Source organism: Streptomyces sp. NPDC001020 (genome assembly GCF_053599115.1).
In genome coordinates this window covers 1-43833 of the sequence record NZ_JBSFLQ010000051.1, presented here as the reverse complement: position 1 = coordinate 43833, position 43833 = coordinate 1, and the positions used below count along the sequence as shown (strand labels likewise).

The window sequence follows — 43833 nt, the reverse complement described above, 5'->3', positions numbered from 1 at the left end:
CCGGCAAGGCCGTCCCACACTCGCTCCCACCCCACTAAACTCCCCACTCCCAGGCCGTTGACCAGCAGGAATGGAGAAGTCCGGCTGGAGTACTAGGCGGTCGCGGTACGAACCGGGCACTGATGACGCCTGGTATGGGCCGGCATGCCGCCTCCCGCCCTCGGCACAGGAGCCTGGTTCGTACAGGCCGGTCACCCACCCGAGGGCATTTGCGGCACTCCCGAGCGAACGCGGCCCTGTTTGCGTGTGAGTGGAATCGGCTAGGGACAGGGCACCTCTTGAGTGTGCAGGCCCAGGCGAGAGCCTCGGGTCCGGCTCTCCGTCCGAACGAGAGGCAGGGCAGATGAAAATTCGCAGGGTCGGGGTCCTCGGCACCGTGAGCGCCGTCGCGCTCAGCGCCCTGGCCGTCGTCGCGCCCGCGGCGCAGGCTGCCCCAGTGCTGGCGGCAAATACATGCTTGGAGGCAGTGAGGACGACCAAGGAGCATCTGGCGCAGGCTGGTTCCCCGAGCGGCGCCAACGACTGGCAGTCCGTACGCGACGCCGCGCAGAGCTTCGTGAACAGCCACCCCTACGGCGGCTCCGGCACCGAGGCGCTGCAGCGCGATATCAGCGACCTGAACAGGCTGTGCGCGCCGTAATAGGGGGATGGTTCGCCGCCACCCGCCGTAGGCTGGACGCTGCTCGAGGCTGTCGCGGAGGTCGTCCTCATGCCCGTGATCATTTGGTCCGGCGCCATTTCGTGGGGTCTGGTCACCATTCCGATCAGTGTCTTGAGCGCCACCGAATCCCATGACGTGCGCTTTCGCCGCATTCACCTTCCCGACCCGGGCCGGGTCCGCAACCGGTACGTGTGCGAGGTCGAGGAGCGTGAGGTCTCCCACGCCGAGATCGGCAAGGGCTACGAGCTGGGGAGGGGCCGGGTTATCCCGGTCACGGACGAGGAGCTGCGGCGCATGCCGCTTCCAACCGCTCGCGCGATCGAGTTGGTGGCCTTCTTGCCCGCCTCGTCGATCGACCCATCCGGATCGGCCCCGGCTACTACCTCCAGCCGCAAGGCGAGATCGCAGCCAAACCCTACGTACTGCTGCGGAAGGCACTGGAACAGTCGTCGAAGGTGGCAGTGGCCAAGTACGCGTTCGGCGGCCGGGAGCGCCTGGGGCTTCTCCGCATCCGAGGGCGACGTCATCGTGCTTCACGCGATGCTCTGGGACGACGAGATCCGTGACCCCTCCTCTTTGGTGCCCGCCGGCGTCGATCTGTCGGAGGAGGAGATCGCGGAGGCGGTGCATCTCATCGAGAGTCTGTCCGCGACGACCTGGAAGGCGAGGAGTTCCGCGACCGGTACACGGAAGCCCTGCGCGAGGTGATCGAGGCGAAGCGGGAGGAGCGGGAGCTGCCCGCGGTGCAGGAGCCGGCCACGCGGTGCGCCTGGCGCAAGCCGAACCGGACGCCGTCCTCGCGCTCGCCGCCTCGATCGGGACCCCCGGCCGGAGCACCCGGTGAGCGCCGCCGACAAAGTGGGGGAAGGCCCGGGAACGACTGCTGCGGCATCATCGTCCTCACGTGCTTCGACGGGGAATCACACCTGCGCCTGCGCGATCGCCGCCCGGAGCTCGCGCGCCAGTCGATCGACGTGGGGCTCGACGACGAGCGTGACGTGGTCGCCGGGGAACTCCCGGACGCGCGGCGGCTGCGTCGAGACTTCTTCCCAGCCTCCCGTGGCGGTCTCGCACAGTGCGGAGTCGTAGGCGCGAAAGAACGAGATCGGGCCCGTGTAGACATCCTTGGGAGCGTACTTGGCGCGACAGATGCGAGCGCCGAGATCCACGACACGGCTCACGCGGTCGTCGGGCTCGTCCGGTGTGAACATGCTGCGCTCCCTGGCGAGGTCCATGACGAACGCCGATCGTCGCTCCGGCTCGACCGCGAGCAGCGTCTCGCGCTTCAGCGGGAGCTCCTGGCTGAACCAGGACTTGAACCCTCTCCCGAAGAAGATCAGGGCCTCGAAAGGGTCCTGGATGATTTCCGTGATCTCGTCACGGAAGAAGGGGGCGGGCGCAAGGCCGTCAACGGCGGCGAGCAAGGCCACGCGCTCCCCGTGGCGCTGCAGTTGAAGGGCCATCTCCAGTGCGACCATGGCGCCGACGCAGTGACCTCCCAGGAGATAAGGCCCGCGCGGCTGCACGGAGCGCATGGACTCGATGTGGTCCGCTGCCATGTCTTCCACGTGGTCGAATGGCGGTTCGGCACCATGGAGCCCTCGGGTCTGCAGGGCGTGGAAGGGCTGATCCGGCGCCATCCGGCGTGCGAGCGCGTGGAAGTAGTAGACGTTTCCCTCCCCACTCGGCAGGAAGAAGAACGGGCGTTTCGAGCCGTGCGGCTGGAGCGGCACGACGGGCCGCTCGCAGAGCTTCCTCGATCGCGCGCGCAGGAGGCAGCCGATGCGCTCGATCGTCGGCGCCTCGAGGAACGTCTTCATCGACAGCGGCGGAGCGTCGAGCTGCGCCGCCATCGTGTCGAGGGCGGCCTCCGCCTTGGCGTGGTCGCCGCCGAGGGCGAAGAAGTCATCCTTCACTCCGAAGTCGTCCACGTGGAGGAGGTCTGACCAGATCTGCCAGAGTCGCAGTTCGTAGATGTCTCGGGGGGTCACAGGTCGCGGGGGCATGTCCTTCTTCCTCAGCCGTGCCCGGGAATGGGGGCGCGTGCGCGTCGCTCGTGCTCGAGCCGACCCGGACGCATTCCACCGTGGCGTCCTTGGCTCGAGCCGGACGGTTCGTGACGGACTGGGAGTTCCTGGTCGCGCACCCGGCGCTTGACCTGCATCGGCAGCGCGCCGTATGCCGCCTCGTGCGCGAGCACGCTCGCGATGAGATGCGCGACGCGCGACCAGTCGCAGTACCCGTCGATCGCTGCCCGCTGGCGCGACTGGACGTCCGGCTCCACCGCACGGCGCAGCGTGATCAGTGCCTTCTGCTGATCGTCGCCGAGTGTGTCCACGAGGACCGGCAGTGGCGAGTCGGGGTGCTTGGCGCACTGGGTGGCATAGAGCCGCTCGAGCTGGAACGCATAGACCGCGCGCTCCATGGCCACCTCCGCCGTGATCGCATCCACGGTTCCGTCCGGCCCCGCCAGCGGATCAGGCGACATGAGGAGCGGGGGGATGCCGTTCGCAAGCGCGGCGCCGATGCTGCTCAGGCCTGGGCGGCAGACGAAAGCAGTCCCCGGTTTGGCGCGGAGGGCCCGGAGGAACGTGCTCCAGTGCTCGTTGATCCATCCGAGGAGCGTCACGTTCGCGCGCGGTCGGCGCTCCAGCTCGAGGGCCAGCCACGCGCGATCCTCCTCGCTCCCGCCCGCGAACAGAAACTGCGTCTCTTCCATCCGCGCCGCCAGCGCCAGCATCGTGCGCCAGTGTTGGCGGCTGCGGGCGGAGAAGCCGTTGCCCTGCGACACGAGCGCGACGCCGCGTGAATCTCGCGGGGTGAAGAGGTACCGGAGCGCGGCGCAGCGCTTGGCCAGGACGGCGCCGGCCCGCTCCGCGGCCTGTTCCGGGCAGAGCTCGCTGGCTTGGCCGAGCGGCGGGACGACCACGTAGGGCTGCTTGCCCGACTCCAGCGACAGCCAGTCACGCCAGTTGACGGCTTGGTACCAGATCGTGCCGCTCTGAGGCAGGCCGGCCATGATCTCCCGGCTGGCGGCCTCGAAGTCGACGGAGGGATTGCGTCGCGGATCGGTCCCTGACGCATGCAGCGCGTCCTGGAGCTCGCGCCGTGTGTGGATGGCCGGGGCGGAGGCGGCCAGGAGCTCGGCCACTCCTGTGACCGGCTTCGACGATCGGGCCTGACCTGCCAGCTGCCTCAGGCACGAGAACTCCTCGAACGCATAGCGCACGGCATGCAGAGGGACTTCCTTTTGCTGCGCGTGCTCGGCGAGCTGGTGCAGGATCCAGGTCTCCGGCCGGCAGTCATTGACGATGGCGGCCGCGCCCGCGCCGGCCTGGGCGAGCTCGAGGTTGTCCGCGATCCACAGGAGAGCGGCCTCGCGGTTCAGGAGCTCCGGTCGCGAGAGGTTGGCGACGTCGGAGGATGTGATCGTCGCCGACTCCGAGTCGCTGTAATGGAGCGGAACAACATGGAGCCCCGCTGAGCTCTCCGCCTTGCGGCGAGCGTAGGCCGCGTCCTCCTGCCGCCGGATCGCGGCGGTGAACGGGATCGGTTCCGGGAGCCTGGCGAGGGCTCCGTGCACGGCTGGTACCCAGCCCGTCGTGTGCCCGAAGGCTTGGGCAACGTACAGCGCACCCGTACCAGCGGACGCGCCGTGGACCGTCACACGGAAGTGGCCCGCGCGCCGGGGATCCGGTCTCGTGGCATAGAGCGAGGCCTGCGCCTCCAGCAGCAACGAGCCGTCGCGTGGGACGAGCACCGCCAGCCTCTCGTCGCGATCCGAGACAAGGATGCTGTCCGATCCGGCCGCCAGGGCGAACGCCGCCTCGTGCTGGGCCGGTGGCGCGTCCTCGATGGGCAGCGGCTGCCCGGCGACGGCGACCCGCGGCAACTGTCCGGGTACTGGGTACGTCACCTCGACGCGCCCGAGCGAGAGCATCACGGCGTTGCCACGGAGCGCGCGGAACGGCTCTTCCGGCGGCGGATGCGCGAACATCGAAGGGGCTGTCATCGGCAGGCCTCGTTCGCGTGGAGGTCCCTGGCGATCATGTCCTCGTAGGTCTCCGGGCGACGGATGAGCGTCTCATGGCCCTGGTCCAGGACCACGATGCCCGGCTGTGGAAAGCAGAAGGAATTCGAGAACGAGACCAGATAGGCCCCCGCGTCCATGATCGCGAGCGTGTCTCCGACCCGGAGTGGGGGGAGTTCGACGGTTTGACGCAGGCAGTCCATCGGGCTGCAGGTAGGGCCGTCGAGGGTATAGGTCTCGCTCTGGGATTCGCCCCACCGCTCGGCATGGAAGATCTCGTGATATTCGCGATGCAGGATGTGGGCGACGTTCTCGCCGGCATCCAGGATCGCGTGCGCAGGCCCCGCACCGGGCGCGTTGAGGCTGTTGACCCGGCAGAGCAGTATCTGGGTGTTCCCGGTCAGCGCGCGTCCGGGCTCCAGCAGGACGCGAGGCGCCGGTCGACCGGCTCGACGGAAGTGATCCTCGACCTGCCGGGCGAGCAACGCCAAGTAGCGTTCGATGGAAAGCCTGCGGGCCACCCGCTCGGCGAGCGGGAGCGGCGACGCATCGAGCGGCAGCACCGTCGGGACCGCCAAACTCCCACCGAGGTCGAGCAGTTCCACGCCGAGGCCGAGCCGGGCGTGGAGCGCGTCGCAGAACTCCAGCACCTCGCGGACGAAGCGCTCCAACGTGTCCGCGTCCTCGATGGCCACGCCGCGGTGCGCGTGCAACCCGACGACCCGCAGCGAGGGATGCGCCAGGGCCTCCTCGTAGGCAGCCAGCGCCTGCCCTCCGGCGATCGGGATGCCGAACTTGCCCGACCAGCTGTCGGAGGTGGCCACGCGCAGGCCTACGTCGGTGCGCTTGCCGAGCTCCGCGGCGGCCTGTGCGACGAGCGTGATCTCCTCGCGATGATTCAGATGGGTGAGAAGCAGATCGCTCTGGACCAACGTGCGCACGACACTCGGGGTCTTGCCCGGGCCGTTGTAGATGATCCTTCCGGGTTCGACCCCGAGCCGCAGGGCGAGCCACAGCTCGTACGGAGAGACCACCTCGGCTCCGACGCCGAGCTGCGAGAGCCTCTGGAGCACGGCCGGAATCGGATTGGTCTTGTAGGAGTAGAAGACTTCGACACTCAGCGACCGGCCCCGCGGCACCTGCTGGAAGCGCCGGACGTTCTCGGCGAGCCGGGCGCCGTGGACGACGAAGAGAGGGCTCCCCCAGCGATCCGCCAGGCCCGAGAGCGACCTCCCCTCCAGGCACAGCGCTCCTTCGGCACGCGTCAGGCCCCATGTCTCGGGATGAAGGGACTGCGAAGCCTCCGCTGATGGGTTCGGGCACCTTCCGGGAGCAACGACGGAGTGTGCTGACAACGCCGCACTGCCGGAGTCGGTCCCGGCTTCCTTGACGGAGAGGTGTTCGAGCAAGGTGCGCGGTATGGACGCGAACTCGGCGATCCGCCGCGGCATGGCGTTCGGTTCGGCGCTGGTCGTACCGGGAAGCCGGCCGGCGTCGATCAGCTCCTGGCGCCGCCACGTGTAGATCGTCCGGTCGCTGATGTCGAGATCCGCGGCGATCTGTGCGACGCGACGGCCCGCAGCGATCAGGTCGAGCACCTTCCGCCGGAACTCCGGCGGGTATTGCTTGGGCATCAGGAGCGGTCCTCCGTGCAACTGGGATCAGTAATGCTCCAGCAACCTGACTCCGAGCAACAGCGGGAACATCAGTTTGGCTGAGACCGGGTGTGCCGTGACCGGCTGCGGGCTGAGCCGTAATTCGTTTGACCAGGCCACGGGGCGACGCTGCACTGTGGTGGGAACCATGAATCGTGGTGCCGGTATCCCGGGGAGGCAGCGGCAGCAATGGAGATCCGTCCTACGACCGATGAGGATCTCGACGTCTTCGTCGACTTACTTCATGCCGCGTTCGGGCGCTTCCCGGAAACCCCGACCGAGGGCGGCGGCGGGGTCTGGTGGGCGGCCCTCGAAATGGACCGCAGCCTGCTCGCCCTGACGGGGGACGGGCGGCCCGTCGGCACCGCCGGCGCGTACTCCTTCGAGCTCACCCTGCCGGGTGAGATCGTCGTCCCGGCGGCAGGGGTGAGCGCCGTCGGTGTCCTGCCCTCGCACCGACGCCAGGGCGTGCTCAGCGCGATGATGCGGCATCAGCTCGCCGAGTTGCGGGCTCGAGGGGAATTCCTCTCCGTACTGCTGGCCTCCGATGCCCCGATCTACGGCAGGTTCGGCTACGGACCCGCTACCTACACGCGGCGGCTGACGGTGCCGCGTCACCAGGCCGCCCCGGCCCTCCCGCGGGCACGCGGAACGGCCGGTGCTCCAGCAACCGGATCGGACACGGGCTCGATCGAACTGCTGCGGCGTGCCGAGTGCGGCGAGATCCTGGAAGAGGTCTACGACCGGTACCGCCGCGCGCAGCCCGGCGCACTGTCCCGGCCGCACCGCTGGTGGGCCTTGCGCGCGGGGCAGCCCCCGATCTCGCCGACGCCGCGCTACGTCGCCGTCCACCGGGACGCCGACGGCGTCCCGAACGGGTACGCCAGCTACTCGATCAGCGAGCCCGACACCTTGACGGTCGACGAGACCATCGCCACCGACGACGCCGTCTCCACGGCCCTGGCCCGGTTCCTGCTCGGACACGACCTGGTCACTCAGGTCGTGTTCAAGCACTTCCCGCCCGAGCACCCGCTGCGCTGGCAGTTCGCGGACTTCCGCGCCGGCCAGGTGAGCAACGACACCGACTGGCTCTGGGTACGGCTGCTGGACATCCCGCGTGCGCTCACCACGCGCGGCTGGTTCACGGACGGCGAGCTCGTCCTCGACGTCGACGACCCGTTCCTCGGCGAACACGGCCGCTACCTGTTGACCGTCCGGGACAGCAAGGCCGACTGCGTCCCGACGGACCGGGAGCCTGACCTGTCCCTGGACATAAGCGACCTGGGCTCGATCTACCTCGGCGGCACCGTCCCGAGCACGCTCGTACGTGCCGGACACATCCGAGCCCACCACCCGGGCGCGGCCACCCTTGCTGACGCCCTCTTCCGCGGTGACCGCCCCCCGCACTGCCTGCACTGGTTCTGACCGCGTGCCCGCATGCCCCGCACAAGTCCGAGACCAGGCCGGCGATGGCCTGGTGGCCCGCTACCGTGCCGCCGCGTGCCGGGCCCACCAGCAGGGGTGAACGGCTCTGTCCCGTAATCGGTGGTAACGAAGGGTGACGGCCGTCGTTGGCATGGTGTGCGTGATGTCAACGAGCTTGTAGGTGTCGTGTTTTCGGGGTTGTAGGCCCTGGTCGTGGAGGGTGTGACGGACGAGGGTGAAGTGATCCGGGTGTGCGCGTACTCGGGACGATCCGGTGCCGTGCCCGGTGTGCGGGGCGCCGACAGCCAAGGTGCACGGCCTGCACGGTCGGACGCTGGTGGATGTGCCGGTGGACGGGCGGCGGGTCGTGGTGTCGGTGCGGGTCCGGCGTCTGGTCTGCGCAGTGCTCGGCTCCCCGCGACAGACCTTCCGCGAACAGGTACCGGGCCTGGGACTGGGGTGGGTGGATCGCCGAGCCGTGAAACCTGATCGGCTTCGTGCTGGACGTCGTGGATGGTGAGCCGGACCAGACGCCGGATGGGCTGGGCATAGAGCAGGATCAGTGCAGCAGCCACCATCTCCAGCAACGGGAGCTCGTCGCTGGTCATGACCTTGCGGATCAGGGCGACGCGCCGGTGCTGGCTGATTGGGGCCGGGTTCTCGGCTCGGACCGTGGGCACTCTCAGGCGGGGCATCGCGTGAGGATCCATGGACCAACGCAGAAACGGTTGGACGACGCGGCGGCTGATGGCGTTCTCGGCATACCAGGCGTCCAGGTCGGCCTGGGTGCATTCGTTGATGTTCCGGCCGCGTTCGCCGAGCAGGCCAAGAACGCGGCCGCTTGGGTAAGCCGGGCTCGGGCAGAGGTGACCGCGCCAGCCTCAAGGGGCTGCTTGTCTGCAGTGGTTCGGAGCTTGCGCAGGACGTGCCAGGTCGCGAAACGGTGCAGCAGAGTGCGGTGCTCCGGGTTCTCGACGGCGTCGAGCCATCCGGGCAGGCGGCGTTCAAACAGCAGCAGGCGGCGGTCCCTGTGCGGGAGCACGCCCGAATGCATGAGCAGGTCTCGGACATGGGCGACCGATCGCCAAGGCGATAGCATGCTCAATCCGTCATGGCTGAGCGGCCGCTCCGAGCCGGACCTTCGGAACGAGTGGAAGTCCAGGTTCTCGTCCAGGCCCAGCGCGTCTCGGTAGGCAGCGAAGCGGGTGTTCATCTGCGAGAACCCGATCCGAGCCGAACGCTCCGACGGCCACAAAGCCCTGGCGCCCGCATTGGTGAAGTGCGGACGGACCTCCTCGTTCCACTGCTGAAGAATCTCCGCCGACCAGTCCCAGACGGTCAGCACGCTGCGGTGCTTCGGCGGCGAACCCTTCTTCGCCTTGCCGTGGCGCACGTAGAGGACGCCGTAGTCGCCGAACTCAGGCCCCTCGGGGTTGCGGCCGAAGTCGACGGTGTCGAGCATCCTTGTCTCGTTGCGCCGCAGGCCGAACGCGTACGCGGTCTTGAACAGCACCGCGTCGCGGAAGGCCTGCAGCCAGCCCCTGCGGCCCCGGCCACGGAGATTGTCGACCTGGTCGTCGGCGTAGTCGAAGAACGCCTGCAACTCGTCATGAGTGAAGGCGCGTTTGCCCACGTCGGCCTCGGCCTCCTCCACGTGCACCGCGGAGTTCCACTCGTGCACGACCTGCACCGGGTGCGTGCCGAACCGGTCCTCACAGGCCGCCGCCCACCCGTAGGCGGGATCGGTGATGAACGAGCAGAACGAGCGCACTGACCCCCCTGGTAGTTCCGCAGCGTCGAGCGCTTGAGCCTACTCACCGCGCGCAGGTCGCCCATCCACTCGTCGAGCATCTGCGGCGACCAGAGCCAAGCGTCGGCGTGGCGGACGAACGCCCGCACCGTCTTCGATTGAATCCGTGCTGGGCGCCGTGATCGGTGTGTATGACCGCTCCGGCGAGGCTGCCGCGGGTGCGTTCGGCGGCGGCCAGGGCGTCGATGACGAGATCAGTGCGCATGTGGTCCGCGATCGCCCAGCCTGTCAGGCGGCGTGAGGCGAGGTCGATGACGGTGGCCAGATAGAGGAACTTCCCGCTGTCCAGGGGGAGGTAGGTGATGTCGCCGACGTACTTCGTGTTCGTTTCCTTCGCGGTGAAGCCGCGGCCGATCAGGTCCGGGGCCTTCGCCGCAGCCGGGGCGGCGACGGTGGTGCGGTGCCTGCGCCGCAGCCTCACGCCGGCCAGATTGATGCTCCGCATGACACGTGCGACCCGCTTGTGGTTGACACGCTCGCCGTCCTCGCGGAGCTCGGCGGTGATCCTGGGGACGCCGTAGGTGCCGTCCGACTCGCGGTGCACGGCCCGTATCCGGGCAGCATCATCGGCCAGGCGCCCGGCCCGGTCGTCAGCTGTCGCGCGCCAGTAGTAGAAACTGGAGCGGGCGATGCCCAGGATGGTGCACAGCCGCTTCACGCCGTAGCGGCGCTGGTGGTCGGCAACGAACTGGAAGCGGTTCACCAGCGCGTCTCCCCGGCGAAATACTTCGCAGCCTTCCGCAGGATCTCGCGCTCTTCCTCCAGCTCACGGCTCTTCTTGCGCAGTGCGGCGTTCTCCGCCTCCAGCGGGGTGGGCGGCTCGATGGACACCTCCGCCCGGCGGCCCCGCGGCCGACTCGCACCAGCCGCCCTGACCCAGTTCCGCAAGGTCTCCGGGTTGATCCCCAGATCGGCAGCGACCTGCCGGATCGTCGCTTCGGGCCGCGACTGGTACAGCGCGACCGCGTCCGCCTTGAACTGCGGCGGATAGTTCTTCATGACCACGAGATGTCCGTTCTCAGATCCTCAGGATCCAGTGTCTCGTGTGTCCAAGATCCGGGGTCAAGGCCCGTCATCCTACGCAGGCTTCCCACCCGCACCTTGAAGACCTGGGTGTTGGGAGGTGGCCGACCAGGGGAGACGGCTACTTGTCTCCCACCAGAGCGAAGGCGAAAGCGAGACGGCGGTCGAGCCAGTCCTTCTGGATGGTGACCTTTGCGCTTCCCTCCGAGGTCATGACGACCTCGTCTCCGGCCATCCACTCCAACGACCGGGCCTTCTTGACTTGATCGTCCGTGCCGGTGTAGAACACGCTGTCCACGACTTCGAAGGCGGCGCGGATAGCCACGCGTGCAGCGACCTGGCCACCGGTACCGCTTGCCCACTCATTGCGCCCGATGATCTCGGGACGGCCGGGCTGGTCGATGCGCCAGGTGTGCTTGAAGGGGCGTTTGGGCGGGATACGGCGAAGTGTCCCGATAGTCTGTCCTTGCGCGTCGCGTACGACGTGATGCCGCTCTCCGTCCACCTCTTGCGGCTCCTCGACATAGCACAGGAGGTGCTGGGTGTCGGCATCCGAGTAAAGCGTGAGTTCGGGTCGAGACGGAGGATTTGGTACGGACGATGAGCCCAGGAATGCGCATGGGGCGAGAACGGGGTAGTCCTTGCCGCCCTTCGGCACGCGAACGGCGGGCTTTCCCCACACCGACCGTGACCGCTTGAGCGACTTGGGACGCTCGACGGAACTGACAACGAACTTGTGGACCCGCTCCCACGCGACAGGCTCCACAGGCGGCTCGCCTGCCGCCTTTGCCTTGTTGTTCCTGCCGAACGCCACTCGTGCCTCCAGGTCGTTCCTCATGAAGTGCACGCTCGACACTACCTGCGCGGTTCAACAGGCCTGCAACGGCGGATAGATCACTCATCGAGGGGCAGCGCGTGAACGAACGCGAGTGGGGCGGACCGGAATCCGCCTGCTTGTCTGCCGTGTCGGGTCACTACCGCTGGTCCAACTGGTAGCTCGCCCCGTCGCACACGGGTGCAATACGTGCCGCGTCATCGGCCTACCGATTGCCGACAGTTGAGCCTTGGGTCGGGAGGGTCCGCTTGTGCCCTATCTGGTGAAGTGCGGGTGCCGGCGCGAGGGCAACTGCTGCCTGAACTTGCCCGGTAAGGGAGATTGCAGGGCAAGTTCAGGCAGAGCTTTGGCGAGCTGATACGCAGTCACGGGTGTCGGACGCCGTGCCTGTCTGTGGATCAGTTCGGCGACCAATTGCGGCCGGACGTCGCCTGGGCCAGCGCGGCGAGGAATGCTGTGCGGTCACGGGTGGCGATGCAGAGCCCCGCGCCCTGCCGAGTGCGGATCACGACACTGCCCATGCCCATGGGGACAGCCCAGCCACCGCCTACGAGGCGGGCGTTGCTGTGTCCGTTGCCGTTGAGAGCACCGGCCGGGATCCCTGTTTGGGCGGCTGCTTCCTGTACGGAGAAAGGGTCGATGTATACGAGAGCGAAGCGTTCGCGGCCGACGCGCAGGGTTTGTGCGTCGATCTGGACGCGGTTGTAGATGAATCGCCCCGGGTTTGATGGAGACACCGAAGACCCGGAAGGATCTCCGTCATGGCTGCACCCCGAAAGTACTCCGACGAACTGCGTGAGCGTGCGAGACGGCTGGCCGTCGAGGCCCGCAAGGACCCTGCCGGCCGGACCGGTGCGGTGAAGCGCATCGCCGAACAGCTCGACATCCACCCCGAGGCCCTGCGGACCTGGGTCAAGCGCGCCGAGACGGACGGCCGGCCTGCGCGAGGGCCCCACCGGTGCGGAGGCCGCCCGGATCGCCGAGCTCGAGCGGGAGGTGAAAGAACTGCGCCGGGCGAACGCGATCCTGAAATCCGCCTCGGCTTTCTTCGCGTCAATGACAGAGTCTGGGACACGGGCCCACGGGTGGTGACACAGTGACAGACACCGGCGGGGCTGGCTCGTTTCTTTGCTGCCCCGGCGACGGTGGCTTGTCGGCGATGTGCCGCCCCGCCGGCCCTGGTCTCCGCCACGGAGTGGCCTGATAGGAGCGTGCCGCGCGAGCCCGATTGAGGCGTGCCCCCGCGGTGGAGACGTCCATCGACTTCCCCACCGCATCGCGGAGGTTTCCGTGCACGTTGTCGGCATCGACGGTCACAAGAAGACGCACACGCTGGTCGCGGTCGACCCGCTGGGACGCAGGGCGGGCGAGGTCACGGTCGCTGCCACCCCGGCCGGTCACGCGCAGGCGATCAAGTGGATCGTCCAGTTCGATCAGGTCCTGCTCGCCATCGAGGACTGCCGCCACCTGACCCGCCGGTTCGAGGCCGATCTGCTGCTCGCCGGCCATGCCGTGGTTCGGGCGCATACGCGGCTGATGGCCGGAGCCCGTCGCTCAGCTCGCGAACGAGGCAAGTCCGACCCGATCGATGCCGAGGCGGTGGCGCGAGTGGCGCTGCGCGAGCCTGACCTGCCCCGAGCCAGCCTCGCCGGTCCCGCGCGGGACGTGAAACTGATCGCTGATCACCGTCGCCGTCTGGTGCGCAACCGCACGGCCGCGGCGAACAAGCTGCGCTGGTTCCTCCACGAGATCGACCCTGAACTCCCCGTCCCTTCCCGGGGCTTACGACGGCTGTGCGTGTTCGACGCGCTGGTTGCGGCACTCGCGAACCACGAGGGCGTCGTCGCCGAGATCGCACGTGACCTGGTCCGCGAGTGCCGTCGGCTGACCGAACAGATCAATGCCTTGGAAGCACGGCTACGCAGGCTGGTGGAGTCCCTGGCGCCCTCGCTGCTGGCCATCCCCGGGTGCGGTGTGATCAGCGCGGCCGTCATCATCGGTGAGACGGCTGGAGCCGCCCGGTTCAAGTCCAAGGACGCGTTCGCGCACTTCACCGGGACTGCCCCCATCCCGGTGTGGTCCTCGAACAAGGTCCGCGTCCGCCTCAATCGCGGCGGGAACCGGTTCATCAACCACGCCCTTCACATGATCGCGGTCACCCAGGTCCGACGCGGCGGCGAAGGCGCAGACTACTTCGCCAAGCAGCTGGCTCGCGGCAAGACCCCGAAGGAGGCAGTGCGCCAGCGTCCAGCCGATCTGCGACGCCCTGAAGGGGACGGACGCCGAGATCGCGCCGAGCACCTACTACGCCGCCGCCACCCGGCCGCACTCCGCACGCAGCCTGCGCGATGCGCATCTCACCGAGGAGATCCGCGTGATCCACGCCGCGAACTATGGCGTCTACGGAGTCCGGAAGGTCCACGCCGCCTTGCGCAGAGCCGGCCGGAAGGTGGCCCGCTGCACGGTGGAACGCCTGATGCGCCAGGCCGGACTGCGGGGGTCAGCAGAGCGAAGGGCCCGCGCACCACCAGGCCGGCACCCGAGATCGCCCGTCCGAAGGACCTGGTCAACCGGGAGTTCACCGCCACCGCACCGAACCAGTTGTGGGTCGCGGACATCACCTATATCCGCACCTTCTCCGGCTGGGTCTACGCCGCCTTCGTCATCGACGTGTTCTCCCGCACCATCGTCGGCTGGCAGGTCGCCACCAGCCTCTACACCGAACTCGCCCTCGACGCCCTGGACATGGCCGTCTGGCGCCGTCGACGCGAGGGCGCCGACCTGGCCGGGCTGGTCCATCACTCCGACCGCGGAGTCCAATACCGTGCTCTTCGCTACACCGAGCGCCTGGACGAGGCCGCCGCGGTCGCCTCGGTCGGATCCAAGGGCGACTCCTACGACAATGCCCTCGCCGAGGCGTTCAACAGCCTCTTCAAGGCCGAGCTGATCCGCAACAAGGGACCCTGGACCGGCATCAACGACGTCGAGATCGCTGTCGCCGAGTACATCGACTGGTTCAACCGGCGACGCCTCCACGGCGAGCTCGGCCACGTCCCACCCGCCGAGTTCGAAGCACGCCACACCCCAACCGCCACCCCAGAACTCACCCTGAAAACCAGCTAACCCACTCTCCACCAAACCCAGGGCTTGACACCGCGGTCGTCTGGATGCCACCGGCCGACCGGCAGTAGCCCCGCTCAACCTTCGACGGCACATGCTCAAGGTTCGTCGGCACGGGATAACCGGGAAGGAGGGGTATGGCCGACCCGCAGCGATTCCGCCTCACCCTGTTGACCAACCTGGGTGAACGGGCCGGACGCTCGCGCAGTCCCTGGGGTCCACGTGACTCCGCCTCGACCAAGTTCGATGGACGGGATGCACCCCGTCAGTCGGAGTCAAGGACGATGTGTCTCATGGGGTGGCGTCATCATTCCCGCGGTTCGCGGGGTCAGGGCTGCACAGCCAGCCGTTGATGGCGAAGCGGCTGTCCGCGTGCTGCTTGCTCGGGCAGCTGACCGGTCGTACCTCGTGCCAGGCGGTGGGCAGGAAGAACACGATGCTGTCGTGCTCGGGCTCCCAGTCCCGCCAGGTGCGCTCCTGCCACTTTCCGGCTGTCCCGGTGTGCAACGGCAGGGCGGCGTCGAACATGCGCAGCTCTCCGCCGCCGAATGGCCGAGGTGTGCGATGCAGGTAATACACGAACGTGAGCAGACGCCGGGGGGCAAACTTCACATCGGTGTCCTGATGCGGCCGATAGAAGTCGCCGTCGTTGTGCACGTTGAGGCTGTATTCGGGTTCCGTGTGCTGGCAGGAGACTCCAAGAGTGTGCTCGACCGCCTCCAGTACCTGGTCGATGGCTGCCATCAGCTCAGGCGCGGCGAAGTCTCCTCGTGACCGGGACCGGCGATAGTCGGGGACCACCTCTCGGTCGCGAATCGTGGAGGGCTTCAACGAGTTGCCGGCGGAGGCGGTGGCGCGCTCCAGTAAGGCGCCGGCCTTCTGCTCGCCCAGGAACTGGGTGATGCGGCAGACCGTCACCGGAAGCCGCCAGACCGCGTCCGTCGACCACTGCTCCATCGTCTCGGGTGTTTCCGTCACGGTGTCGTGTCGAGCCAAGGTGTCCTGCCTTCTGGATTGCGATGAGTGGTGCCCAGGGCGTTCTCAAGCCCCCTCGACTCAGGGAGTGGGCGGTGGGTCGCGGTCGGCCGGGGATGCTTCCCCGGCCGTGTTCAGCTCGCGGCTTCTCGCAGACGATCCACTTCGGCCGTGAGCTCTTCCACGCGGCGGTGCAGCGCCTGGACGCATACCAGGGCGACACCGAGGCCGTCGACTACGGGGATGGTGGTGTCGTCCTGGTTGAAGCCGAAGGCGGCGTGCCAGTCCTGGGCCATCGGTCCGAGGTGACGCACGTCTTCGGGCTCCCAGAGGTAGCGCCAGGTACTGATGGGCAGCGCGGCCACCGTCCCCAGAACCGCGTAGCCGTTGACCGGGCTGACCGGTATCACACCGCTGGGCTCCCGGACCTCAACTCGAAGCCTTGCTGGGGCACCGCTGTCAGCCGCCCGGGACCGCCGACAGAAGATCCTCACCACTACCGGCTCCAGTCGACCGGGACCACGTCTTGCTTGAGCGTACGGTCGCTGCAGACGGAGCAGGGGTTACCCGGGAGACCGGGGCCCTGGTCCGTGCCGATCGTGATCGCTCCGTGGGCCCCGGCCGGGGCGTGAATGCCGTCGCCGACCATTGCGGCTTCATAGCCGCCCAGCAGCTCCTGGAGGGTTCCGGGGCCCAGATTCTCCGGAGCGGCGATTGCGGCGATGCCGTCGTAGTCCGTGTAGGCCGTCCCCAGCGTCCTGCCGCCCATGGTGGCGAACACGATCTTCGCACCGCGAATAGGCTCCCCGGTCACCGCGTCGGATGCCATCGCGTTGATGTTCTCCAGTTGCATCTGCGTGACGTTCAAGCTGGCCTGACTGGCCGTGAGCCTGGTCGGCTTCAGGCTGGGACATTCCGACCCGCTGCACGCCGGCGCCGCCGTGGAGGCGGCGGATGCGGGGGCCCCGCCTCCCACACCCAGCGCCGCCATAGCCGCAGCCATTGCCGAGACGGCCATACGCCCCGAAGACCTCATGTGTACTCCTGATCACCAGCGCCGGATGCCGTCCCATCCGGACGGCACGGCAGACTCTAGGTACCGCCGGCTGGCGGGCGGCGTGAAAATCGGAGATGCCTCCTATCGGGTGAACTGCGATGAAGGGGTGGGCAACGGTCAAGGTTCAGTGGCACGGGACAGTAGCCCCTCGGCTCGTTCCTCGCCACGGTCGTCGCGTGAGGAAAGCTAGGCGAGTGCGGGGGCAGGTCGTAGCGGCTGACGGCCACGTAGGTTTCCGGCGCCGCCGCTTCGAGGAGACCCTCGTCGCCCTCCAGGTCGAGTTCCGGCTCCTGGGGACGGCGGAGAAGGTCGCTCCAGTCGCTCGCTGCACCTCGCTCGTAGGCGTCGCGGAGCAAGGGACGCAGCCGTGGGCGGGCTTCCTCTTGCTGTTCGCGGAAGATACGCCGCTGGGTGAGTCGCTGTTCTTCCTGGGCTTCGTCGCTGAGTTCCAGGTCGGCGGGCGGCTGGTCCTCGGCGCGCAGTCCTGGGGTGCGCCGGGCGATGGCGAGGTCCTCCTCGTGGAGGCGCTCGCAGGCGGCGAACAGCTTCCGGGACATGCCGAGGCGGACCTCCGTGCCGGGGATACGGCAGCTCAGGAAATCGTCGAGGCCCACGGAACGGATTCCGGCGCGCAGAGTGTGCTGTTCCGTGCCGGTAGCTGCTCCCCGGGCGTCGGCCCGCATGGCGAGAGTGAGGCTGTCGTCTTCCAGGGGCGTGGTCAACCCGGAGCGCCGGTGACGGGAAGCGCGGTCGGCGGGAACGGGCACGGTGCGCAGCTGCGAGGCGGGAGCCGAGCGCAGTGCCAGGTAGGCGAGCATCTGGGCGCGGGCGGCGCCGATGAGCGCATCGTCGCTGTCGCCGAGGTGGTCTTCCAGGTTGCCCGGACCCGCCGCCTCGTCGGCGGCATCGGATCCGGCGGGGGCGAGCGGCGGCTGGCCGGGGTGCAGGTCGTGATCGATCGTGAGGAAGAGGTCATCGCCGGGCAGCACTGACGCCCCGACCAGGACGGTGCGGTGCCCGTACGCGCCGAGGACCTTGCTGCCGGCCGTCAGCTGCGCCCACCCCTTGCGCAGCGTGCCGAGTCCCACGTCGCCGCCCTTGGCCTTGCTCCTCTGTCTCGTGGCGCCCCCACAGGTCGGACAGCTCCTTCTTCGGATCCTTGAACGTGTCGTACAGAGCAGGGACGGGGCCGCCCAGTTCGAGGTGCTCGGTCTGGCCGAGGCCCAGCAGCGAGCGGCAGGCCCACTCGGTCATCGTCATGTGGCAGCGACCTGATGGACGGCTGGTGGCCGGACCGAGCCACCGCGGAGAAGAAGTTCCGGGACTGGGTCGGCGAGTATGGCAGCCTCCGCAAGGCGCGCCTGGTCCTGGTCGACACCGTTGAAGGTGACCAGGTGGCGAGCTGGCCGGATGGCCCGTAGCCGCCTGTCGTCATGGCGGCGGACCGAGGAGGTCGCGTGCCGTACCGCCTGCAGTGGAGGGCGCGGCAGGCTTCCTCACGTGCGGGGTGTCCGCCGCACGTTCGGGGCCCACTTTGCTGAGGCCTCTGTCAGGCAGTGTGAGCACAAGGGGTTGCCGCCGCGGCCGTACCGGTGGGTCTTCCGCTGGCACTTCGCGCACAGGCCGACCTCGTCGCTGCGGCAGGTCAGAACCGAGGGGTCGGCCTCCGTGGGGGGAGATGCGGCAGTTGCCATCATGATGTCCGTTCCAGGCCTCTCGACGACGGCCGAACCCTGGTTCTGGATCACTTTCCGTGCCAGAGCCACGGAGGGTCACCACAACCGCGATCATGAACGGCCTCGTGCGGTGAGGAGGACCCGTTTGCGGAGGAGGTCGAAGTTGGCACGGCCGAACATCTGCCGTTTCAGCATCTTGATCTTGTTGTTCTGGCCCTCGACGGCCCCGGAGCTGTAGCGGAGGCTGAGGCCGGCGACGACGGCGTCGAGGGCCTGGCCCAGGCCGGTGACGAAGGTGTGTAGGGCGGGCAGGTCGTCGGCCTGGACCTGGCTGATCCACTGGTCGAGGTGTTTGCCCTGGCGGTCGTTCATCAACTTGGCGAACGCGGACGTGGTGAGCGGTTCGGTCGAGGGCGGGGCAGCGGGCCAGAATCGCTTTGAGCTGTTGGGCCTGGTCGTTGGTGAGGCGGTCGGGATGGCGGGTGAGCCAACTGGTCACGTCCCGCACGGACGGAGCCTTGCGGGGCGGGGCGGGCGGAAAGTCCGCGCGGAGCTTGGCCAGGTAGACCTTCACGACGCTCTCGCCGCCGGGGTAGCCGCGCTCGCGTACTTCCTCGAACAGGCGGCGGGCGACGGTGCAGCCCTCGGCCCACCGCTGGTGCAGATAGGGCTTGTAGGGGTCGAGGATGCTGGTGCGGCCTGTCCACCGCCCGACCAGGAGCTCGTCCGCACTCGCCGCGTGTGCGTAGCGGCGAACGGTGTTGCGGGCCAGTCCCAGTCGGCGGCCGATTTCTCGCATCGCAATGCCTTGTTCGAGCAGAGTGTGAACGGCCTCGTGCTGTTCGCGAACCCGGTCGGACAGGCGGCCGGTGGTCCGTGGCCCTGTGGGAGCCAAGTCGAGGTCCAGCCCTTCCAGGGCCTCGGCAGCCGCGGCAGTGGCGGTGTCCTGGGGCTCGCGGAGCAGGGCACGGTGCTGGACGACGGTCTTCTCGACGGCCTCGGCGAGGTTCGACCAGATGTGCCACCGATCTGCAACATGCAGCGCGTCCGGGGCACCGAGGCGTCCGGCCTCGGCGTAAGCGGTGGAACGGTCCCTGCAGATCACCTCGACGCCGGGATGCTCGGCGAGCCACCGGGCCACAGTCGCAGTGGTGCGGTCCGGCAGCAGATCGACGGGTTGGTGTGTCTCGATGTCGAGCAGGATGGTGCCGTAGTTGTGTCCCTTCCGCAGCGCCAAGTCGTCGACCCCGAGCACCCTCGGTGTCGAGGTCTCAGGGTCCTGCAGACGGCGGATCAGCCGTAACAGGGTCGAGCGGCTCACCTTGGCCGCCAGCGCGTGGGCCAAGCGGGAACCGGCCCGGCCGGCCAGCATCACCGCCACCCGTTCCAGCACCGTCTGCAACCCGGCACTGCGTCTGCCGTGCCGGAACGTCAGTCCGTCGACCTGCTCGGCGAACATCGCCTGCAAGCAGTCCCGTTGAGAGCAGCGGAACCGCCGGACCTGTAACTCGATCAGCGCCGGACAGCCGCCGACCACGCTGTCGGCAAGCCGGCGTACGTACCGGCTGTGCACCCGGACCGACGCCGTCCCACACGCCGGACACGCAGCCCGTTCCGCAGCGGTCCGGGCCCGCACGACCACCAACTCGCCGTCGGGTATGACACTTTCGACCACAACGCCTTCGACCTGGTGGAACCACAGGTCCTGGAGGAGTACATCAGCCACGGCCGTTCATGATCGCGGTTGTGGTGACCCTCCGTGGCTCCGGCACGGAAAGTGATCCAGAACCCGAACCCTGACCCTCTGACGGCGTATCAAAAGCGACCCACTTGGTGATCTTCGTCTGACTCTGGCCCTGGCGATCAAGGTCAGGAGGAAGGGTGATCCTCGTGGAGGACTGGGCAGAAATCCGTCGACTGCACCGGGCAGAGCAGATGCCGATCCGGGCGATTGCTCGACAGCTGGGCATCTCGAAGAACACGGTCAAGCGGGCCTTGGCCAACGACCGGCCGCCGAAGTACGAGCGGCCGGCGAAGGGGTCGGTGGTGGACGCGGTAGAGGTGCAGATCCGGGAACTGCTGCGGGAGACACCGACGATGCCCGCGACGGTGATCGCCGAGCGGATCGGCTGGGACCGGGGCATGACGATCCTCAAGGACCGCATCCGTGACCTTCGGCCCGCATATCTCCCGGTCGATCCGGTGTCCCGGACGACCTATCGGCCCGGTGAGCTGCCCAGTGCGACCTGTGGTTCCCGGACGTTCAGATCCCGCTGGGCTATGGGCAGACCGGCCGGCCGCCGGTGCTGGTGATGGTGTCGGGGTATTCGCGGGTGATCGCCGCGAGGATGCTGCCCTCCAGGCGGACCGGCGACCTGATCGACGGTCACTGGCGGCTGCTGTCGCAGTGGGGCGCCGTCCCCAAGACGCTGGTCTGGGACAACGAGGCCGGCGTCGGCCGCGGACGGGTCACCAGCGAGTTCGCCGCGTTCGCGGGCCTGCTCGCCACCAAGATCTACCATTGCCGGCCGCGGGATCCGGAAGCGAAGGGGCTGGTGGAACGGGCCAAACGGCTATCTGGAGACCTCCTTCCTGCCCGGTCGGCACTTCAGCGGCCCGGATGACTTCAGCACCCACCTCGATGCCTGGCTGAAGGTCGCCAACCGGCGTGTTCACCGGACCCTGGGCGCCCGCCCGGTCGACCGCTGGGAGGCGGACCGGGCCGGGATGCTCACCCTGCCGGCGGTCGACCCGCCGACCTGGTGGCGGTTTTCCACCCGGCTGGGCCGGGACCACTACGTCCGCGTCGACACCTGCGACTACTCCGTCGACCCCGCCGCCATCGGCCACTACGTCACCGTGCTGACCGACAACGACCAGGTCATCGTCCTGACCACCGGCGGCGAGATCGTCGCCCAGCACGTCCGCTGCTGGGCCCGCCACCAGACCATCACCGATCCCGAGCACGCTGAGGCCGGAGCGATGATGCGCCATCAGGCACGGCGTCGTCATCCGACGGGTCAGATTCAGGCCGTCGGCTCCAGCGGCCCGCTGGTCGAGGTCGAACAGCGGGAGCTGGGCACCTATGACCGGCTGTTCACCGTCATCGACGGCGGCGGCGACAAGGAGGCGAGCTAAATGGCCCGCACCCCCACCGTCGACGACGAGTCCGTCCTGGCCCAGCCCGTCGACAAGCCCGCTGGGCGACGCACCAGCCAGCAGACCACCTCCGACCTCGCCTTCCTCGCCCGGGTCCTGAAGGCCCCGGCCCTGCTGGACGCCGCCGACCGCCTCGCCGAGCGGGCCCGCCGGGAGTCCTGGACCCACCCGGAATACCTCGTCGCCTGTCTCCAGCGCGAGGTCGCCGCCCGCGAATCGCACGGCGGTGAGGCACGAGTACGCGCTCAAGGAGCACGGCCCGGCCGGGGCGATCTTCCGGCGCTTCGGCCGGCCACAGAACCAGACCCTCCTCGAGGCGATCGGCAATCCGCGCCGTGAAGCCCACGACGCCCGCAACAGGCCGAGTACGCCGCCCGCCAACGGGAGCACCAGGAGGAACTGCGCCGCATCGCCGCACAGCACAAGGCCGAGCGAGAGGCCCGCCGTCCGGTGTGCGCCGACTGCGGCACCCGGTTCACCGACGAACGGTGGAAGGCCATCGAGCCCGCCGGGTGGGGCACCCCGCGCGAGACCCACCCGCACCTGTGCGACGGCTGCAAGCAGCGCGCCATCACCGCCGAACGGCAAGCTGCGCAGGCCGGGCCCGAGCACCAGGAGCACGACCAGGCCGTGTCCGAGCAGAAGGCCGGCGGCACCTGGCTCTCCCGCTTCCGCGACTGACATCCGGGCGGAGACCACGGCCGGGCAGGACGGTCCTGCCCGGCCGTGGCGGCTACTCCCAGGGCTTCGGCAGCGCGTGCCACAGGGCTCTGAGCCAGTCGGGCGGGTTGGTGAGGAGCTTGTCCACCAGCCGGTCGGTGATGGAGCGGGCGGCGCCTTGAACGGCGCCCTGGCCTATCGCGGCGGTCAAGCCGGCACCCACGGCGGGCTGCTGCGGGACGGGCGCGGGGTCAGGCGGCTGGACGGGCGCGGGAACGTTGTCCCGGGTCATGATGCTGCTCCCTTGAGCAGAGGGATCGAGGACAGCGGACACCTGTGGTGGTGTCGTCCGCGTGGGGGTGGTGCGCGCCTCGCGGTCGGCGGTCCTGCTGCGGCTCTCTGCAGAAGAGCGTCCCTGTGGGGTCTCGGCCCGGCCCTGGGTGGGCGTGTTCAGCGTAGCGGCGATCGGCGCGGGTGTTGCCCCGGGTGTCTGGCGGGCGGTCATCGGTACTGCCTCCGGCGTGAGTTCGACAATGCGGGTGGGACAGTGACAGGGCTCAGGTGCTTGCGTCTCGTCCTGCCGGGCACGGCTCTTTCACCCCGTAGGGCTGGAAGCCGGGACCCAGACAGCAGCGGCCGGGAAGAAAGATCCCGGGGCACGACGAAGGCCCGGACGCGTGGTCCGGGCCTTGCACTGTCGAAATGGGTCTAGCGGGTCGAGTGCCAGTAGGGGAGTCGGTGACCTTCCGTCTACTCATGCTCTCCCCGGTGCGGTTGGCGACCCAGTCCGGATCGCGTACGGGTGCCGACACCCGGGCCTCGGAAGCGAGGCGCGCATGATGCGCCAACTGGTGCGCGGCCGGACGAGAACGTCGACCAGGTCGACGACGGCCGGACGGGCCACGCCGCTCTGCACTCACGCGCCGGTGAACGGCCTTCGTCCTGACTTGGTGGCGTCAGTAGCGTGATGCTGTCGGACGGCTGGTTTCAGTCATTCTCACGGACTCTGTCTCTCTATATCGGCATCTCTGAGACCCTTCCTGATTGCAGCAGGTGATCGTTTAGTCACTTAGCGGATCTTGGATGGGGGCGAGGGCCGTGCTGGAGCAAGCACAGCTCGTGGGATTGGCGGGGGCAGCCGCCGCTGCACTGGTCGCGGAGATGACCAAGGAGAGCTGGGCGTCGATGCGCTCGCTGGCAGCTCGGTTCTTCCGGCGCGGTGGCCAGGAGGAGGAAGAACGCCAGCTCGCCCGGCTCGATGCCGACCAGGCGCAGGCAGCCACACTGGATCAAGCTGCCCTGCGGGAGAGGTGGAACCGACGGCTGCTGACCCTGGTGGAGGACTTCCCCGAAGCAGCCGAGGAACTGACGGCAATGGCGCGCCGCAAGCCGGAAGAGCCGCAGAGCGGGGTGAACCAGACCGCAGAGAACAACACCGGCTCGGTCATTCAGATCGGCAGGGACAACTCCGGAAGCCTGAACACGGAGCGAAGGTGACCACGCTCGACGGGCGTGACCTGCCCCAGCCACCCACCAACCCGCCGCCTGTTGGGCAGTCCGCCGTCGGCAACACCGGTCCTACTGTCCAGGTCGGCGGCTCCAACCTCGGCAACATCAACATCACTCGGCTACCCAAACTACCGGTCACCCCCATTCCGCGCGGTGACCAGGAGGCCGCCCTGGAGCCTGTCTGGGCGCACACTCCCACCCCGCAACGGGCAGCGAACCTGCTCGCTGCACATGGCCTCGCAGTCATCATGGGGGAACGCGGCACGGGACGTCGCATCTCGGCAGTCCGCGCCCTGCACACCCACCTCTCCACTCCCGCAGGACCCCCGCAGCTTTTCTACCTGGCAGCCGACTGGGACGAGGACGAAGCACCGGAACGGGAAGTCCTACCCGAGCCCATCACCGGGCACGGCTACCTGATCGACGCGCCCTCGCGCTTCTTTTCCGAGAATGCCGCCCGCGCCCTCATTACTTGGGCGGAAGAACTCCACGACGCGGGCAGTTGCCTGGTCATCACCCGCAACCAGCGGAATTGGCGGGGCGACAGCCGCTACGAGATTGAGGCGGTACGCCCCGACGCCATCCAGGTCGCCCGGAACCACCTTGCGCACTGGGGCAGCCACGCGCAGGCCGGATGGCTGCAGCAAGACGCCCAGCGCACTATGACACGCGGCCTGCTTCGCCAAGCAGCCACCGACCGGACCGCCGGCGTCCTGTCTGACCTCATCACCCGCAGTGTCAGCCCGGATGATGCTGTCGCAATCGCCAAACGCCTGCGCGGCATCGATCCTGAACGGCTGGCCAAAGCGGTCGAACGCAGTGACACACCCTCTTCACCGGAGCACGAACAGGGAGTCAGCGAGCTTCGCCGCATCCGGGAAGAGGTCCTGTTATGGACCAACTTCCTGGAGCAGACGCTCACCGGCACCGGCACCCGCGGCCAGGACCGAGTGATGCTGCTCGCCGCCGCCTACCTCGAGGGCGCCCCTATCGAACGATGCATCAAGGCAGCCACCGAGTTCGGCGGCCGCGATGAGACAGTCGCGCGCCGGTACCGGGAAGGCCGCAGCCCTCGACGTCGGCTGAGAGACGTCGGTGTCGACATCACTTCCAGCGACACAGCCGCATTCCACAGCCGCCCGGGCCTCGCCCGCTCCGCCATCCGCATGGACTGGCACCACTGGGCCGACGAACGAGACGCAACCACGAAGTGGCTCACCCGCATCACCGCCCCCGACGGCGTCGCCAGAGCATGGACGGAGCAGATCGGATCCCGTCTGCTGGAGCTGTCCATCAGAGAGGCCGAATCTCCCTTCTTCACGCTCCTCGACACCTGGGCCACCACCTCCCCCGACGAGCAATACCTCCGTATCGTCACCGCACTGATCACCCAAGCCGCGGAGACGGAAGAACTCGCGCGGGATGCCCACAAACAACTGCTGGACTGGGCGAAAAAGCCTGACGCGCATCGGCGAAAGGTTGTCGCCTGGGCATGCAGCGGCCGGTACGGCATGCGATGGCCGCACATGGCTCTCGTCCGGCTACGCCACATCCTGGCCGTCGACGACGAAGCAACTCGCATCGCAGCGACCGCCCTGACGGCCCACGCCGCCGCGAGCACCGATGGGTTCCAACGAGTCGTCGAGACGGTCGAGACCTGGTTCGAGAAGTACCAGACCCACCTCGCCGGCCCTCGGGCCTTCCTAGCGCTCACCGATCCCACATACAACGTCCTGGACACCCTGGTGAGCGCAGCACAGGCTGCCCCAGCCGTCCGTGACTTCCTGATCAACGGCTGGATGCAGACACTGCGACAGCCAGACGTACGCGACGACGCACACCAGGTCCTCCTCGGCTGGGCCCGAGCCGCTCACGAGGGCCGACTGGACCGCACCGCCACCTTCGGCATCCTCACCGACGTACGCAACGCCCACACACCCCTCGACGCCATGTCCCGCTTCCTGTACGGAAGCCCTGACCAAGACGACCACGCCCTGATCGAAGCGCGCCTCGCCCTGGCCAACCTGCGAGCCTGCAACCACGCCCAGTGTTCCGAACCCCACTGCCCGCTCAGAGAAGGAGTCGGCTCCCTCCCGGACACCAGCGCTGCCGGAGGCACAGGTGAACCCCTGTCATGAAGCCTCCATAGGACACCAGCGCGTCAAATTCCCGCTGAACCGATGGCTGCTGGCACCGCTGACCACATGGCGTGCCCGACGTCTGGCAGCCGCATACGGACCCGGCATGGACGCACGCACAGCCTGGGCACTAACCCGTACAGCTACTCATCCCGAAGAGATCTCATTCGCCATGAACCATCTAAGCGAAGACAAGGAAGAAGAGTCATAACCGTTGAAGTGATGACGAGCAGCTGCTGCGCCGCCGGGTCTACGGCGCCGACCACGACCAGCCAGGCCCGCGGCCCGACCGCCGCTACGCCGAACTGGTCGGCGGGCCGCTGAACGGCCTGCTGCTCGGCATCACCGGCTTCACACAGGACGAGGTGGACACCGGCGTCGCGCTGGCCACTTTGTCCAGTCGTCCGCCCCGGCCGCCGGCTCGTACGAGTGATCTCGAGCGGTTCGGCTCGCCAATTGGATCCTGACGGCGTCACGCCCACTGGGTGCCGAGTTTCCGTAGCGCTTTCACGTCCACGGCCGGCGTCGGACGGAGCAATGCTCAAGACCTGTGGATCGGTCTCGGGGTTGGCGTGCGAAGGGCGTGCCTTCCCGAATGATCCTGTGATGGTCATCGAGTAGGCCGACGTTGGCGCGTCGGTCGGGAAGGCACGCCCGTGCTCACGGTAGTCAACGAAGTCGAAACGGCACCACACGACTCCCTGATTGACGAGATCGTCGGCGAGGGTGCCTGGCGGATGCTCGCCGCCGCGCTGGAGGCCGAAGTCAACCAGTACATAGCCGAGTTGGCGGCCGAGACCGATGGAGCCGGGCGGCGCCTGGTGGTCCGCAACGGCCACCACCGGCCCCGCACCGTGACCACCGCGGCAGGTCCCGTGGAGGTCACCGCACCCCGGGTGAACGACCGTCGAGTGGACGAGGCTACCGGCGAACGAAAGCGGTTCTCCTCGAAGATCCTGGCCCCGTGGTGCCGCAAGTCCCCGACGGTCTCCGAGGTACTGCCGCTGCCGTACCTGCACGGACTGTCCTCGGGGGACTTCGTACCCGCGCTGGAGCAGTTCCTCGGCTCCGCGGCCGGCCTGTCGCCGGCGACGGTGACCGGCTGACGAAGCAGTGGAGCGACGACCAGGCGGCTTTCCAGGAGCGGGACCTGTCCGACCGGGATTTCGTCTACGTGTGGGCCGACGGGGTGCACCCGAAGATTCGGCTCGGTCAGGCCCACAGCTGCGCCTTGGTGCTGCTCGGGGTGCGGCTGGACGGCACCAAGGAGCTGATCGCGCTGGCGGAGGGGCTGCGGGAGAGCACCGAGTCGTGGGCTGACCTGCTGCGGGACTGCCGCCGACGCGGCATGCGCGACCCTGAGTTGGTCGTCGGGGACGGCGCGATGGGACTGTGGAAGGCGCTGGCTGAGGTCTTCCCCGCTGCCCGGCACCCGTGTGAAGTGCCGTTTGGATGCCAGTAGTTACGTGTCATCACTGAGTCACTGTCAGGTTTCGTCTTCTGGTCCTGTGACCTGGCGGGATCCATGCACAGGCGCCGGCATGGGCTGAGATTCAGCTGTGGCGTGCAGTGGCATCGCGTGGGATAGCTTGATGACACGTCCTATAGGTCTACTTAGGCCATCAGTGGTGCGACTGTGGGGGAGTACGTAGTCGTTCATCCGGTGAGGCGAGCGGATGGCGCGGTCGACACTCGTGCTCGGGCTGGCCTTTTTGCGTCCCCAGTGTCCGGTTCGCGCCCTTCAACGTTCGACCGCCGATGCCTGCAGCAGCTTTTCGGGCGAGGTGATCGCCGCCGGGGAGAGCATGGTGCTCTCCTTCTAGTGCGCTGATGGGTGAGGCGCCGGTTACATGATCACGCGGCGAGGGCGGGCCGGCCTCCCCAGCGCAGTCTCTTCTCGCTGCGGATGCGGGCGCGCTCCTTGCGTTGGGCTGCCAGGACGTCGGGGTGGCGGGCGTTGGCGTTGCGCCAGCGCAGGTAGGTGTGACCGGCTCCGTCACCACGCCTCCCCGCACCTCGGATGTCCCCACCTCCAATCGCTTCAGGCACTATCACCGCCAACCCGGTGAACGTTGCCGGTCACAGCACTAGCCACCACCCTCCTGCCCTCGGTGAGCAGAAACTGACCATGGTTGTACTCGTGTCCAAAGCCCACCCCGGGCGGCCGTCAGAGGCCGGCCTCGGTGATGATGCGGTCGTTCCGTGCCCTTGGCAGTACGGGGTTGGCTGCAGCGTCCACGGCGATCGTGGGCTCTGGGTCCGCCAGCAGTCGCTCCAGCAGGTCCGCGCTGAAGTTTCACGGCCCTCCCGCTGTCTGGTCCTACTGGCCCCACGGCCGTGCCTTCGAACCTGCTCGAATCGTGGCACGGAACGTCGCGGTGGCACGTGTGATCAGCGCAGACTGTTGGCCCACGGTTTGGTCGTCGACCGAGCCGAGGGGGCCATGGGTCCACACACAAAGAGGGTGGGAACAACGTGCGAATTCGTTCACGCGCCATGGCAGTCGTAAGTGCCGCTGTTCTGGCGGCTGCTGGGTTCACCGCCGCCACTAGCACGCCAGCCAGCGCTGCGACCTACTACGGCAGCGCACCTGGGGCGTAGCGGCTACGAATGTCCTCAGCCGCACGAAGTTCTACCTTGAGTTCTGGGGCGTCAGCGAGGGGTACGTCGCCTACTGACCTGATTCACCGTCACACAACGGGGGCTCCGCGTTGCCTCCGGGGACCTACGCATCCTCGGCATTCCACCCCACTACCTGTTCGGACGGGCCCCACTACCGGGCCCTACAAACTGTGAGCCATCTACGGGATCAACCGGTCCCAAGCCGACAGAGAGGGAACCACCTGTGAGAACTCGCAAGCGTGTCGCTGCTGTCCTGCTATCGGCTGCGTTCGCAAGCAGCGCCATGGTCGTCGCACCGGCGGCGCAGGCCAACGAGCTCAACCAAGGAGTTGTCGCGTCGTGTTATGGCAGCACCAAGTCCTACTCAAAGCCCGACAGCGTCGGGGCCTACCCTTGGCGTATTGACGACTATCTCACGACCACGAGCAACTGCACCGACATCAACATCAAGCCCAACACCAACCGTTACATCTCCGTCTGCTTCGTCCCGAGCACGGGTTCGCCGTACTGCCAGGCGGACTACACGCTCGCCACCGGGGGCCAGTGGAATACGATCGCTACCGACGTGAAGACGGGCGTCCGCTTCTTCTTCAAATTCAGGTCGTCTGCCGAGTCCAACGGAAGCTGGGCCGCCTGATCACTGAAACTCAGCCACGTTCCGCGAGGTCCGTCAGCACTTGGCCGCTTTGCCATCTCTCGGCGGCCCGCGGTTCTCGGCGCTGCGCCGTGACAACCCCACGTGTGTTGCGGACAGAAGCCGCCGGATCGCAGGCGACGTAGCCACCTGGGCCCGGCTGTTCTACCTTCCGTAACAAGCGGCCGTTTTCGCCCATGTCCTCTGGCTGGAGTGAAGGAGGAAGAGACGGGCGGGAGGCCGGGGACCAGGGCGCGCTCAGCCGGTTGCGCGTCGGCCGGGGCCGCCGCGCCTCGCCGCTGTCAGCCCGGCGGCGGGGACGGAAGTCGCCGGCACCCCAGTACTGTCCTTCCCGTGCAGAGCGCCACCAAGGGGTGAGGCGGGAGAGTCCCGCCGGACGGAGGTACCGCTGTGATCGTCCGACTCCTGGGCGGCCCGCTCGCCGGTCGCGTGCTGGAGACCACCGATACCCCGTGGGCCGGAGACTGGCTCACGGCCGGGTGACGCCGACCGGGGCCTGTATGTCCCCGTGCACCGCGACCCGGCGACCGGCATCATCCTGGCGGAGGCCCGGGTCACCCGCGCCACTGGTAGCTGCCACCACGGCACAGAGCTCGTGCGTTACATCAGCGGCCTGGTGTGCTGAAGGTTCAGCAATGTGGGCGGCAGGCCAAGGTCGCTCATCGCCTTCTCGATGGCCGGCTTCATGGGATTGCCCACCAGCAGCGGGCTGATTGCTGCTGCCGCCTGGAGCAGAGCCACGGGAATCCACAGCCGCTCGGCGGTGATGTCCGCCTCACCGCCCTTGGGTTCCGTGGTGAACTTCAGCTTGCCGTCGTCCACGATCAGGAATGCGTCGGCAGTCGCACCCGTGGTGTGCGAGTAGGCCGACTGATGCCGGTAGACGGGGTAGGCGTCGGCCGTTCCATACGCCTTGACCATGGTGTCGAAGTTCTTCAGCTCCCCGACCAGCTTCTTATGGATCTGCTCACTCTCAGGGTTGGCGAACACGAGCGGGTCCGCTGAAGGCGTAGAGGCTGGCTCAGGCAGGTTCCAGGTCTCGTTGACGTTCCTGGCGAGCTTTCGCCGGTGCTCATTCCAGTAATCGGTGAGCGCTACAACAGCTGGCTCACCGCTGTCGGCCAGCCAGTTCATCGCGTAGGAGTGCCCCAGGAGGTTCCGCATCAAAGGCGCCGCCTCCACGGTGTAACCCTGGTCGTACAGGGATATCAGAGCCTGCGCCGTCCGGTTGGTGAACTGCCACCAGCCCATGAGCGGCCGGACAACATTCCGATTCTCGAACGGCACTCGCACACCCTGGCTAGTCACCTGCTCCGCCGCTCGCAGAATCACCGGCACTACGGCCTGGCAGCGTCGAAGGCACTGTTCGTTGGGCCCGAACTTGTAGACCATGAAGCGAAACCTACCGACGAACCACGTACGAGCGATATTCGCCGGTCAGGGGCGGCACCAGATCCAGGGTGCCGCCCCTCGCTATACCGCCCACTCCATGCCCAGCTCAGCGAGCGCTGCCCGCTGCTCCTGGGTGAGCTTGTCCCGCCTCGACTTGGTGTTGGAGACCCATACGCCCAGCCTCACGACCACCGGCTCCGCCTCGCCGTCGATTGCGATCTCCTCGCTGTGGCCGCGCGGCACCGGCCGGTCCGCGCCCTCCCGCTCCACCCACTGCGCGAGGGCCGCCACGCCCCGCTGGAACGCCTGCTGCGCCTTTGCTCGGAGCCTTCCCGGCCGCCGGGGCGGGAGACAGCGCCTCAAGCGGCTTGATGCCCAGCGTGGACAGCCGCTCCTGTTGCTGTCGCGGCTCGTTCAATCTGATCGGTGGGTTCTTTCTGAACCGCCCCGGGTTCGGTAGAGATCTCAGTTTGTGGTTGTGACCTGGGGTTTCGTGAGTTCGGTGTAGTAGTTGGCTTCGTATTCGACGGGCGGGATGTGCCCTATCTCACCGTGCAGTCGTCGGTGGCAGTACCAGTCGACCCACTCGGCAGTGGCCAGCTCGACCTGAGCAAGTGTCTTCCACGGGCGCCGGGGTTTGATCAACTCGGTTTTGAACAGGCCGATCGTGGACTCCATCAGGGCGTTGTCGTAGGCATCGCCGACGGAACCGATGGAGGCGGCGATGCCGGCAGCTTCCAGGTGCTCGGCGAGCTTGAACGACGTGTACTGCGATCCGGCGTCGGAGTGATGGATCAACTCGCCTGATTTCACAGGCTGTTCGTCCCGGTCGCGTTGCCACAGTGCCATCAACCAGCGCGTCCAGGACGAAGACGGACTCCTTCACGGTGGCGGCGGACCAGCCGATGATCCGGCGGGAGAAGGTGTCCACGACGAAGGCGATGTAGACGGTGCCGGACCAGGTCTTCACGTGGGTGAAGTCCAGTCAGCGAACTGTGCGGCGAATCCGAAGCCACCCTCGTCTACGACGTCCACACCTCGGTCCCGGTTATCGGAACCCAGCGCACCGCCGAACACTTCCACCTCACCAACGGCCGGATCGACACCATCCGCCTGATCTTCGACGCCACTCCCTGGCACACCGTCATGCAGGCAGTCACCCAATCCTGACGCCGAGAGCGGCCCGGCACCCCAACGGCTCTGGGCGGGCGACACCGACCGGTTCGTACAAGATCGAACCAAGTGGGGAACATGAGCGGCTGTGGGGATTTTCGGAGATCCTCATCAGTGTCAGTGGGCGAGGACACACTGACTGCACGAACACCTCTTCATCAACCGCAGACGATGCCTCCCACCCCTCCGCTGCCTGGGTGGAGTCGATGGGCGGTCCTCTGATCGTTGTCCCCGTCTCCGCCCTGGCCTCCTGGGGCGGGTGCACGGAGAGTGGTCTTATGGCGGGAGACGCCACCGCCCCGGACGACTACGACCGGGCCTGCGCGGTGGACGATCTGGCCGGTGTGATCCCCATCGACGAGAACGGTGGGCAGACGCTGGTGCTGGCGGACGAGCCGGCGACCAGCTGCTATCTGCCCGAGCACCGAGCGTTCCTGCGGTGGCTCGCCGCCGAAACCGAGGCCGGACTGAGCGCCGCAGCAGATGCTGTCCTCGCAGACCCGGCCACGGTGTGGGAGGAGTGCGGCACTTGGGTTTCGGGCGGTCCGGCGGTGCTCATGGACTCCGCCGAAGCGGGTTCCGACTTGGGCATCGAGTACCCCGACGGTGGGATGCCTGCCGAGGCATCGGTCCCACTGCCTGCGGGCCGCTGGAGGGTCCGCGCCACGCAGACCTGGGTGGGCGAGGAAAACTGGGTCGGCCTGGTCCAGCTCCTGCCCGCCGAATCCTGAACGGGCCGTGCTTCGGTCGCGTGCGGTCAGCCGCGGCGCGCAAGGCTGTGCAGATGGGCGATGCCGCGCATCGCGTGGTGCTCGTCTGAGACAACCTGAACGTCCACAAGGCCACCGGGCTGCGGGAGTTCGCCGTCTCGCGTGACTGGCTGACCATCTACTACCTGCCGCCTTACGCGCCCGACCTCAACCCCGTCGAAGGCGTCTGGTCCCTGCTGCGGCGGGGCTGGCTGTCCAACGTCGCCTTCAGCACGCCAGAACACCTCATCCAGCGCATCCGGCAGGTCATGCCTGTTCGTCTACTGGTTCCCGGAGTCGTGGGCCGCGCTGAGGATGAGATCCGTGACGGCTTGGGGGTGGGAGACCAGGGACACGTGTGAGGAGTTGATCTCCACCGTCTTGCGTGCGTGTGCGCGTTTGGCCTCGTACCGTTCGAGGTTCGGGTTGATGGCCCGGTCCTGTTTGCCGAGTAGCACGTAGACGGGCTTGTCCCGCCAGGCTGCCGCGGTGAGCTTGTCGGTGAAGGCCGACTGCGCGATCGGGCGCTGTATCGATGCCATGACGGACGCCTGCTGCTGGGAGAGGTCCTGTGCGAAGGTGGCGTGGAGTTTGGCGGGCTGGATGTACACGTCGGTGCCGGTGGTTCCGTCGTCGTTGCGGAAGGGGACCTGTTTCAGTGCTGTGGTGAGCGGTGCTGGCGAGAACTTACTGGAGAGGCTGGCGAAGGACTCACCCTTGTCCGGCATGATCGCGTTGATGTAGACGAGTGCCTTGACGTTGTCGAGGCCGGCGGCTGCCTGTGAGATCACTTCGCCGGCGTAGGAGTGTCCGACGAGGACGATCGGTCCCTTGATGGTCTTCAGGAGGCTGCTCAGGTAGGTCGAGTCCTGGGGTATGCCGCGCAAGGTGTTGGGTGGGGCGATGACGTGGTAGCCGTCGTGCTGCAGGCGTTGCACCACTGCGTTCCAGCTGGAGCCGTCGGCGAATGCTCCGTGCAGGAGCACTACGGTCGGCTGCTGGCCCTGCGGGGCCTTGCCCAGATCGTCTGCGGCGTGGGTCGGTACCACGGTCAGGGCGGAGAGGACCGCCACTGCGAGGGCCAGTCTGCCCTTGCCTGATATGAGGATTCCAGAGACGGTCATGTGCTTCCACTTCCTCGCCGCAGAAGGTGAACTTCGCCATTTCGGTGGCTTGGAACCGTGAGGATCGTGCGGAAGGAGTCGGCAGCAGCCGCCGCGACTGCCGCGTCCGGTCGGCCGCGTGAACCCGAAAGCAGCCTTCGACGCGGAAGTCGTGATGGTCCGCGTTCCGCCGTGCCGCGGATCACCATTTTCGCGTCTCTGCGCTTGGCGCGCATCCGATTCCGCCGTCGTTCGCCGTGCGGCAGCGGGTGTCCTGCCCGCTTGACAGGCCGTCGCTGTTGGAGCGTGGGGTACTCGCCCAGTGAAGGGTACGGCTCCCGACGGCTGGCGCCACGTCGCGGTTCGGGCCAGGGGCGCCTGATCTGGGAACTCGGTGCCGCCGGTCACCGGGCAGGCTCAGGAAAGGACCTTGAGTACTTCCTGTGCCAGCGGCCCGGAGGACGCGGGGTTCTGCCCCGTGTGCAGGTTGCCGTCCGATACGAGGTACGACTCCCAGGCGGGACCACGGGAGTAGTTGGTGGGGAGCTTCTTCAGCTCGTCCTCCAGCAGCCACTTCGCGTCCTTGGCGAAGCCGACGCCTTCTTCTTCCTCGTTGCAGAAGCCCGTCACGCCGCGGCCCGCGAAGGGTGTGTTCCCGTTCTCGTCGCGGGTTGCGAGGATGGCGGCCGGTGCGTGGCAGACGATGGCGAGGGGCTTGCCCGAAGCGAGTGCCTTGCGGAGCAGTACGGCGGAGTCCGCGTCGAACGCGAGGTCCTCCATGGGGCCGTGGCCTCCGGGGTAGTAGACCGCGTCGTAGCCTTCGAGTCGCGCGTCCTTGACGGCGATGGGGTGGCGGAGCTCCTCGGCAGACTCGATGACCGCGGTCTCCTTGAGCATGTTCTCCTCGCCTCCCGCGTAACGGGGCTGCAGGCTCATGGTGTCCACGACGGGGATAACAGCGCCCGGGGTTGCCACCGTGACCTGGTATCCGGCATTCGTAAAGACGCTGTAGGGTGCGACGAATTCCTCGGCCCAGTACCCTGTCGGATGGCGATGACCGTTCTCGAACGTCCAGTAGCTTGCACCAGTCATCACAAACAAAACTCGACCCACGACTACTCCTCCTCGCAATTTCGGACCGGGAAGAATTCACTGGCTCTGAAGCTACCTCGGGCTGGCAGGCGCGGCAACCGCAGCTCCGCGCAATCCATTCCCGTGGCCTAAGACACAAATTCGAGCTAAATGCAGTCCGGACTCCGGAATCTCATGGCCGAGTAGGCGAAAGGTTCCTTCTGGTGTCGGATCTGCGTGTGCTTGATTCTCAGTTTTCCAGTCGCGCCATCCAGGCTTCCAGGTCTGAGTGCTCGTCGATCAGGAAAGCAATGTGGCCCAGCCCGGTCCGGGATTCTAGAAATCCTTTGTGGTTGTTCCCGGTGTTCTCTCGGTAGCGGTGGGCGAACTTGTAGTCGATCGCCTCAACCTTGAACACCTTCTTGTGCCAATCCAGACTCTCGTCGAGATTCGTGACTGATTGGAAAATCCTTGCTGACCAGCACGTTTCAGTAGGCAGCTGGGACCCGCACTCGCGGTCGGCGAGTTCAAGGAGTTCAACACGCTGATCAAGATCGGCGGTGGCTTCGGCTTTCTCACAGCAATTCTTGGAAATGCGGAGCGTTCGTGGGCCTGGTGAATGGGACGCGGGACCGGCACCTGGTCCCGACACAAATTCACTCTTGACGGATTGAGTTCTCTGAGTTGCCGGGAGCCGCATGCGAGATCAGACTGGTCGCGAGGTCCTCCGGAGAGTGGCGCACGAGCCATCTTCGATATCAAGACCGCTGCTGGTGTTGGCGGTTGGCAACGTAGAGGGTTGGGTCGCCGTCACCGAACACAGCGTGGGATCCGCCCCGAGTCTCTGTGAGCAGTGGCGTACACGAGCTCCCCTGCTGCCGCGCACTGGTTCCCCGCCGGACCCACGCGCGCCGCGGGCACCATGAACGTGAAAGGAAGCACTCGACATGGCGAATGCAGACCTGAGGAAGGTCCTCATCACGGGCGCGGGCACCGGCTTCGGGTTCGAGGCCGCCATGCGCCTCGCCGAGAAGGGCTTCGACGTGATCGCCGGGGTGGAGATCTACGCCCAGGTGCAGACCCTGAAGTGGCAGGCGAAGGAGCGAGGGGTCTCCCTGCGGGTGGAGAAGCTCGATGTCACGAACGACGGAGACCGGCGCAAGGCACTCGACTGGGGCGTAGAGATCCTGGTGAACAACGCCGGTGTAGGTGAGGGCGGTTCCACCGTGGACATTCCCGAAGCGAACATCCGGCACCAGTTCGAGGTCAATGTGACTGGGCCGCTGGTCCTCACGCAGGGAATCGTCAAGCAGATGATCAAGCGCGGGGGCGGCCGTGTCGTCTGGGTGTCCTCGCGGGAGGGCCTGAACGTCAATCCCTTCACCGGCATCTACTCCGCCTCGAAGCACGCGGTGGAGGCGATCGCCGAGACGATGGCGTACGAGCTGCAGGAATACAACATCGAGGTTGCCACGGTGAACCCGGGGCCTTTCCTGACGGGATTCAACGACCGGATGTTCCAGACCTGGGAGAGCTGGAAGGACGACGCGTCGGAGCGGCTGTTCGACTACTCCGAGCTCGCCTTCCCCCGTGCGCAGTTCGACCCCGAGGCGGTCTTCGCCACGCTGACGGCCGTTGCCGCCGGAGAGGTCGACACCTTCCGCAATCTGGAGCCCAAGTCGATGCTCGAGGAGACCAAGCAGCTCCAGGCAGTTCCCTGGGAGCGGAAGGTCACGGACGGCCTCGGCACTCGCCACCCGGCCATCCAGCACTCCTACGAGATGACGCCGGAGACTCCCGTCGCGGCATCGTAGAGCAGCTCCTACGCCTGGACGTCCCGCGTTCACAGCGAGAACCCGGACGCGAAATCGGGCTGAACGGTGGTGACCGCATGGTCGGCATCGATCGCACCGGATCTCTTCGGCGCCGACCTCAGCCATTCCCTGGTGCCGGACCTTGCCGCCCCCCACGAAACCGCGGACACGCACGGGCGCACAGACCTCACAACTGCAGGAGGTACATCACCATGCCTGTCAAACCAACCGTGCTGCAGGATCGCTGCCGCAACCGCGGTACGGCGTTCACCCTGGAGGAGCGGGCGAGGCTGGGGATCACGGGGCGGCTGCCGGCAGCTGTCGAGACCCTCGGCCAGCAGGCTGGCAGGGCCTACGCGCAACTGCAGGAGCAGCCCTCCAACCTGCACAAGTACATCTACCTCAACGAGGTCCACGACCGGAACCAGGTGCTGTACTTCAAGCTGCTCGGCGACCATCTCGACGAGTTGCTTCCCGTCGTATATGACCCCACGGTCGGCGAGGCGATCGAGAAGTGGTCCCTCGACTACCGTGACTCGCGCGCGGTGTACTTGTCGATCGACCGTCCCGAGGACATGAAGGCCTCGTTCCAGTCGCTCGGACTTGGCCCGGACGACGTGGATCTGATCGTCGTCTCCGATGCCCAGGAGATCCTGGGTATCGGAGACTGGGGCGTCAACGGGACCGACATCTCCATCGGGAAACTCGCGGTCTACACCGCGGCCGCCGGCATCGACCCCAACCGCGTCATCGCCGTGAACCTCGATGTGGGCACGGACAACGAGCAATTGCTCAACAGCCCGTCCTACTTGGGTAACCGGCACGCGCGCGTCACCGGCCGGCGCTACGACGACTTCGTCGCCCTCTACCTCGAGACCGCGTCCGAGCTGTTCCCCGGCGCGTTCCTGCACTTCGAGGACTTCGGGCCGTCGAACGCACGGCGGATCCTCGTGGAGAACGCCGACAAGTACCGGATCTTCAACGACGACATGCAGGGCACTGGTGCGATCGTCATGGCGTCGGCGTTCTCGGCCCTGAAGGTCACCGGGGGACGCTGGTCCGAGCAGCGACTCGTCGTATTCGGCGCAGGCACGGCCGGCACCGGTATGGCCGACCAGATCCACGCGGCGATGCTGCGAGACGGTGCGACGTCCGACGAGGCGAAGAAGAACATCTGGCTCGTCGACATCCACGGCCTGGTGACCGATGACATGCGGGACTTGCCCGACTACCAGCAGGTCTACGCGCGGTCGCATGCCCGGCCGTATGGCCGGTGGTGATTTGCATCCGTACGCCGGGGAAGATCTCCTGCCCGTCCGCAACTTCACGGACGCGCGGCGCCAGACCGGCGACCTCCTGGGCCATGCCTTGCGCCGCCATCAGGTCGCGCTGGGCCCATTCCGGCTCGGACACGAGGTAGTCGGCATGGGCGAATACAGGCTGGTCGCCGCCCGGGGCGGTTCACCTGAGCGCCCTGGAGAAGAATGAGCCGGCCGTCATGAGCCAGGCCGTCTCCGCCGCCACCGCCCAGAAGGTGCAGCAGATGATGGAGCACACTGCCAAAGAAGGCAGCGCCAAGCGCGCGCTGATCGACGGCATCGTTGTCGGCGACAAGACCGGCACCGCGCAGCGAGGCGTGAACGTCGCCGATGAAGTGCCTTACGGCTGGTTCGTCTCCTACGGCAAAAAGCCCGACGGCGCCTCGGTTGCCGTCGCCGTGTTCATCGACCCCACCGACATGGACATCTCCCGCCAGGACATCTCCGGCGGCCGGCTCGGCGCTCCCATCGCCCGCAGCGTTCATGAAGGCAGTACTCCAGCATTAGAGGGGCTCGCACCAGGCTGAGCAGCAAAGGAGGAGGTGTCTGACCATCAACGATCAGACACCTCCCCTGTCGCACCGGGCATTACGGTGACGAACAGGACGTCCCTGGGGCGTCGGCCGGCTCCGACGGCCGCCGAGGAGAGAGCAGGCGGGCACGGCGCGCCGACTGTCGAGGGAAGCGAGCGCGCTCCGCGTGACATGCCCGTGAACGTCCGGGCGTGTCCGGGTCGATCAGGAATCGAGAAGCGCGATTCACGGAGTCGCCTCTAGCCTGCTCGCCATGGACATCACCATTCACGCAACTTCTCTTCCGCACGACGACCCGGACGCGTCGCTCGCCTTCTACCGCGACGTCCTCGGCTTCGAGGTCCGCAGCGATGTCGGGCAGGGCAGGATGCGCTGGATCACGGTCGGCCCGGCCGGTCAGCCGGGCACGTCGATCCTTCTGGCGCCGCCTGCCGCCGATCCCGGCGTCACCGAGGAGGAGCGCCGCACGATCACTGAGATGATGGCCAAGGGCACCTACGGCTGGATCCTGCTGGCCACCCCGGACCTCGACGCCACGTTCGAGAAGGTGCAGGCCGGTGATACCGAGGTCGTCCAGGAGCCGACCGAGCAGCCGTACGGCGTCCGCGACTGCGCGTTCCGTGACCCCGCGGGCAACCTGGTCCGCATCCAGGAACTGCGCTGAGCTGTGCGGGTATCGAGGCGGCCGTGCGGGCCGACACGCGACCACCCATAAGGAACGCGGCGGCGCACCGGAGCGAAAGTGCCTGCCCTGCCAGTCGCCCGCCAGGGCCGCGTCCGTGTCCTCGTTGAACGGGTCATAAGCCCGGACTCCGTCCCGCTGCTGTCCGGCAGTTGCTCGACCGGCTGGTCGAGTCCGGCGGGCCGGTCCACACCACCGAGTGTCTGGGGTGCCCGCCGAGGCGGGCACCCCAGACACTCGAAGACGTCGATGGAAATGGAAGATGAAAGGCAAAGGGGAGGGTTCTCATGTGTAAGCCTGAATGGCGGCGTGCACGCGTCCAGGCGCAGCGCCTGGCTGATCTCGCGCGGCTGCGCCGTGTCCGCGACCGGATCGACAGGGAATACGCGCAGCCGCTGAACGTGGAGGCGCTCGCCCGCGACGTGAACATGTCCGCCGGGCACCTGAGTCGGCAGTTCCGGGCCGCCTACGGTGAGTCGCCGTACGCGTACCTGATGACCCGTCGCATCGAGCGGGCGACGGCGCTGCTGCGGCGGGGCGACCTCAGCGTCACCGAGGTCTGCTTCGCGGTCGGTTGCGCCTCGCTGGGCACGTTCACCACCCGCTTCACCGAGCTGGTCGGCATGCCGCCCGGGGCCTTCCGGCGCCAGGCGGCGGGTGCGGCCGCCGACCATGCCGATGCTGTGGGTACGGCAAGCCATGCGGGGTTGGCGATCAAGATGGAGGGGATGCCGGCGTGCATGGCGAAGCAAGTCTCAAGACCGGTCAGGAATCGAGAAGCCCCGGTCGCCGCGCAGCCCCTAGCGTGATGGTCATGGCAACCACCACTTCCACCGCAGCCAGCACGTCCCTCGCGTCCGTCACCCTTGAGGTGGCCGACCCCGAGGCCACCCGCCGCTTCTACAGCGCCTTCGGCGTGGACACGTACATACGCCTGCGGGCGTCCGAGGCGCACTCCACCGGATTCCGCGGCTTCACCCTGGCGCTCACGGTGTCCGGGCCGGCCACCGTCGACAGCTTCGTCGGCGCCGCCGTGGACGCCGGCGCCACGGTGCTGAAGCCCGCTGCGAAGTCGCTGTGGGGCTACGGCGGCGTCGTCCAGGCCCCGGATGGGACGACCTGGAAGATCGCGACCTCGGCGAAGAAGGAGACCGGCCCCGCCAGCCGCGAGATCGACGAGGTTGTCCTGCTGCTCGGCGTCGAGGACGTGAAGGCCACCAAGCAGTTCTACGTCGGCCGGGGCCTGACCGTGGCCAAGAGCTTCGGTGGCAAGTATGCCGAGTTCGCCCCCGGTCAGTCCAGCCCCGTCAAGCTGGCGCTGTACAAGCGCCGTGCCCTTGCCAAGGACCTCGGTGTCCCCGCCGACGGCACCGGCTCGCACCGCATCGTCCTCGGCAGCACCGCCGACGCCTTCACCGACCCGGACGGGTTCGCCTGGGAGGCTGCCGTGTCGCTCGCCCCCACGCCGTCCTGACTCCCGGCCCCGCACTCCCGCCCCGCCTGATCCTGTACGAGAGGAAACTTGCCATGCCGTCCACGAAGTCGCCTGCCGAGGACTCCGGCACAACCACCGAGAAGTACAACGGATTCACCGCCGAGGAGCGGGCCGCGATGAAGGAGCACGCACGCGAGGAGAAGAAGGCGGCGGCGCGGCGCGGTTCGTCCCGGGCGGAGAAGGAGGCGGCGGCGGAGCGGGACGTGCTCGCGAAGATCGCCGAGATGCCGGAGGCGGACCGCGTCCTCGCCGAGCGGATCCACGAGATCATCAAGACCGCCGCTCCGGACCTCGCGCCCAAGCTCTGGTACGGGATGCCCGCGTACGCCAGAGACGGCAAGGTCGTCTGCCACTTCCAGAGTGCGGAGAAGTTCAAGTCGAGGTATGCCACGCTCGGCTTCAGCGACCAGGCGGCACTCGACGACGGCGCCATGTGGTCGACCGCCTACGCCGTGAGGGAGCTGACCGCGGCCGACGAAGACCGCATCAGCGCGCTTGTCAAGAAGGCGGTGGGCTGAGGCCGGCCGAGGCAGAACCCGACGACGCTCGCGCCGTGGGTGTCGACGTAGTTCGACACGATTACGGCGTCCGTGCAGTGCCGCAGCAGGCCCTCGATCAGTGCCGCGACCTCGGACGATGAACGGGACTTGAGCTGGGAGTAGATGCAGACGTTCTTCCGCTCGACGTGCCAGTAGATCATCACGCCATTGCCGCCGTCGCGGGCGTGGTACTCGGTCACGAAGTTCGAGGACCAGGAACCAAACTTCTTCGAGTCCGAGGCGCACGCCGGTCGATGCGCTCGTAGGCGGCGACGGAGGCGAACTCGTCGGTGACGCCGGTGGCGAAGTCGGCGTTCTTCAGCACGTCCAGGAGGTCGAGGACGCCCCAGCGGCTGCCGCAGGGCGCGGTGGACCGCGACGCCTACGTGGTGTGCGTACTGGAGCAGCTGTACCGCGCTTTGATGAGCCGCAACGTCTTCGCGTCCCCCTCGCACGGAGAAGATACGCACAGCGACCTCTCGGTCCCGGACCGAGCGGCCGGTGGCCGCCGTAGTGGCCGACCTCAACCCCGTCCTGCGGGGCTGGGCCGCGTATTTCCGCAACGGTAACTCGGGGCGGAAGTTCAACGCGGTCGACGGCTACGTCCACGAGCGGCTGGCCATCTTCGCCAGCCGGAAACACGGCCTGCGGGGCCGGAACTGGACCACGCGGTACACATACGCGTGGATCAGTCGGCTCGGGGTCCACCGCCTGACCGGGAACGTGCGCGGCGCGACGGCGCATGCCAGTCGGTGAACGATGTCGGAAAGCCAGCTCTCCGGCGACTTCACCTTCATGCTCAAGCGCTGAGCCCTCCTCGGGACCACGGGCCTGTCCGGCATGATCCGCCGGACAGGCCCCAAGTCGCGTGCAGAAGTGGGGCACTACCTTCCGCCTGCGTGCAGTGCCATTGCGTCGGCATCGCAGGTAGTGTTCAGACAGCGCGTTTCTTGATCACGAGACGTTGCCATAACGGGAGGAATGAGATGTTCAAGTCGAAGAGCACTGGCACGATGTCGCGCAGGTTCGGCGCTGCCGCGGCAACACTGGCTCTTGCCGGTACGGGCCTGTTCGCAGGGGCGGGGTCTGCTGCCGCGGGCACGAATGGGCAGCAGTTGTCGTTCTCGTCGAGCTTCGTGGACAGGGTCTACGCCTGCGGTAACAACCAGAACGGTGTGCGGGTCTGTTCTGGCTGGCGTGATGTGTCCAGCCCCACCTGGACCGACCTCCACGGGTACTGGTGGAAGGGCGCAGTCGACGTCTATGGCCTGAAGAACGGTGTCAACTACGTCTACGCCGCCACCTGCTATGTGCCTGAGAAGCAGTCGGGCGACTGGTACTTCTGCAACACCGGCGGCAATATCTGAGCTTGGCTTTGACGTCGTCGGCCACCCGACCTGCTGAGACTGCTGGAATTCGGGAGAACGCGACGCGGCCGTTCTCCATGTTTCGAGATGGTGCGGCGGCTACTGCTCCTCGGCGCAGGGCCGTCGCACCTCGAAGTGGAAGCATCCGTACTCCAGTGCCCGGACGTGCGCGAGCACCACGTCCGGGTCGCTGAACGCATCGTCGAAGGCTGCGTCGAATCCAGCCGTGGTGTCAACCGGAATCTCCAGAAGGCGGTCACCGGCGATATGGCCCCGGGCGTCATAGCGGCGCACGGTGCGCAGGGCGCCCGGCCAGTTGGGGTGTGACAGCCAAGAACAGCATCGAGGGCTACAGCCGCGACGTGATGCGCGCCCTCCCCACCCGCCGGGCCCTCCGGCGTCCCCTGCTCCCTCCCCAGCGCGGGGTGTGGTGAACCGCCAGAGCCACGTTCCCCCGCTGCCTGCTCGGACCCGGGGTGACGGTGGCGCTGGGTGTGTGCTGGTGCTGCACGAGGGCGGTGTCCGGGTCAGGACAGCGGAATGAGGCGCGGGTCGAGTTCGAGGAGCTCGCTGTTGGTGCGGTAGCGGCCGGGGGCAAAGCGGAGGACAGCCTCACATAGGAGGACCGGATCGGCGTCGAGTTGCTCCAGGGTGCTGATTGTGAGGTAACCCAGCTTTTCGAGCCCTCCGTTGCCCACCCGACTCGGCAGATGGAACGAAGGTACGCCCGCCCGCAGTCGCAGCAGCAGGATGTTCTCGAATGTCACCATGCCGTCGCCGCTGGCCAGCCTGGCACGATGGAGGAGCCCGATGTACGTGACATCCTCCCAGGGGATATCAGTGCGGCCCCGCGAGACCGGATCGACGGAGATAGACAGCCCTGCGGCGTTTACCGTCAGGCGTGGACGACCGGCCAGGGGAAAGCCGGCGACGGTGAGCGACAGCGTAATCGCGGTGGCGAGAAGGGCGGAGGGCCCGGCCTTCAGCGGCACCCACAGGAAGTACGTAATCGGGGGAGTGGACAGCAACGACGTCCAGGCGAGCAGCTTTGCGTGGATTTCCGTGGGGCGGCGGGGCGGCACGATGAGCCGCGGCGCTGCGGCTACGGCCAGGCAGCCCGACCGCTCATTACAGTGCGCTTCAGCGCGGCGATGCGTTTGGAGACGGCCTGCTGGGTGATCGACAGGTCGGCGGCGGCTTTCTGGAACTGGCCCGCTTCCGCGACGGCGACGAAGGTACGTACTGCTTCGAGAGCAACGCCGACCCGACCCACCTTAGACCGACCGGCAATAGGCGTTCGGGTGGCGGGGCTGGCAGCAGAACGGGCGCGGGTCCAGGTGATCATGGAGTTCTCTACGCTCAGTGATCACGAAGGACGGCCGGGAGTGCCCGCCCCGATCCAGGCTGGCAAGCGATGGGTCGTGGAACGAACCCATTCGTGGATGAACGGCTACGGCAAGCTGCGGCGCTGCACCGAGAAGAACAGCACGATCGTGGAGTTCTACCTCCACCTGGCCGCCGCGCTCGTCACGCTCCGCATGCTGATCCGCCGAGCCACCACCCACTACCGCTGGGACGGTCGCCCC

38 protein-coding genes and 16 pseudogenes are annotated in these 43833 nt (G+C 67.4%); 30 read left to right on the top strand and 24 right to left on the bottom strand.

The annotated features are described in order from the left end of the window. Positions 1-343: 343 nt before the first annotated feature. Positions 344-640, top strand: coding sequence for a hypothetical protein (locus ACWDEX_RS33070; RefSeq protein ID WP_450468150.1), 297 nt, complete (start codon positions 344-346; stop codon positions 638-640). Between the two features lie 132 nt (positions 641-772). Then, positions 773-1369, top strand: a complete 597-nt coding sequence (locus ACWDEX_RS33065) for a Ku protein (protein ID WP_450468149.1) — start codon at positions 773-775, stop codon at positions 1367-1369. 212 nt (positions 1370-1581) lie between these two features. Here ACWDEX_RS33065 and ACWDEX_RS33060 read toward each other — a convergent pair whose 3' ends face one another. Genes ACWDEX_RS33060 through ACWDEX_RS33050 form a run of 3 tightly spaced genes read right to left on the bottom strand, consistent with a single transcriptional unit; the run spans position 1582 to position 6325 of the window. Next, positions 1582-2667: a thioesterase domain-containing protein gene (locus ACWDEX_RS33060; protein WP_450468148.1), complete on the bottom strand. Its 1086-nt coding sequence runs from the start codon at positions 2665-2667 to the stop codon at positions 1582-1584. 11 nt (positions 2668-2678) lie between these two features. Next, positions 2679-4673 carry a hypothetical protein gene (locus ACWDEX_RS33055; RefSeq protein ID WP_450468147.1) on the bottom strand — a complete coding sequence of 665 codons (1995 nt, stop codon included), beginning with the start codon at positions 4671-4673 and terminating at the stop codon, positions 2679-2681. After that, a complete protein-coding gene (locus ACWDEX_RS33050; RefSeq protein ID WP_450468146.1) occupies positions 4670-6325 on the bottom strand; it encodes a transposase in 1656 nt (551 codons plus the stop codon). Before ACWDEX_RS33050 ends, ACWDEX_RS33055 begins: the two co-directional genes overlap by 4 nt. Positions 6326-6535: 210 nt before the next feature. On the opposite strand from ACWDEX_RS33050, the gene ACWDEX_RS33045 reads away from it, so the two are divergent. Together ACWDEX_RS33045 and ACWDEX_RS33040 are read left to right on the top strand one after the other, a co-directional pair. Continuing rightward, positions 6536-7771, top strand: a complete 1236-nt coding sequence (locus ACWDEX_RS33045) for a GNAT family N-acetyltransferase (protein WP_450468145.1) — start codon at positions 6536-6538, stop codon at positions 7769-7771. 207 nt (positions 7772-7978) lie between these two features. Further along, positions 7979-8222, top strand: a pseudogene (locus ACWDEX_RS33040) (transposase family protein); the annotation flags it as partial. Between the two features lie 231 nt (positions 8223-8453). Here the strand turns inward: ACWDEX_RS33040 and ACWDEX_RS33035 are convergent. The 4 genes and pseudogenes from ACWDEX_RS33035 to ACWDEX_RS33020 form a co-directional block, all read right to left on the bottom strand. Further along, positions 8454-9542 (bottom strand): tyrosine-type recombinase/integrase, encoded by a 1089-nt coding sequence (locus ACWDEX_RS33035; RefSeq protein ID WP_450468144.1) that lies wholly within the window; start codon positions 9540-9542, stop codon positions 8454-8456. Positions 9543-9687: 145 nt separating this feature from the next. Further along, a pseudogene (locus tag ACWDEX_RS33030) lies at positions 9688-10586 on the bottom strand (IS3 family transposase); the annotation flags it as partial. Between the two features lie 139 nt (positions 10587-10725). Beyond that, positions 10726-11442 carry a hypothetical protein gene (locus tag ACWDEX_RS33025; protein ID WP_450468143.1) on the bottom strand — a complete coding sequence of 239 codons (717 nt, stop codon included), beginning with the start codon at positions 11440-11442 and terminating at the stop codon, positions 10726-10728. A gap of 395 nt (positions 11443-11837) precedes the next feature. After that, the gene (locus ACWDEX_RS33020) at positions 11838-12176 is read right to left on the bottom strand and encodes a hypothetical protein (RefSeq protein ID WP_450468142.1); all 339 of its coding nucleotides are present in this window, start codon (positions 12174-12176) and stop codon (positions 11838-11840) included. Positions 12177-12200: 24 nt separating this feature from the next. On the opposite strand from ACWDEX_RS33020, the pseudogene ACWDEX_RS33015 reads away from it, so the two are divergent. The 5 genes and pseudogenes from ACWDEX_RS33015 to ACWDEX_RS32995 form a co-directional block, all read left to right on the top strand. After that, positions 12201-12317: pseudogene (locus ACWDEX_RS33015) on the top strand (hypothetical protein); the annotation flags it as partial. A gap of 15 nt (positions 12318-12332) precedes the next feature. After that, positions 12333-12489: pseudogene (locus ACWDEX_RS33010) on the top strand (IS3 family transposase); the annotation flags it as partial. A gap of 111 nt (positions 12490-12600) precedes the next feature. Then, positions 12601-13665, top strand: a pseudogene (locus ACWDEX_RS33005) (IS110 family transposase); the annotation flags it as partial. Positions 13666-13813: 148 nt separating this feature from the next. After that, a pseudogene (locus tag ACWDEX_RS33000) lies at positions 13814-13894 on the top strand (IS3 family transposase); the annotation flags it as partial. Between the two features lie 2 nt (positions 13895-13896). Then, positions 13897-14562 (top strand): IS3 family transposase, encoded by a 666-nt coding sequence (locus ACWDEX_RS32995; protein ID WP_450468152.1) that lies wholly within the window; start codon positions 13897-13899, stop codon positions 14560-14562. A gap of 288 nt (positions 14563-14850) precedes the next feature. On the opposite strand, the gene ACWDEX_RS32990 is transcribed toward ACWDEX_RS32995, so the two are convergent. The 4 genes from ACWDEX_RS32990 to ACWDEX_RS32975 form a co-directional block, all read right to left on the bottom strand. Continuing rightward, a complete protein-coding gene (locus ACWDEX_RS32990; protein ID WP_450468141.1) occupies positions 14851-15537 on the bottom strand; it encodes a 2OG-Fe(II) oxygenase in 687 nt (228 codons plus the stop codon). Between the two features lie 131 nt (positions 15538-15668). After that, positions 15669-15944 (bottom strand): tail fiber domain-containing protein, encoded by a 276-nt coding sequence (locus tag ACWDEX_RS32985; RefSeq protein WP_450468140.1) that lies wholly within the window; start codon positions 15942-15944, stop codon positions 15669-15671. 86 nt (positions 15945-16030) lie between these two features. After that, positions 16031-16402, bottom strand: a complete 372-nt coding sequence (locus ACWDEX_RS32980; protein ID WP_450468139.1) for a hypothetical protein — start codon at positions 16400-16402, stop codon at positions 16031-16033. Positions 16403-16626: 224 nt separating this feature from the next. Then, positions 16627-17679, bottom strand: coding sequence for a hypothetical protein (locus ACWDEX_RS32975; protein WP_450468138.1), 1053 nt, complete (start codon positions 17677-17679; stop codon positions 16627-16629). A gap of 186 nt (positions 17680-17865) precedes the next feature. Between ACWDEX_RS32975 and ACWDEX_RS32970 the strand changes: the two genes are divergently transcribed. After that, positions 17866-18012 carry a hypothetical protein gene (locus ACWDEX_RS32970; RefSeq protein WP_450468137.1) on the top strand — a complete coding sequence of 49 codons (147 nt, stop codon included), beginning with the start codon at positions 17866-17868 and terminating at the stop codon, positions 18010-18012. A 366-nt stretch (positions 18013-18378) separates the two neighbouring features. Here the strand turns inward: ACWDEX_RS32970 and ACWDEX_RS32965 are convergent. Further along, a pseudogene (locus tag ACWDEX_RS32965) lies at positions 18379-19993 on the bottom strand (ISL3 family transposase). A gap of 155 nt (positions 19994-20148) precedes the next feature. Here ACWDEX_RS32965 and istA point away from each other — a divergent pair. From istA to ACWDEX_RS32950, 3 genes and pseudogenes are all read left to right on the top strand, one after another. Beyond that, positions 20149-21405 (top strand): annotated as a pseudogene (istA, locus tag ACWDEX_RS32960) (IS21 family transposase). Continuing rightward, the gene (locus ACWDEX_RS32955) at positions 21406-21765 is read left to right on the top strand and encodes a hypothetical protein (protein WP_450468136.1); all 360 of its coding nucleotides are present in this window, start codon (positions 21406-21408) and stop codon (positions 21763-21765) included. Positions 21766-21876: 111 nt separating this feature from the next. Continuing rightward, positions 21877-22107, top strand: a complete 231-nt coding sequence (locus ACWDEX_RS32950) for a hypothetical protein (protein ID WP_450468135.1) — start codon at positions 21877-21879, stop codon at positions 22105-22107. 52 nt (positions 22108-22159) lie between these two features. Here ACWDEX_RS32950 and ACWDEX_RS32945 read toward each other — a convergent pair whose 3' ends face one another. Further along, on the bottom strand, positions 22160-22378 hold the full coding sequence (locus tag ACWDEX_RS32945; RefSeq protein WP_450468134.1) for a hypothetical protein: 219 nt from the start codon (positions 22376-22378) through the stop codon (positions 22160-22162). An 806-nt stretch (positions 22379-23184) separates the two neighbouring features. Here ACWDEX_RS32945 and ACWDEX_RS32940 point away from each other — a divergent pair. The 4 genes and pseudogenes from ACWDEX_RS32940 to ACWDEX_RS32925 form a co-directional block, all read left to right on the top strand. Beyond that, positions 23185-23583, top strand: a complete 399-nt coding sequence (locus tag ACWDEX_RS32940) for a hypothetical protein (protein WP_450468133.1) — start codon at positions 23185-23187, stop codon at positions 23581-23583. Further along, positions 23580-25733: a hypothetical protein gene (locus ACWDEX_RS32935; RefSeq protein WP_450468132.1), complete on the top strand. Its 2154-nt coding sequence runs from the start codon at positions 23580-23582 to the stop codon at positions 25731-25733. Before ACWDEX_RS32940 ends, ACWDEX_RS32935 begins: the two co-directional genes overlap by 4 nt. Positions 25734-25966: 233 nt before the next feature. After that, a complete protein-coding gene (locus ACWDEX_RS32930) occupies positions 25967-26200 on the top strand; it encodes a hypothetical protein (protein WP_450468151.1) in 234 nt (77 codons plus the stop codon). A 189-nt stretch (positions 26201-26389) separates the two neighbouring features. Beyond that, a pseudogene (locus tag ACWDEX_RS32925) lies at positions 26390-27162 on the top strand (IS256 family transposase); the annotation flags it as partial. Positions 27163-27587: 425 nt separating this feature from the next. Here the strand turns inward: ACWDEX_RS32925 and ACWDEX_RS32920 are convergent. Then, positions 27588-27782: a hypothetical protein gene (locus ACWDEX_RS32920; protein WP_450468153.1), complete on the bottom strand. Its 195-nt coding sequence runs from the start codon at positions 27780-27782 to the stop codon at positions 27588-27590. Between the two features lie 796 nt (positions 27783-28578). On the opposite strand from ACWDEX_RS32920, the gene ACWDEX_RS32915 reads away from it, so the two are divergent. After that, a complete protein-coding gene (locus ACWDEX_RS32915; protein ID WP_450468131.1) occupies positions 28579-28992 on the top strand; it encodes a hypothetical protein in 414 nt (137 codons plus the stop codon). A gap of 618 nt (positions 28993-29610) precedes the next feature. On the opposite strand, the gene ACWDEX_RS32910 is transcribed toward ACWDEX_RS32915, so the two are convergent. From ACWDEX_RS32910 to ACWDEX_RS32900, 3 genes and pseudogenes are all read right to left on the bottom strand, one after another. Beyond that, positions 29611-30402 carry a DUF5677 domain-containing protein gene (locus ACWDEX_RS32910; protein ID WP_450468130.1) on the bottom strand — a complete coding sequence of 264 codons (792 nt, stop codon included), beginning with the start codon at positions 30400-30402 and terminating at the stop codon, positions 29611-29613. An 81-nt stretch (positions 30403-30483) separates the two neighbouring features. Continuing rightward, a pseudogene (locus ACWDEX_RS32905) lies at positions 30484-30805 on the bottom strand (helicase associated domain-containing protein); the annotation flags it as partial. 62 nt (positions 30806-30867) lie between these two features. Next, complete coding sequence (locus ACWDEX_RS32900) at positions 30868-31215, bottom strand: integrase core domain-containing protein (RefSeq protein ID WP_450468129.1); 348 nt, start codon at positions 31213-31215, stop codon at positions 30868-30870. Positions 31216-31781: 566 nt separating this feature from the next. Between ACWDEX_RS32900 and ACWDEX_RS32895 the strand changes: the two genes are divergently transcribed. Continuing rightward, positions 31782-32306, top strand: coding sequence for an Imm21 family immunity protein (locus ACWDEX_RS32895; RefSeq protein ID WP_450468128.1), 525 nt, complete (start codon positions 31782-31784; stop codon positions 32304-32306). An 89-nt stretch (positions 32307-32395) separates the two neighbouring features. Continuing rightward, positions 32396-32590 (top strand): annotated as a pseudogene (locus tag ACWDEX_RS32890) (transposase); the annotation flags it as partial. Positions 32591-32605: 15 nt separating this feature from the next. Here the strand turns inward: ACWDEX_RS32890 and ACWDEX_RS32885 are convergent. The 3 genes from ACWDEX_RS32885 to ACWDEX_RS32875 form a co-directional block, all read right to left on the bottom strand. After that, on the bottom strand, positions 32606-33448 hold the full coding sequence (locus tag ACWDEX_RS32885) for an alpha/beta fold hydrolase (protein WP_450468127.1): 843 nt from the start codon (positions 33446-33448) through the stop codon (positions 32606-32608). Between the two features lie 396 nt (positions 33449-33844). Further along, positions 33845-34540: a type 1 glutamine amidotransferase domain-containing protein gene (locus ACWDEX_RS32880; RefSeq protein ID WP_450468126.1), complete on the bottom strand. Its 696-nt coding sequence runs from the start codon at positions 34538-34540 to the stop codon at positions 33845-33847. A 208-nt stretch (positions 34541-34748) separates the two neighbouring features. Then, positions 34749-35150, bottom strand: coding sequence for a hypothetical protein (locus tag ACWDEX_RS32875; RefSeq protein WP_450468125.1), 402 nt, complete (start codon positions 35148-35150; stop codon positions 34749-34751). 295 nt (positions 35151-35445) lie between these two features. Here ACWDEX_RS32875 and ACWDEX_RS32870 point away from each other — a divergent pair, with 295 nt between their 5' ends. The 7 genes and pseudogenes from ACWDEX_RS32870 to ACWDEX_RS32840 all read left to right on the top strand — a co-directional run bounded on the left by ACWDEX_RS32870 (position 35446) and on the right by ACWDEX_RS32840 (position 40859). Then, on the top strand, positions 35446-36312 hold the full coding sequence (locus tag ACWDEX_RS32870) for an SDR family oxidoreductase (protein WP_450468124.1): 867 nt from the start codon (positions 35446-35448) through the stop codon (positions 36310-36312). A 212-nt stretch (positions 36313-36524) separates the two neighbouring features. Beyond that, the gene (gene maeA / locus ACWDEX_RS32865; protein ID WP_450468123.1) at positions 36525-37592 is read left to right on the top strand and encodes an oxaloacetate-decarboxylating malate dehydrogenase; all 1068 of its coding nucleotides are present in this window, start codon (positions 36525-36527) and stop codon (positions 37590-37592) included. Positions 37593-37777: 185 nt separating this feature from the next. Then, a pseudogene (locus ACWDEX_RS32860) lies at positions 37778-38158 on the top strand (penicillin-binding transpeptidase domain-containing protein); the annotation flags it as partial. Positions 38159-38417: 259 nt separating this feature from the next. Next, positions 38418-38828: a VOC family protein gene (locus tag ACWDEX_RS32855; protein ID WP_450468122.1), complete on the top strand. Its 411-nt coding sequence runs from the start codon at positions 38418-38420 to the stop codon at positions 38826-38828. 305 nt (positions 38829-39133) lie between these two features. Next, positions 39134-39655: a helix-turn-helix transcriptional regulator gene (locus ACWDEX_RS32850; RefSeq protein ID WP_450468121.1), complete on the top strand. Its 522-nt coding sequence runs from the start codon at positions 39134-39136 to the stop codon at positions 39653-39655. Beyond that, positions 39655-40320 carry a glyoxalase gene (locus ACWDEX_RS32845; RefSeq protein ID WP_450468120.1) on the top strand — a complete coding sequence of 222 codons (666 nt, stop codon included), beginning with the start codon at positions 39655-39657 and terminating at the stop codon, positions 40318-40320. The genes ACWDEX_RS32850 and ACWDEX_RS32845 overlap by 1 nt, the downstream gene beginning before the upstream one ends. Before the next feature lie 53 nt (positions 40321-40373). Next, the gene (locus ACWDEX_RS32840) at positions 40374-40859 is read left to right on the top strand and encodes an iron chaperone (RefSeq protein WP_450468119.1); all 486 of its coding nucleotides are present in this window, start codon (positions 40374-40376) and stop codon (positions 40857-40859) included. 14 nt (positions 40860-40873) lie between these two features. On the opposite strand, the pseudogene ACWDEX_RS32835 reads toward ACWDEX_RS32840, so the two are convergent. Then, positions 40874-41128: pseudogene (locus tag ACWDEX_RS32835) on the bottom strand (Tn3 family transposase); the annotation flags it as partial. Positions 41129-41381: 253 nt separating this feature from the next. Here ACWDEX_RS32835 and ACWDEX_RS32830 point away from each other — a divergent pair. Beyond that, complete coding sequence (locus tag ACWDEX_RS32830; protein ID WP_450468118.1) at positions 41382-41636, top strand: group II intron maturase-specific domain-containing protein; 255 nt, start codon at positions 41382-41384, stop codon at positions 41634-41636. A gap of 230 nt (positions 41637-41866) precedes the next feature. After that, the gene (locus ACWDEX_RS32825; RefSeq protein WP_450468117.1) at positions 41867-42247 is read left to right on the top strand and encodes a hypothetical protein; all 381 of its coding nucleotides are present in this window, start codon (positions 41867-41869) and stop codon (positions 42245-42247) included. Between the two features lie 99 nt (positions 42248-42346). On the opposite strand, the pseudogene ACWDEX_RS32820 reads toward ACWDEX_RS32825, so the two are convergent. The 3 genes and pseudogenes from ACWDEX_RS32820 to ACWDEX_RS32810 all read right to left on the bottom strand — a co-directional run. Next, a pseudogene (locus ACWDEX_RS32820) lies at positions 42347-42559 on the bottom strand (DUF1203 domain-containing protein); the annotation flags it as partial. A 215-nt stretch (positions 42560-42774) separates the two neighbouring features. Beyond that, complete coding sequence (locus ACWDEX_RS32815) at positions 42775-43239, bottom strand: hypothetical protein (RefSeq protein WP_450468116.1); 465 nt, start codon at positions 43237-43239, stop codon at positions 42775-42777. Positions 43240-43382: 143 nt separating this feature from the next. After that, a pseudogene (locus ACWDEX_RS32810) lies at positions 43383-43520 on the bottom strand (helix-turn-helix domain-containing protein); the annotation flags it as partial. A 103-nt stretch (positions 43521-43623) separates the two neighbouring features. On the opposite strand from ACWDEX_RS32810, the pseudogene ACWDEX_RS32805 reads away from it, so the two are divergent. After that, positions 43624-43833 (top strand): annotated as a pseudogene (locus tag ACWDEX_RS32805) (IS5/IS1182 family transposase); the annotation flags it as partial.

Coding starts and splice junctions, on each gene's coding strand:
- ACWDEX_RS33070 (WP_450468150.1), top strand. CDS start 344: ATGAAAATTCGCAGGGTCGGGGTCCTCGGCACCGTGAGCGCCGTCGCG.
- ACWDEX_RS33060 (WP_450468148.1), bottom strand. CDS start 2,667: ATGCCCCCGCGACCTGTGACCCCCCGAGACATCTACGAACTGCGACTC.
- ACWDEX_RS33055 (WP_450468147.1), bottom strand. CDS start 4,673: ATGACAGCCCCTTCGATGTTCGCGCATCCGCCGCCGGAAGAGCCGTTC.
- ACWDEX_RS33050 (WP_450468146.1), bottom strand. CDS start 6,325: ATGCCCAAGCAATACCCGCCGGAGTTCCGGCGGAAGGTGCTCGACCTG.
- ACWDEX_RS33045 (WP_450468145.1), top strand. CDS start 6,536: ATGGAGATCCGTCCTACGACCGATGAGGATCTCGACGTCTTCGTCGAC.
- ACWDEX_RS33025 (WP_450468143.1), bottom strand. CDS start 11,442: ATGAGGAACGACCTGGAGGCACGAGTGGCGTTCGGCAGGAACAACAAG.
- ACWDEX_RS32970 (WP_450468137.1), top strand. CDS start 17,866: ATGGACGGCTGGTGGCCGGACCGAGCCACCGCGGAGAAGAAGTTCCGG.
- ACWDEX_RS32955 (WP_450468136.1), top strand. CDS start 21,406: ATGGCCCGCACCCCCACCGTCGACGACGAGTCCGTCCTGGCCCAGCCC.
- ACWDEX_RS32945 (WP_450468134.1), bottom strand. CDS start 22,378: ATGACCCGGGACAACGTTCCCGCGCCCGTCCAGCCGCCTGACCCCGCG.
- ACWDEX_RS32910 (WP_450468130.1), bottom strand. CDS start 30,402: ATGGTCTACAAGTTCGGGCCCAACGAACAGTGCCTTCGACGCTGCCAG.
- ACWDEX_RS32895 (WP_450468128.1), top strand. CDS start 31,782: ATGGGCGGTCCTCTGATCGTTGTCCCCGTCTCCGCCCTGGCCTCCTGG.
- ACWDEX_RS32885 (WP_450468127.1), bottom strand. CDS start 33,448: ATGACCGTCTCTGGAATCCTCATATCAGGCAAGGGCAGACTGGCCCTC.
- ACWDEX_RS32870 (WP_450468124.1), top strand. CDS start 35,446: ATGGCGAATGCAGACCTGAGGAAGGTCCTCATCACGGGCGCGGGCACC.
- maeA (WP_450468123.1), top strand. CDS start 36,525: ATGCCTGTCAAACCAACCGTGCTGCAGGATCGCTGCCGCAACCGCGGT.
- ACWDEX_RS32855 (WP_450468122.1), top strand. CDS start 38,418: ATGGACATCACCATTCACGCAACTTCTCTTCCGCACGACGACCCGGAC.
- ACWDEX_RS32850 (WP_450468121.1), top strand. CDS start 39,134: ATGTGTAAGCCTGAATGGCGGCGTGCACGCGTCCAGGCGCAGCGCCTG.
- ACWDEX_RS32845 (WP_450468120.1), top strand. CDS start 39,655: ATGGTCATGGCAACCACCACTTCCACCGCAGCCAGCACGTCCCTCGCG.
- ACWDEX_RS32840 (WP_450468119.1), top strand. CDS start 40,374: ATGCCGTCCACGAAGTCGCCTGCCGAGGACTCCGGCACAACCACCGAG.
- ACWDEX_RS32825 (WP_450468117.1), top strand. CDS start 41,867: ATGTTCAAGTCGAAGAGCACTGGCACGATGTCGCGCAGGTTCGGCGCT.